The 57,671-nt window shown below is 60.3% G+C and carries 45 protein-coding genes, 2 tRNA genes and 1 pseudogene (2 of these 48 only partly in view); 32 read left to right on the top strand and 16 right to left on the bottom strand.

Annotation, left to right across the window (positions count from 1 at the left end):
• Positions 1-414, bottom strand: the 5' end (the start) of a protein-coding gene (locus E4O97_RS08600) for a HAMP domain-containing protein (protein ID WP_032878227.1). The gene continues 1,122 nt to the left of window position 1, outside the view; only the first 414 of its 1,536 coding nucleotides appear in the window; its start codon is at positions 412-414; its stop codon lies beyond the left edge, outside the window.
• 133 nt (positions 415-547) lie between these two features.
• Between E4O97_RS08600 and serB the strand changes: the two genes are divergently transcribed.
• Positions 548-1,762 carry a phosphoserine phosphatase SerB gene (gene serB / locus E4O97_RS08595; RefSeq protein WP_057702577.1) on the top strand — a complete coding sequence of 405 codons (1,215 nt, stop codon included), beginning with the start codon at positions 548-550 and terminating at the stop codon, positions 1,760-1,762.
• A gap of 140 nt (positions 1,763-1,902) precedes the next feature.
• Here the strand turns inward: serB and asd are convergent, their stop codons facing one another.
• Genes asd through E4O97_RS08580 form a run of 3 tightly spaced genes read right to left on the bottom strand, consistent with a single transcriptional unit; the run spans position 1,903 to position 5,187 of the window.
• Positions 1,903-2,763, bottom strand: a complete 861-nt coding sequence (asd, locus tag E4O97_RS08590; RefSeq protein ID WP_032878223.1) for an archaetidylserine decarboxylase — start codon at positions 2,761-2,763, stop codon at positions 1,903-1,905.
• A 15-nt stretch (positions 2,764-2,778) separates the two neighbouring features.
• Positions 2,779-3,594 carry a rhodanese-like domain-containing protein gene (rhdA, locus tag E4O97_RS08585; protein ID WP_248161132.1) on the bottom strand — a complete coding sequence of 272 codons (816 nt, stop codon included), beginning with the start codon at positions 3,592-3,594 and terminating at the stop codon, positions 2,779-2,781.
• Positions 3,595-3,651: 57 nt separating this feature from the next.
• On the bottom strand, positions 3,652-5,187 hold the full coding sequence (locus E4O97_RS08580) for an HDOD domain-containing protein (protein ID WP_032878218.1): 1,536 nt from the start codon (positions 5,185-5,187) through the stop codon (positions 3,652-3,654).
• Positions 5,188-5,353: 166 nt separating this feature from the next.
• On the opposite strand from E4O97_RS08580, the gene motA reads away from it, so the two are divergent.
• Both motA and motB read left to right on the top strand, forming a co-directional pair.
• The gene (gene motA / locus E4O97_RS08575; RefSeq protein ID WP_005784209.1) at positions 5,354-6,205 is read left to right on the top strand and encodes a flagellar motor stator protein MotA; all 852 of its coding nucleotides are present in this window, start codon (positions 5,354-5,356) and stop codon (positions 6,203-6,205) included.
• A gap of 3 nt (positions 6,206-6,208) precedes the next feature.
• Positions 6,209-7,228: a flagellar motor protein MotB gene (motB, locus tag E4O97_RS08570; protein ID WP_032878216.1), complete on the top strand. Its 1,020-nt coding sequence runs from the start codon at positions 6,209-6,211 to the stop codon at positions 7,226-7,228.
• A 61-nt stretch (positions 7,229-7,289) separates the two neighbouring features.
• Here motB and E4O97_RS08565 read toward each other — a convergent pair whose 3' ends face one another.
• Entirely contained in the window at positions 7,290-7,499 is a 210-nt protein-coding gene (locus tag E4O97_RS08565) for a hypothetical protein (RefSeq protein WP_078820139.1), read from the bottom strand.
• A 240-nt stretch (positions 7,500-7,739) separates the two neighbouring features.
• Complete coding sequence (rsgA, locus tag E4O97_RS08560; protein ID WP_005784215.1) at positions 7,740-8,771, bottom strand: small ribosomal subunit biogenesis GTPase RsgA; 1,032 nt, start codon at positions 8,769-8,771, stop codon at positions 7,740-7,742.
• Between the two features lie 108 nt (positions 8,772-8,879).
• On the opposite strand from rsgA, the gene orn reads away from it, so the two are divergent.
• Entirely contained in the window at positions 8,880-9,422 is a 543-nt protein-coding gene (orn, locus tag E4O97_RS08555; protein ID WP_005784217.1) for an oligoribonuclease, read from the top strand.
• Between the two features lie 207 nt (positions 9,423-9,629).
• Entirely contained in the window at positions 9,630-10,247 is a 618-nt protein-coding gene (locus tag E4O97_RS08550; RefSeq protein ID WP_172833454.1) for a trimeric intracellular cation channel family protein, read from the top strand.
• Here the strand turns inward: E4O97_RS08550 and queG are convergent.
• On the bottom strand, positions 10,244-11,308 hold the full coding sequence (queG, locus tag E4O97_RS08545; RefSeq protein WP_032878214.1) for a tRNA epoxyqueuosine(34) reductase QueG: 1,065 nt from the start codon (positions 11,306-11,308) through the stop codon (positions 10,244-10,246). The two genes, E4O97_RS08550 and queG, sit on opposite strands and share 4 nt — an antisense overlap.
• A 63-nt stretch (positions 11,309-11,371) precedes the next feature.
• Here queG and E4O97_RS08540 point away from each other — a divergent pair, with 63 nt between their 5' ends.
• The 12 genes from E4O97_RS08540 to E4O97_RS08485 all read left to right on the top strand — a co-directional run bounded on the left by E4O97_RS08540 (position 11,372) and on the right by E4O97_RS08485 (position 25,722).
• Positions 11,372-12,232 carry an NAD(P)H-hydrate dehydratase gene (locus tag E4O97_RS08540; protein ID WP_078820142.1) on the top strand — a complete coding sequence of 287 codons (861 nt, stop codon included), beginning with the start codon at positions 11,372-11,374 and terminating at the stop codon, positions 12,230-12,232.
• Positions 12,220-12,690, top strand: a complete 471-nt coding sequence (gene tsaE, locus E4O97_RS08535) for a tRNA (adenosine(37)-N6)-threonylcarbamoyltransferase complex ATPase subunit type 1 TsaE (RefSeq protein ID WP_032878210.1) — start codon at positions 12,220-12,222, stop codon at positions 12,688-12,690. The genes E4O97_RS08540 and tsaE overlap by 13 nt, the downstream gene beginning before the upstream one ends.
• Positions 12,691-12,707: 17 nt before the next feature.
• Positions 12,708-14,129 carry an N-acetylmuramoyl-L-alanine amidase gene (locus tag E4O97_RS08530; protein WP_032878208.1) on the top strand — a complete coding sequence of 474 codons (1,422 nt, stop codon included), beginning with the start codon at positions 12,708-12,710 and terminating at the stop codon, positions 14,127-14,129.
• A 14-nt stretch (positions 14,130-14,143) separates the two neighbouring features.
• Positions 14,144-16,045 carry a DNA mismatch repair endonuclease MutL gene (mutL, locus tag E4O97_RS08525; protein ID WP_164699556.1) on the top strand — a complete coding sequence of 634 codons (1,902 nt, stop codon included), beginning with the start codon at positions 14,144-14,146 and terminating at the stop codon, positions 16,043-16,045.
• Positions 16,045-17,016, top strand: coding sequence for a tRNA (adenosine(37)-N6)-dimethylallyltransferase MiaA (gene miaA / locus E4O97_RS08520; RefSeq protein ID WP_078820143.1), 972 nt, complete (start codon positions 16,045-16,047; stop codon positions 17,014-17,016). The genes mutL and miaA overlap by 1 nt, the downstream gene beginning before the upstream one ends.
• A gap of 94 nt (positions 17,017-17,110) precedes the next feature.
• Positions 17,111-17,371 carry an RNA chaperone Hfq gene (hfq, locus tag E4O97_RS08515; RefSeq protein WP_003188059.1) on the top strand — a complete coding sequence of 87 codons (261 nt, stop codon included), beginning with the start codon at positions 17,111-17,113 and terminating at the stop codon, positions 17,369-17,371.
• Positions 17,372-17,383: 12 nt separating this feature from the next.
• The gene (hflX, locus tag E4O97_RS08510; protein WP_032878202.1) at positions 17,384-18,685 is read left to right on the top strand and encodes a ribosome rescue GTPase HflX; all 1,302 of its coding nucleotides are present in this window, start codon (positions 17,384-17,386) and stop codon (positions 18,683-18,685) included.
• A 96-nt stretch (positions 18,686-18,781) separates the two neighbouring features.
• Complete coding sequence (hflK, locus tag E4O97_RS08505; protein ID WP_005784234.1) at positions 18,782-19,957, top strand: FtsH protease activity modulator HflK; 1,176 nt, start codon at positions 18,782-18,784, stop codon at positions 19,955-19,957.
• A complete protein-coding gene (hflC, locus tag E4O97_RS08500) occupies positions 19,957-20,823 on the top strand; it encodes a protease modulator HflC (protein ID WP_003188064.1) in 867 nt (288 codons plus the stop codon). The genes hflK and hflC overlap by 1 nt, the downstream gene beginning before the upstream one ends.
• A gap of 293 nt (positions 20,824-21,116) precedes the next feature.
• Complete coding sequence (locus tag E4O97_RS08495) at positions 21,117-22,304, top strand: ATP phosphoribosyltransferase regulatory subunit (protein WP_032878199.1); 1,188 nt, start codon at positions 21,117-21,119, stop codon at positions 22,302-22,304.
• Positions 22,305-22,358: 54 nt separating this feature from the next.
• Complete coding sequence (locus tag E4O97_RS08490; protein WP_005784238.1) at positions 22,359-23,648, top strand: adenylosuccinate synthase; 1,290 nt, start codon at positions 22,359-22,361, stop codon at positions 23,646-23,648.
• A 139-nt stretch (positions 23,649-23,787) separates the two neighbouring features.
• On the top strand, positions 23,788-25,722 hold the full coding sequence (locus E4O97_RS08485; RefSeq protein WP_216090658.1) for a methyl-accepting chemotaxis protein: 1,935 nt from the start codon (positions 23,788-23,790) through the stop codon (positions 25,720-25,722).
• Positions 25,723-25,834: 112 nt separating this feature from the next.
• Here E4O97_RS08485 and E4O97_RS08480 read toward each other — a convergent pair whose 3' ends face one another.
• The 4 genes from E4O97_RS08480 to E4O97_RS08465 form a co-directional block, all read right to left on the bottom strand.
• The gene (locus tag E4O97_RS08480; RefSeq protein WP_032878196.1) at positions 25,835-27,388 is read right to left on the bottom strand and encodes an iron ABC transporter permease; all 1,554 of its coding nucleotides are present in this window, start codon (positions 27,386-27,388) and stop codon (positions 25,835-25,837) included.
• A complete protein-coding gene (locus tag E4O97_RS08475) occupies positions 27,388-28,413 on the bottom strand; it encodes an iron ABC transporter substrate-binding protein (RefSeq protein WP_032878194.1) in 1,026 nt (341 codons plus the stop codon). The genes E4O97_RS08480 and E4O97_RS08475 overlap by 1 nt, the downstream gene beginning before the upstream one ends.
• Positions 28,414-28,558: 145 nt before the next feature.
• Positions 28,559-28,645 (bottom strand) — tRNA-Leu (locus tag E4O97_RS08470).
• A gap of 154 nt (positions 28,646-28,799) precedes the next feature.
• Positions 28,800-28,886: transfer RNA gene (locus tag E4O97_RS08465), tRNA-Leu, on the bottom strand.
• A gap of 226 nt (positions 28,887-29,112) precedes the next feature.
• Between E4O97_RS08465 and rnr the strand changes: the two genes are divergently transcribed.
• The 7 genes from rnr (at position 29,113) to dnaB (ending at position 36,387) form a co-directional block, all read left to right on the top strand.
• Positions 29,113-31,743 (top strand): ribonuclease R, encoded by a 2,631-nt coding sequence (gene rnr / locus E4O97_RS08460; RefSeq protein WP_248161131.1) that lies wholly within the window; start codon positions 29,113-29,115, stop codon positions 31,741-31,743.
• Entirely contained in the window at positions 31,740-32,495 is a 756-nt protein-coding gene (gene rlmB, locus E4O97_RS08455; protein ID WP_021493242.1) for a 23S rRNA (guanosine(2251)-2'-O)-methyltransferase RlmB, read from the top strand. The genes rnr and rlmB overlap by 4 nt, the downstream gene beginning before the upstream one ends.
• 311 nt (positions 32,496-32,806) lie before the next feature.
• Complete coding sequence (gene rpsF, locus E4O97_RS08450; protein WP_005784250.1) at positions 32,807-33,223, top strand: 30S ribosomal protein S6; 417 nt, start codon at positions 32,807-32,809, stop codon at positions 33,221-33,223.
• Positions 33,224-33,252: 29 nt separating this feature from the next.
• A complete protein-coding gene (gene rpsR / locus E4O97_RS08445) occupies positions 33,253-33,483 on the top strand; it encodes a 30S ribosomal protein S18 (protein ID WP_002551829.1) in 231 nt (76 codons plus the stop codon).
• 36 nt (positions 33,484-33,519) lie between these two features.
• Positions 33,520-34,413, top strand: a complete 894-nt coding sequence (locus E4O97_RS08440; RefSeq protein WP_005784252.1) for a hypothetical protein — start codon at positions 33,520-33,522, stop codon at positions 34,411-34,413.
• Positions 34,414-34,431: 18 nt separating this feature from the next.
• Positions 34,432-34,878, top strand: coding sequence for a 50S ribosomal protein L9 (gene rplI / locus E4O97_RS08435; RefSeq protein WP_003171376.1), 447 nt, complete (start codon positions 34,432-34,434; stop codon positions 34,876-34,878).
• A 111-nt stretch (positions 34,879-34,989) separates the two neighbouring features.
• The gene (gene dnaB / locus E4O97_RS08430; RefSeq protein ID WP_003188079.1) at positions 34,990-36,387 is read left to right on the top strand and encodes a replicative DNA helicase; all 1,398 of its coding nucleotides are present in this window, start codon (positions 34,990-34,992) and stop codon (positions 36,385-36,387) included.
• Between the two features lie 12 nt (positions 36,388-36,399).
• On the opposite strand, the gene E4O97_RS08425 is transcribed toward dnaB, so the two are convergent.
• Positions 36,400-42,702, bottom strand: coding sequence for an NEL-type E3 ubiquitin ligase domain-containing protein (locus E4O97_RS08425; RefSeq protein WP_248161130.1), 6,303 nt, complete (start codon positions 42,700-42,702; stop codon positions 36,400-36,402).
• A gap of 314 nt (positions 42,703-43,016) precedes the next feature.
• Between E4O97_RS08425 and E4O97_RS08420 the strand changes: the two genes are divergently transcribed.
• From E4O97_RS08420 to E4O97_RS08390, 7 genes and pseudogenes are all read left to right on the top strand, one after another.
• A complete protein-coding gene (locus E4O97_RS08420) occupies positions 43,017-45,320 on the top strand; it encodes a YgiQ family radical SAM protein (RefSeq protein WP_248130141.1) in 2,304 nt (767 codons plus the stop codon).
• Positions 45,321-45,531: 211 nt separating this feature from the next.
• Entirely contained in the window at positions 45,532-46,452 is a 921-nt protein-coding gene (locus tag E4O97_RS08415) for an NAD synthetase (RefSeq protein ID WP_216090661.1), read from the top strand.
• Entirely contained in the window at positions 46,449-46,907 is a 459-nt protein-coding gene (locus tag E4O97_RS08410) for a hypothetical protein (RefSeq protein ID WP_032878185.1), read from the top strand. The genes E4O97_RS08415 and E4O97_RS08410 overlap by 4 nt, the downstream gene beginning before the upstream one ends.
• Before the next feature lie 50 nt (positions 46,908-46,957).
• Positions 46,958-47,162 (top strand): annotated as a pseudogene (locus E4O97_RS08405) (hypothetical protein).
• Positions 47,163-47,349: 187 nt separating this feature from the next.
• A complete protein-coding gene (locus E4O97_RS08400; protein WP_248161129.1) occupies positions 47,350-50,640 on the top strand; it encodes a transglutaminase family protein in 3,291 nt (1,096 codons plus the stop codon).
• Between the two features lie 158 nt (positions 50,641-50,798).
• Positions 50,799-53,285: a circularly permuted type 2 ATP-grasp protein gene (locus E4O97_RS08395; protein WP_032878180.1), complete on the top strand. Its 2,487-nt coding sequence runs from the start codon at positions 50,799-50,801 to the stop codon at positions 53,283-53,285.
• Complete coding sequence (locus E4O97_RS08390; protein ID WP_103733900.1) at positions 53,285-54,175, top strand: transglutaminase family protein; 891 nt, start codon at positions 53,285-53,287, stop codon at positions 54,173-54,175. The genes E4O97_RS08395 and E4O97_RS08390 overlap by 1 nt, the downstream gene beginning before the upstream one ends.
• Positions 54,176-54,221: 46 nt before the next feature.
• On the opposite strand, the gene E4O97_RS08385 is transcribed toward E4O97_RS08390, so the two are convergent.
• Positions 54,222-54,404, bottom strand: a complete 183-nt coding sequence (locus E4O97_RS08385) for a hypothetical protein (protein ID WP_005784271.1) — start codon at positions 54,402-54,404, stop codon at positions 54,222-54,224.
• Positions 54,405-54,736: 332 nt separating this feature from the next.
• Here E4O97_RS08385 and azu point away from each other — a divergent pair, with 332 nt between their 5' ends.
• The gene (gene azu / locus E4O97_RS08380; RefSeq protein WP_078820149.1) at positions 54,737-55,183 is read left to right on the top strand and encodes an azurin; all 447 of its coding nucleotides are present in this window, start codon (positions 54,737-54,739) and stop codon (positions 55,181-55,183) included.
• A gap of 126 nt (positions 55,184-55,309) precedes the next feature.
• Here azu and nadE read toward each other — a convergent pair whose 3' ends face one another.
• From nadE to E4O97_RS08365, 3 genes are all read right to left on the bottom strand, one after another.
• Complete coding sequence (gene nadE, locus E4O97_RS08375) at positions 55,310-56,137, bottom strand: ammonia-dependent NAD(+) synthetase (RefSeq protein WP_078820150.1); 828 nt, start codon at positions 56,135-56,137, stop codon at positions 55,310-55,312.
• Between the two features lie 3 nt (positions 56,138-56,140).
• Positions 56,141-57,355, bottom strand: coding sequence for a nicotinate phosphoribosyltransferase (pncB, locus tag E4O97_RS08370; RefSeq protein ID WP_005784275.1), 1,215 nt, complete (start codon positions 57,353-57,355; stop codon positions 56,141-56,143).
• A 206-nt stretch (positions 57,356-57,561) separates the two neighbouring features.
• Positions 57,562-57,671 carry the final stretch of a LysR family transcriptional regulator gene (locus E4O97_RS08365; RefSeq protein ID WP_248161128.1) on the bottom strand. Its footprint extends 781 nt past the window's final position, so only the last 110 of its 891 coding nucleotides appear in the window; the start codon falls outside the window, past its right edge; the stop codon is at positions 57,562-57,564.

The following is a 57,671-nucleotide window of genomic DNA, read 5'->3' as shown; positions in this document are numbered from 1 at the left end:
GATATTGCTCTGGTAGAGGCCCTCGGCTTCACCCAGCAAGCCGTTCTTCGGGCGCTGCCCGGCTTCGGCCATGATCCGGTTGTCCACGCTATAAATGGCGGCGTGAGCTACCAGCGGGTTCTTGGTCAGGTTGTTGAGCAGCACGTTGAGGCTGAGGATGTCGTTGGACACCAGCAACTCAGTCGCCGAGGTGGCCGTCTGGGTCGTCAGGCTCGCACCCAGGGCGTCGGCTTGCTCATGCATGGCCTGCTTGAACTGCAAACCCATCACGCAGGCGTAGATTACCAGGGCCAAGGCGACCAGGATCACGTTATGGCTGGCGATGCGTAATGCGATCGGTACACGGCGGTGGCGCAGTGCCCGGAAGATCAGCAGGAAGAAGTTATCGGTTTTTACTGGCGTGGGCCGGTTCACTTGCGCTCGGCTCTTGGTCCGTGAAGTTGACGCGCAGTATAGCGACAGGCCCATGACCGGCAAAGCACTGGCTGTGCCCGATGGTCACTGAAAGTGGGTAGAATGCGGTTTTTTTCCAGCCTGGGGGTGCGCTTTGCGCGAAATTGTCCTGATCAACATCACGGGTGAAGACCGACCGGGTCTCACCGCGGCCATTACCGGCGTCCTGGCCCAGGGTGGTGTGAACATCCTCGACATCGGTCAGGCGGTGATCCACGACACCCTGTCGTTCGGCATTCTGGTGGAGATCCCCAGCACCGAACAGGCTTCGTCGGTACTCAAGGACATCCTGTTTACGGCCTATAAGCTGGATCAACAGGTGCGTTTCACCCCCGTGTCCGAAGCTGATTACCAGCACTGGGTGGAAGGCCAGGGCAAAAAACGCCATATCGTGACGTTGCTTACTCGCAAGGTAACGGCTGAACAATTGCAGCGTGTCAGCTCGATCACGGCCCACTACGGGTTGAATATCGACCACATTGACCGTCTGTCGGGTCGTATGCCCTTGGACACCCCGGCCGACAAAGGCAAGGGCTGCATCGAGTTTTCTGTACGCGGTGAACCGGCTGACGCGCAAGCGCTGCGGGCCGAATTCCTGAGCGTGGCCCAGGAGTTGAATGTCGATATCGCCTTCCAGGAAGATTCGCTGTTCCGTCGCAACCGTCGTTTGGCGGTGTTCGACATGGACTCCACCCTGATCGAAGCCGAAGTCATCGACGAACTGGCCAAGGCAGCGGGAGTCGGCGAGCAAGTCAGCGAGATTACCGAGCGGGCGATGGCCGGTGAGCTGGATTTCCGTGCCAGCTTCAAGGAGCGCCTGGCGTTGCTCAAGGGCCTGGACGTGAGCGTGCTGGACTCCATCGGCGCATCCCTGCGCCTGACGGAAGGCGCCGAAACCCTGTTCGCCGAACTCAAGCGCCTGGGCTACAAGACCGCCATCCTGTCGGGCGGCTTCACCTACTTCGCCAAGCAGTTGCAGGCGAAGTTGGGCATTGACTATGTATTTGCCAACGAGCTGGAAGTAGTGGATGGCAAGGTGACCGGCGTGGCCGTCGAGCCGATTGTGGATGCGCAGCGCAAGGCCGACCTGCTCAAGGAATTGGCGCACAAGGAAGGCTTGCGCCTGGAGCAGACCATTGCGGTCGGCGACGGCGCCAATGACTTGCCGATGCTGGCGATTGCAGGATTGGGTGTGGCGTTTCGCGCCAAGCCGTTGGTCAAGCAGTCGGCCAAACAGGCGATTTCAACGCTGGGGCTCGATGGCGTGTTGTATCTGCTGGGCTTGCGCGACCGCGACGGTCAGTTATAAGCCGATCTCACTGTAGAAATACAGTCAAAAATGTGGGAGCCGGGCTTGCCCGCGATAGCGGCAGTTCAGTCAATGATGTGTTGACTGACACTCCGCTATCGCGGGCAAGCCCGGCTCCCACATAGGATGTCACCAGCATATCAGGCTTTCGGCAATGCGATACCCTGGCCCATCTGCACTGGCGTACCCGCTGCCAGTTCTTCAGCCCACTTCACCTGATCCGGCCCGAACAGCACGATGGCGGTCGAGCCCAGCTTGAAACGGCCCAGCTCCGCACCTTTTTCCAAATGAATCGGCGCACGTGCGGCTTCGTCGTAGCGGAAGGTTTTCAGCTCGCGCTTGGGTGGCGTTACCAACCCGGCCCACACCGTCTCAATCGACGCGACGATCATCGCACCCACCAACACCACGGCCATCGGGCCGCGCTCGGTGTCAAACAGGCATACAACCCGCTCGTTGCGCGCAAACAGCTCCGGTACGTTTTCGGCGGTGGTCTGGTTGACCGAGAAAATCCGACCTGGCACATAGACCATCTCACGCAAGGTGCCGGCCAGTGGCATGTGCACCCGGTGGTAGTCTTTGGGTGACAGGTAAATAGTCGCAAAATCGCCTCCCATGAACGGTGCAGCCAGCGCCGCGTCGCCACCGAGCAATTCCAGCACGCTGAAGCTGTGGCCCTTGGCCTGGAACACACGGCCATGTTCGATAGGGCCTAGCTGGCTGACGGCGCCATCGGCCGGGCTCAGCACGGCACCGGGAGTCTGGTCGAGCGGGCGGGCGCCGTCTTTCAAGGCGCGGGTGAAGAACGCGTTGAAATGCTCATAGGCGCTCAGGTCTTCAACCAGGGCCTGGGACATGTCCACTTGATAGCGCTTGGCGAACCAGGCGGTGAAGGCGTTCTTGAACCAGCGCACGCGGCACTCGGCAATGCAGCCGGCCAGGCGCGAGAGCAAGTGGTGTGGCAGCAAGTACTGGCTGAGGATAAACAACTGCTTTTTCATAACTGTCCTTAAACCTTAAATCTCAACGGGGGTGTCGGGGTGGTTGCCCCATTCGCCCCAGGAACCGGCATAGCCTTTGACTCGTGGATAACCGAGCGCCTTGGCCACCAGGTAGGTGAAGCCAGAGCGGTGGTGAGTCTGGCAGTGGGTAATGATTTCTTTATCGCGGGTCAGCCCGAGCTCTTCGAGGACCAGTGGCATGTCGCGACGGATGCGCAGGTTGCGCGCCTTGTCCATGCCGGCGGTCCATTCGAAATTCACCGCGCCGGGAATATGGCCCCCCTTGGCGGCGAGCACTTTTTCGCCGGAATATTCCAGCGGGCCGCGGGCATCCCAGACGCCCAGGTCGGCCGCGCCGAGACGGCTTTGCAGGTACTCACGGGTAGCCGTGGGGCCATCGTGCAACGTGAGGCTGACGGGGCCGCCTGCCGGCGCGGGCACTTCGATGGAGAGTGGGTACTTTTCCTCCAGCCATGCCAGCAGGCCGCCGTCGAGGTAGTGATATTTCTGGTGACCGATCACGTCGAGCATCCAGATAAAGCGTCCGGCCCAGCCGCCGCCTTCGTCGTCATAGACCACGTAGGTCGCGTCCGGGGTGTGGCCCAGTTCGCCGAACAGTTTTTCCAGGTCGGCCTTGCTCGGCAGCAAGCCGGGTGCCGGTGGCTGGCCCAGTTGGGTGCGCTTGGGGTCAACAAAATGCGCGCCGGGGATATGCCCTTCGGCGTAGCGGGCGGCACTGGTGAGGTCCACCAGAATCAAGTGCTCGGCATCCAGTTGAGCGAGCAGGTCACTGGATTCGATCACCAGCGGCAAGCCAGAGAAGTCAGGCATGTGAGGTCTCCTGGGCACAAATGTTGGTGATAAAGGCCGCTGATTGTAGCGCAAGCATCAGGCGCTGCGGTTGGTAAAGCTGTGCAGGGCTTTTTCGATGCATTGGGCGGTTTTGCCGAACGCCTGCACGGTGGTTTCCGAGAATGGTCCGCCGCCTTGGTCCGCCACTACCAGCATCACCACGCGGCCATTGCAGCTCAGCGAACGCAGCAGCAAGTGCTCGCCCGTAAACAGGCGACGCAGGATAGGCGGCAGCAGGGCGGAAAACTGCGCATGGTTGTCGGGGGTCAGACGCACCTGAGCGGACTTTTCCAGAAGGCGTTGCAGCAATGTGCTGTTGACCACATCCAGGCTCAGGTGCGCGGCGTCCCTGGGCAAACCGTCGGCCTGATGCACGCGCAGGGTGCTCAGGGCGCGATCGGCCATGAACAACAACACCCGCTGCATGCCACTGGCAACCAAGGCGTGCTTGGCGCAGGTGGTCAGGTGCATGGCGTTGGCAAAGCGGCTCGGCTCAACCAGCAACTCGGTGCAATGAGTGCGCCATACGGCCAGGGCTTCAGCCGTGGGCGGCGGCGCGGGCAACAAGCCGCGATGGACTTTTTGCACATGCCACGGCCAGATCAGCGACAGCGCCGGGTGCCAGAGGTCGGGCATCAAGGTGGTGCGGGCGCTCGTGACTGCCTGCTGGTGCGCCTGTTGTTGCACATCACTCAAGGGCACTTGCAGGTATAGCGCGGTGAGGTATTGCCAGCGTTCGGTGTGCGGGCAGGTCCAGGATTCCTGGGCGGACATCGCCAGGCCGTTGGCCAGCAACACGGTATTGGCTGGCTGGTTCAGCCAGCGGCGCAGGTTGGGGTCGGCGTCGAGCAATTGCTGGTGGCGCAAGGCGTCGTCTTCGCGGGCAATGTGCAGCGCCTTGACCAGCAGGCGTTGCTCGGCCAGCAGCAGCTTGTAGCCCTGCGAAACCCAGATCGGCAGGTGCCAGGCTTCGGTCAGGCCCAGGCACAGGTCCAGCAAGCGCACACCGAACAGTTCCTGCTCGACCTGGCGCGCCGACTGGCCCTTGTGAATCACCCGCAGCTCCCATTCCTCCAAAAGCTTGGGGTAGGCGACGGCCATCGGCCACAGTGGCGACAGAAACAGCAGGCTGCCCCAGTGGATGTCCTGCCATAGCCGCGCCAGGCGACTGCCGAACAAGCCGTTGGCTTGCTGGGACGCGTGCTGGCTGACCAGCAGCAGTTGGCGCAATGCGGCTGGGATTTCTCCAGCCGGCACCGAAGGTAGGCGTGCCAGCAACTCCTCGGCACGTTTGAGGCCGAGACGGTTAAGCGCTACTTCGAGGTTTTCGGCGGGCTCGGCCAGGCTCCCATGGGCTTGGCTGTTGGCCTCGCGCATCACGCTCAGCACCAGCGCCGGGCTGTTTTGCATCAGCTCGGCAATATCTCGCAATGAACTGCGACTGTCGCGGATGGCTTTGCACACGCGCTCATGGTTGGCCTGGGGAACGGGCAGCAGCACGTCGTCCAGGCGCTTGATCCAAGCGGCGAGGGTGGTGGGGCGGTTCGTTGGGACTGTCGTTTCGATTGCCATGATTGGGGCGCGATCATCACTTGTGTTCAACACACCCGGAACGGGCCGAATTGGCTTTTCGCCTTAACGGGCTATAGTCTGGCGCAGTTTTGCCGATAAGTAGAACAAGAGTTTTCTGCTGCACCCACTATGTCCATGAACCCGACGGCGCAAGTACCCATCTCCTATGGCTAAAATTATCGGCATCATTGTCGTCATCGCAAGTGTGCTCGGAGGGTACGTCCTCTCCCACGGTAAAATCGCCGCATTGATCCAACCTTTCGAAGTGCTGATCATCGGCGGCGCCGCGTTTGGCGCATTCTTGCAGGCCAACCCCGGCTACATGACCATGCACGTGATCAAGAAATCGCTGGGCATGTTCAGTTCGCGTTTTTCCCACACCTTCTATCTGGAAGTGCTGGGGCTGATCTACGAGATCCTCAACAAGAGCCGCCGCGAAGGCATGATGGCGATCGAAGGCGACATCGAAGACGCCGCCGCCAGCCCGATTTTCGCCAAGTACCCGGCCGTGCTCAAAGATGAGCGCATGACCGCGTATATCTGTGACTACCTGCGCATCATGTCCTCCGGTAACATGGCTCCCCACGAGCTGGAAGGCCTGTTCGACATGGAGTTGTTCAGCCTCAAGGAAGAGCTGGAGCATCCTTCCCATGCCGTGACCGGCATCGCCGATGGCATGCCCGGTTTCGGTATTGTCGCGGCGGTGCTGGGTATCGTGGTGACCATGGCGTCCTTGGGCGAGGGCGATCAAGCGGCCATCGGCATGCACGTGGGTGCGGCGCTGGTGGGTACCTTCTTCGGTATTCTCGCGGCCTATGGCTTCTTCGGCCCGCTCGCTACTTCCCTGGCCCACGATGCCAAGGAAGAGGTCAACCTCTACGAAGCGATCAAGGCGTGCCTGGTGGCTTCGGCATCGGGGATGCCGCCATCGCTGGCCGTGGAGTTCGGGCGCAAGGTGCTGTACCCCAAGCATCGCCCAAGTTTCTCCGAGCTGGAACAAGCGGTTCGCGGTCGCTAAGCCATGGAAAACAACCAGCCGATCATCATCAAGCGCGTCAAGCGCTTCGCTGCGGGGCACCATGGTGGTGCCTGGAAAATCGCGTTTGCCGACTTTGCCACGGCGATGATGGCGTTCTTCCTGGTGCTGTGGCTGATGTCCACCGCCACACCGGAACAGAAGATCGCCATCGCCGGTTACTTCAAAGACCCGATTGGCTTTTCGGAAAGCGGTACGCCATTTGTCATCGATCTGGGCGGTTCACCGCAACTGGCGCCAGAGCGCACCATCAACCCGGAAGTGCAAACTGAGTCGCCCCAGGAAAAAATCCCGATTGAGCGCGATACCGTCGAAACCATGGCCGAGCAGGTCGAGCAGGAACGCCTGGAACTGTTGCTGCAGGAGTTGCAGACCAAGGTTGAGGAAAACCCGCAACTGCTGAAGTTCAAGGACCAGATTTCGTTCGAGATCACGCCCGAAGGGCTGCGCATCCAGATCACGGACGCCGCCAACCGGCCGATGTTCGATTCCGGCAGTGCGCGCTTGAAGCCGTACTTTGAAGACATCCTGCTGGCCATGGCCGACACCATCAAGGCGGTACCGAACAAGATCAGCATCAGCGGCCATACCGACGCCAAGCCCTACGCGGGCCAGGGCGACTTCGGCAACTGGGAACTCTCGGCCAACCGCGCCAACGCCGCCCGCCGTGCGCTGGTGGCCGGCAGCTATCCGGACCCACAAGTGGCACGGGTGGTGGGCTTTGCCTCATCGCAGTTATTTGATCCCAAAGACCCGTTCAACCCGGTCAACCGCCGTATCGATATCGTGGTGCTGACCAAAAAAGCCCAGCGTGCGATTGAAGGCGACCAGCCACCGCCACCGGTACCGACTCAGGGCGATGGTGCCCCTGGCGAAGTGCCGGCCGACCCCAACGCACTGCCGCCTGAGCAGGAACCACTGCCGGCCCATGAGTTGCGGCAGAAGCTGAACCTGTTTGATGACGGTGGGATGAAGGATCCTACGGTGCCTGCGCCGGCCTCGTAACTTATCTCTCTACAGCAGAAACCAAAACGCCCCGAATCATTCGGGGCGTTTTCATTGGCGGTCAGAGTGGCAGGTAGGCTTTGACACCATTAACTACGCCTCGCATGTCGTCGGCGCACAGGCGTGGGACAACCTTGCGGATTTTCAGCATTTCCGGTGCAACAAAACCTCGTGTGAAGTCACACAGCAGCACGTCGCCTTGTTTGGGGTGATAGTAGAGAGCCAATGTTAATTCCCCACAAAAAGCAAAGCCGCCCGAAGGCGGCTTCATTCGACACGCAGCGGAGCTTGCTTCGCCCCTTCTGCGCCGCTGGATCAACCCCGAAAAGGATCCAGACTCCTGCCAGCTTTCGCTGGTGACGGAGCAATTATGGGCATCAGGAAATCTGAATACAAGCTGGCTTGTGTTTATGAGCCACCCAGTTGATCCGGATTCTTGATTCCCGCTCCTGTTAAATCAATGGGCTAGGGCGTTCAGCGCCGTGGTTTATGTGTATCAAGAAATTGACCGTCAATAACTGCTCTCAGGCAAGCTCGCAATAATCGACCGATAGCTGTTCATCCGCTGCTGTTGCACGCGGCCATCTTCCAGGGCCTTGAGCAATGCACAGCCCGGCTCGCGGTCGTGTTTGCAGTCGCGGAAGCGGCAGGTGCCGATCAGGTCGTTGAACTCGATAAAGCCCGCCTCCACATCGCTGCGGCTGACGTGGCCCAAGCCGAATTCACGGATGCCCGGGGAGTCGATCAGCTCGCCGCCGCCGGGGAAGTGGAACAACCGCGCGGTAGTGGTGGTGTGAGTGCCCTGGCCGGACAGTTCCGACAGTGGCCCCACGCGGGTATCGACTTCCGGCAACAGGCTGTTGACCAGCGATGACTTGCCCACGCCAGACTGGCCGACAAACACGCTGATCCGCCCGTCCAGCTGCTGTTGCAGCTGTTCCATGCCGTTGCCGTGATGGGCCGACACTTCCAGCACCGGGTAGCCCAGGGTGCGATAGACCGCCAGCAACGCATTGAGCGCCGGGGCGTTTTGCTCGTCGATCAGGTCGAATTTGTTCAACAGCAACAGCGGGCGGATGCCGGCATGTTCGGCCGCGACCAGGTAGCGGTCGATCAGGTTGGCATGGGGCTCGGGCAACGGTGCGAACACGATCACAATCATGTCGACGTTGGCTGCCACCGGCTTGAGCTGGCCACGGCTGTCGGGGCGACGCAGTTCGGTGCTACGCGGCAACTGGGCGACGATCACGCCGATGCCCTGGTTGCCGGCGCGCCACACGACTTTGTCGCCGGTCACCAGCGCAGGCAGGTTGGCGCGCAGGTGGCAACGGGACACCGAGCCTGCGAGTTCGCCTTCCAGCGCCTCGACTTCGACTTGCACACCAAAGTGCGCGATCACCAGGCCCGTTTGTTCGGGGCCCAGATCGCCGCCCTCGAGCGCTTCCACGGCGGAGGATTCACGTTTGGCGGCACGCGCTGCGCGTTCACCTTGAATCTTTTCGATGCGCCAGTTTTGGCGACGGTTGAGCTGGCGTTTGGCCATTGGTGTTCCGTGTCGATAATGCAAAAGTTGGGTAAAACGGTCGCGAGTCTAGCACGGCCCCGCCTGCTAAACTGCGCAGCTACGCCAAGGTGCCAAGAGAATCAAGCCATGCAAAACCCACAGAACCTGATTTGGATCGATCTGGAAATGACCGGTCTGAACCCCGACAGCGACGTCATCATCGAGATGGCGACGATTGTTACCGACAGCAACCTCAACACCTTGGCCGAAGGTCCGGTGATCGCCATCCACCACAGCGACGCCGTGCTCGCCACCATGGATGAGTGGAACACCCGCACCCACGGTAACTCCGGGCTGACCCAGCGTGTGCGCGACAGCCGCATCAGCATGGCCGAAGCCGAAGCCGAAACCATCGCATTCCTGGAAAAATGGGTGCCCAAGGGCAAGTCGCCGATCTGCGGCAACAGCATCTGCCAGGACCGTCGCTTCCTTTATACGCATATGAAGGCGCTGGAGAGCTACTTCCACTATCGCAACCTGGACGTATCGACGCTTAAAGAGCTGGCTGCGCGTTGGGCGCCGGAAGTCAAAGACAGCTTCCATAAAGGCAGCACGCACCTGGCGTTGGATGATATTCGTGAGTCGATCGCCGAGTTGCAGCATTACCGCAAGCATTTCATCAAGGCTTGAAAACGGGCGACTGCTGAACATGTGGGAGGGGGCTTGCTCCCGATGGCGTTGTGTCAGCCCCAGATGCATTGACTGACACTCCCTCATCGGGAGCAAGCCCCCTCCAACACTTGAATGGGTTTGCAAATCCAAGTGTTGGAGAGCGTTTGCCCCCTTTTGGTGCCATCAGCAAATGATTAGACTGCCGGCCTCCCTGCAAGGATCGCCATCATGCTGTTGATGCTCTACCTCATCGCCATCACCGCCGAAGCCATGACCGGCGCCTTGTCCGCCGGTCGGCGCGGCATGGACTGGTTTGGCGTGGTGCTCATCGCCTGCGTGACGGCCCTGGGCGGTGGTTCGGTGCGCGATGTGCTGCTCGGCCACTACCCGCTGACCTGGGTCAAGCACCCGGAGTACCTGGTGCTGACCTCCGTCGCGGCGCTGGTGACGATCTTTATCGCGCCGCTGATGCGCCGCCTGCGCTCACTGTTTTTGGCGCTGGACGCCTTGGGGTTGGTGGCATTCACCCTGATCGGCTGCATGACCGCCCTGGAAATGGGTCACGGCATGTTGGTGGCGTCCGTCAGCGGGGTCATCACCGGCGTATTCGGGGGCATCCTGCGGGATATCTTCTGTAACGACATTCCGCTGATCTTCCGCCGCGAGTTGTACGCCAGCGTGTCGTTCCTGGCCGCCTGGTTCTACTTGCTGTGCCTGTATCTGGAACTGCCGAGCGAACAGGCGATTCTGTTGACGCTGTTCAGCGGCTTTCTATTGCGCCTGCTGGCGATCCGTTTTCACTGGGAAATGCCCAAGTTCGTCTACAACGACGACGTACACTAGCGGGCCGCGTGCTGGTTCAGCGCCCATTCCACATGCTCGCGAACCAGCTCTGAGGGGTAGTCCCGCCGCGCCTTCAAGGCTTCCAATACCGGAATGCTTGACGGCGCATTGCCCAGGCCCACCGCCAGATTGCGTAACCAGCGCTCGTAACCGGCGCGGCGCAGGGGGGAGCCCTCGGTGCTGCTGAGGAATTTATCCTCGTCCCACATAAATAGTTCGGCTAACTCGGCGTTATCCAGGTTGTGCCTGGGCTTGAAATCGCTTTCGGCAGTGGGTCGAGCGAAACGATTCCATGGACAAACGATCTGACAGTCATCGCAGCCAAAGACGCGGTTGCCGATCAGTGGGCGCAGGTCCTCGGGAATGGCGCTCTTTAGCTCGATGGTCAGGTAGGAAATGCAGCGCCGGGCATCCAGCACGTAAGGGCCGACGAAGGCGTTGGTGGGGCAGATGTCCAGGCACGCCGTGCAACGGCCGCAGTGCTCGGTAGTGTGGGGTGGGTCCACCGGCAACGGTAAATCGACAAACAGTTCGCTCAAGAAGAAATAACTGCCGGCCTTGCGGTTGAGCACAAGGGTGTTTTTACCGATCCAGCCCAGTCCGGCTTGTTCGGCGATGGCTTTTTCCAGGACCGGCGCGCTGTCGACAAAGGCGCGAAAGCCGAACGGCCCGATCTGCGCCTGGATGCGGTCGGCCAGCTGCTGCACGCGCTTGCGGATCAGCTTGTGGTAGTCGCGGCCCAGGGCGTAGCGCGAGATATAGGCTTTTTCCGGCTGGCCCAGCAGTTGCGCCATCTGGGTGTCGCCGGGCAGGTAGTCCATGCGCAGTGACACCACGCGCAAGGTGCCGGGTACCAGTTCCTCGGGATGGGAGCGTTTGCTGCCGTGGGCGCCCATGTAGTCCATCTCGCCGTGGTAGCCCGCGTCGAGCCAGCGTTGCAGGTGCTGTTCATGCTCAGCCAGGTCCAGGCCACTGATGCCGACTTGTTGAAAGCCCAGCTCGCGGCCCCAGTCTTTGATCGATTGGGCGAGGGCGGGCAGATCGGAGGTAATAGCAGGCATGAGACACGGGAAACCACAGGTTAGATGCGTATAATTCTGCCAGACATCGGAGCTTGAAGACGCATGCCTCAGACAAAACACCCAATTACCGACGTTCAGCTGTTGTTGCCCGGCCATTTGCCGCAACTGGCTGCGCGTTCTCCGGACGCCCATAAGGGCCAGTTCGGCCACCTGCTGGTTATCGGTGGTGACCGTGGCTTTGGCGGTGCGGCGCTGCTGAGCACCGAAAGTGCCCTGCGCGGTGGCGCCGGCATGGTCTCGCTGGCAACTCGACCGGAACATGTGCCAGCCGCTCTGGCCCGGCTGCCGGAAGTCATGGCTGTCGGCGTGAGCTCGGCCAACCAGTTGATGGGCCTGCTGGAAAAAATCTCGGTGATCGTCATTGGCCCAGGCCTGGGCGATGCCGCTTGGGGCAAAAGCCTGTTGTCGGTCGCGGCCAATGCCCGCCAGCCGCAGGTGTGGGACGCCGACGCGCTCAATCAACTGGCCACTGGCAGCGTCGAGCTGCCGGCCAACTGTGTGATTACGCCTCATCCGGGCGAAGCTGCGCGTTTGTTGGGGCTATCGACAGCCGAGGTTCAGGCCGATCGCCTTAATGTGGCGCGCGCGTTGAGTCACAAATTCAATGCAGTGGCTATCCTCAAGGGTGCTGGCAGTTTGATTGCCAGCCCGGATGGACGGCTTGCCCGTTGTGATCAAGGCCACCCGGCGATGGCGACGGCGGGGCTTGGGGATGTCTTGGCTGGTCTGGTCGGCGCGCTATTGGCTCAGGGTATGCCCGCGTACGAGGCAAGCTGCCTGGCCGTGTGGTTGCACGCTACCGCTGGCGACCGCCAGGGCAGTTTTGGTCGGGGGCTGGCTGCCAGCGACCTGATCCCTGCCATTCGTCAATTGCTGGAGGAGCAGTCGCCGTGCCTGAAGTAATTCTTTTCCTGGCAGATGAAGAGGCCATGGTCGCGTTGGGGCAGCGTCTTTCGCAGGTCACGCAAGGGGCAGGGTTGATCTTTCTCGAAGGCGATCTCGGCGCAGGCAAAACCACATTGTCCCGGGGGATTATTCGCGGCCTGGGCCATACCGGCGCGGTAAAAAGCCCGACCTTTACGTTGGTCGAGCCCTACGAGATCGGCGACGTGCGTGCTTTCCACTTCGATCTTTATCGCCTGGTAGATCCAGAGGAACTGGAGTACATGGGCATCCGTGATTACTTCGATGAAGATGCGCTGTGCCTGATCGAATGGCCAGATAAAGGCACAGGCTTTTTGCCAAAGCCAGACATGACCATTACCATTACGCCGCATGAGCACGGACGTCAGCTGAAGTTGTTGCCCCAGAGCGTGCGCGCTGAAGCGTGGTGCACCGCTCTGGCATTGGAATTCAAATAAAATTGGTGGGGTTAGGTATGCGCTTTCGCGCGTTGGTTGCTGTCGTGGGGGTGTTGCTTGCGGCAATGACTGTCAATGCTCTGGCTGCTTCACAGGTAAAGAGCGTTCGCCTGTGGCGAGCGCCGGATAACACGCGACTGGTGTTCGACCTGTCTGGCCCGGTCCAGCACAGCGTCTTTACCCTGACGGCGCCTGATCGCCTGGTGATCGACATCAACGGTGCGAGCCTGGCCGCGCCGCTGAAGGTGTCTACCGCCAATACCCCGATTACCGCCATGCGCTCGGCCCAGCGTACGCCGACCGACCTGCGCGTGGTCATCGACCTGAAAAAGGCCGTGACGCCTAAGAGCTTCTCCCTGGCGCCCAACGCCCAATACGGTAACCGACTGGTGGTCGACCTGTTCGACAACCCCGCCGACGCGGCACCACCGCCTGCGCCGACGCCAAGCGTGGCTACCGTGCCTGCGGTGCCGGTCAACCCGTCGCAACCCCAGGTCAAATTGCCACCGCCGCCGCCTGCACCGGCAGGCAAGCGCGACATTATCGTGGTGATCGACGCCGGCCACGGTGGTGAAGATCCGGGGGCTTCCGGCTCACGCGGCCAGCATGAGAAAGACGTGGTACTGGCCATCGCTCGCGAGCTGCAACGCCAGGTCAACGGCATGAAAGGCTACCGCGCCGAGCTGACCCGCACCGGTGACTACTTCATTCCGTTGCGTGGCCGTACCGAAATTGCGCGCAAGAAGGGCGCTGACCTGTTCGTGTCCATTCACGCCGACGCCGCGCCTTCAACTGCTGCATTTGGTGCCTCGGTATTTGCCCTGTCGGATCGCGGTGCCACGTCCGAGACCGCCCGCTGGCTGGCCGACAGTGAAAACCGCTCCGACTTGATCGGCGGGGCCGGCAACGTGTCCCTCGATGACAAGGACAAGATGCTCGCCGGTGTGCTGCTCGACCTGTCGATGACCGCCTCGCTGACCTCCAGCCTTAACGTTGGCCAGAAAGTCCTGAGCAATATCGGTCGTGTGACGTCGCTGCATAAACAGCGGGTGGAACAAGCCGGGTTCATGGTGTTGAAGTCGCCGGACATCCCGTCGATCCTGGTGGAAACCGGGTTTATCTCCAACGCCAACGAGGCCTCCAAGCTGGCCAGCGCCAGCCACCAGCAAGCGCTGGCGCGCTCCATCAGTGCGGGCGTGCGCCAGTTCTTCCAGCAGAACCCACCACCGGGCACTTATATCGCCTGGCTACGCGATTCCGGCAAAATCGCCCAGGGCCCGCGTGACCATCGTGTGCAGCCCGGCGACACCGTTGCCATGCTGGCGGTACGTTTCCAGGTCACGCCTGCGGCCTTGCGCAGCGCCAATAACCTGAAAACCGATGAGTTGAAGATCGGCCAGGTGTTGACCATTCCCGGCACTGAATTGGCGGCACAGTAATGAGCGAATCCTTGTTGAACAGCGGCTCGCGCATCGAATTGCTCAGCCCGCGCCTGGCTAACCAGATTGCTGCGGGTGAGGTCGTCGAGCGCCCTGCGTCGGTGATCAAGGAGCTGCTGGAAAACAGCATCGACTCTGGTGCCAGGCGCATCGATGTCGACGTGGAGCAGGGCGGCGTCAAGTTGCTGCGGGTACGTGATGACGGCAGCGGCATCTCCTCCGATGATCTGCCGCTGGCTCTGGCCCGTCACGCCACCAGCAAGATCCGTGATCTGGAAGACCTTGAGCGGGTCATGAGCCTGGGTTTTCGCGGTGAAGCCCTGGCCTCCATCAGTTCCGTGGCGCGCCTGACCCTGACCTCCCGCACCCGCGACGCCGAGCAAGCCTGGCAAGTGGAAACCGAAGGCCGCGACATGGCGCCTCGGGTCCAGCCGGCTGCACACCCGGTGGGCACTTCGGTGGAGGTGCGCGACCTGTTCTTCAACACCCCGGCGCGGCGCAAATTCCTCAAGGCCGAGAAAACCGAATTCGATCACCTGCAAGAAGTCATCAAGCGCCTGGCCCTGGCCCGTTTCGATGTGGCGTTTCACCTGCGCCACAACGGCAAGACCATCCTCAGTCTGCACGAAGCCAACGACGACGCCGCCCGCGCACGACGTGTGGCAGCCGTGTGCGGCAGCGGTTTCCTGGAGCAGGCGCTGCCGATTGAAATCGAGCGCAATGGCCTGAGGTTGTGGGGTTGGGTGGGGTTGCCGACGTTCTCCCGTAGCCAGGCCGACTTGCAGTACTTCTTTGTGAATGGCCGTGCGGTTCGCGACAAGCTGGTAGCCCACGCGGTGCGCCAGGCTTATCGCGACGTGCTGTTCAACGGCCGGCACCCCACGTTTGTGCTGTTCTTCGAGGTCGACCCGTCGGTGGTCGACGTCAACGTGCACCCGACCAAGCACGAAGTACGCTTCCGGGACGGGCGCATGGTGCATGACTTCCTGTATGGCACGCTGCACCGCGCCTTGGGCGATGTGCGCCCGGATGATCAACTGTCAGCGCCGATTGTCACGGCGGTGGTGCGCCCGAGCGGTCCTGAGGCCGGTGAGTTCGGTCCGCAAGGTGAAATGAGCCTGGCGGCCAACCTGCTGCAATCGACGCCGTCGCAGCCAGCCTACACGGCGCCAAACTCGGGTGCCGGTGCGGGTTACCAGTACCAATACACACCGCGTCCGCAGTCGACGGTGCCGGTGGCTGAGGCCCAGGCGGCTTACCGGGAGTTTTTCGCGCCGCTGCCGGGTGCCGAGCCGGGTGCTGCTCCCTCGTTGCCGGAAGGCGGCGGTGATATCCCGCCGCTGGGCTATGCCCTGGCGCAGCTCAAGGGCATCTACATCCTTGCGGAAAACGCCCATGGCCTGGTGCTGGTGGACATGCATGCCGCCCATGAGCGGATCATGTACGAACGCCTGAAGATCGCCATGGCCAGCGAAGGCCTCAGCGGTCAGCCGCTGCTGGTGCCGGAGTCCCTGGCCGTGAGCCAGCGCGAGGCCGATTGCGCCGAAGAACACCACAGCGTGTTCCAGAAGCTGGGTTTTGAGCTACAACGCCTGGGCCCGGAAACCCTGGCGATCCGTCAGATTCCCGCGCTGCTCAAGCAGGCCGAAGCCAACCGCCTGGTGGCCGACGTGCTGGCAGACCTGATGGAATACGGCACCAGCGACCGTATCCAGGCGCATATCAACGAATTGCTCGGCACCATGGCCTGCCACGGCGCCATCCGCGCCAATCGCCGCCTGGCCCTGCCGGAAATGAACGGCCTGCTGCGTGACATGGAAAACACCGAGCGCAGCGGCCAATGCAACCATGGCCGACCGACCTGGACCCAAATGGGCCTGGACGATCTGGACAAACTGTTCTTGCGCGGCCGTTGATGAGCGCCTTGCCCCCCGCGATCTTCCTGATGGGCCCCACGGCCGCCGGCAAGACGGACCTGGCCATCGAGCTGACCAAGGTGTTGCCCTGCGAGTTGATCAGTGTCGACTCTGCCCTGGTTTACCGGGACATGGATATCGGCACGGCCAAGCCGTCCAAAGCGCTATTGGCCCAATATCCGCATAAATTGATCGACATCATCGACCCGGCGCAGAGCTATTCGGCTGCGGATTTTCGCACCGATGCCCTGGCGGCCATGGCCGAGATCACCGCGCGCGGCAATATCCCGCTGCTGGTGGGTGGCACCATGCTCTACTACAAGGCATTGCAGGAGGGGCTGGCCGATATGCCGCCTGCCGATGCCCAGGTGCGCGCCGAACTCGAAGAAGAGGCTGTACGCCTTGGCTGGCAAGCCCTGCACGACCAGTTGGCAGCGGTGGACCCCGTGTCCGCAGCGCGCATCCACCCCAATGATCCCCAGCGCCTTACCCGTGCCCTGGAAGTTTGGCGTGTCAGCGGCCAGACCATGACTGAACATCGGCGCAAACAAAGTGCGCAAAGTGCTGATGCAGGCGCATCTGGACAGTCACAATTGCCCTATACTGTGGCGAATCTGGCCATCGCTCCGGCAAATCGCCAGGTGCTGCATGAACGAATTGCACAAAGATTCACAATTATGTTGGAACAGGGGTTTGTGGACGAGGTCGTAGCACTGCGTTCAAGAGGTGACCTGCATGCCGGGCTGCCTTCGATACGTGCTGTAGGCTACCGCCAAGTCTGGGATCATCTGGATGGCAAGCTGACGTCAGCCGAAATGCAGGAGCGCGGCATCATCGCCACGCGCCAATTGGCGAAGCGCCAGTTCACCTGGCTGCGCAGCTGGAGCGATTTGCACTGGTTGGACAGCCTGGACAGCGACAATCTGTCACGCGCCTTGAAATACTTGGGAACGGTCTCCATATTGAGCTGAGTCCTTGCAATTGCCGTCTATCCTTGGGGGTGTGACGGCCATAAGCTATCTATTTTCCGATTTTTTATTATTGATCCTTAAAGGAGTGCGGCACATGTCAAAAGGGCATTCGCTACAAGACCCTTACTTGAATACTTTACGTAAAGAGAAAGTTGGGGTTTCCATCTATCTGGTCAACGGTATCAAGTTGCAAGGCACGATCGAGTCGTTCGACCAGTTCGTGATCCTGCTGAAAAACACCGTCAGCCAGATGGTCTACAAACACGCTATCTCGACAGTCGTTCCAGTTCGTCCAATCCGTCTGCCTAGCGCAGCAGGTGATGAACAGGGTGACGCTGAGCCAGGTAACGCCTGATAGGAGTCTCCTTTGTTCTTTGAGCGCCACGGTGGTGGTGAGCGAGTAATCCTCGTTCACTTGGATGGACAGGACCCTGAGGCGCGCGAAGATCCGCAGGAGTTTCAGGAGTTGGCAAATTCGGCCGGCGCCGAGACCGTTGCGTTTTTTAACGTGCCGCGTCATCGGCCAACCGCCAAATACCTGATCGGCAGCGGCAAGGTCGAGGAACTGCGCGACCTGGTTCACGCTGAAGAAGCCGATCTGGTGATCTTCAATCACACCCTCACGCCCAGTCAGGAACGTAACCTCGAACGTGTTTTCGAGTGTCGCGTGATCGACCGTACCGGCCTGATTCTCGATATTTTCGCCCAGCGCGCCCGTACCCATGAAGGCAAGCTCCAGGTCGAACTGGCTCAGCTTGATCACATGAGCACCCGCCTGGTTCGCGGCTGGACTCACCTTGAGCGTCAAGGTGGCGGCATCGGTATGCGCGGTCCGGGTGAAACCCAGCTGGAAACCGACCGGCGTCTGCTGCGGGTTCGCCTGCGCCAGATCAAGGGCCGCCTGGAAAAAGTCCGCAGCCAGCGCGAACAATCGCGCCGTGGCCGTTCCCGTGCGGATATCCCTACCGTGTCCCTGGTGGGCTATACCAACGCCGGCAAGTCCACGCTGTTCAACAACGTGACGAAATCGGACGTGTACGCGGCCGACCAACTGTTCGCCACCCTCGACCCGACCTTGCGCCGTCTGGACATAGACGACCTGGGGCCGATTGTCCTGGCCGATACCGTGGGTTTCATTCGTCACTTGCCGCACAAGCTGGTCGAGGCATTTCGGTCTACGCTCGAAGAGTCGAGCAATTCCGACCTGCTGCTGCACGTGATCGATGCGGCCGAACCGGATCGCATGTTGCAGATTGAACAGGTCATGGTGGTGCTGGGCGAGATTGGTGCCCAGGACTTGCCGATCCTCGAGGTCTATAACAAACTCGATTTGCTTGAAGGTGTTGAGCCACAAATCCAGCGTGACGAAAACGGCAAGCCCCAGCGGGTCTGGCTGTCGGCGCGTGATGGCAGTGGTTTGGACCTGCTTGAGCAAGCAATTGCCGAACTGCTGGGCAGCGATTTGTTTGTCGGCACCTTGCGCTTGCCGCAGCGTTTTGCTCGACTGCGGGCACAGTTTTTCGAACTGGGTGCGGTACAGAAAGAAGAACACGACGAAGAAGGTGTCAGCTTGCTGGCCGTTCGATTGCCACGCTCGGAGCTCAATCGACTGGTCAGTCGCGAGGGTGTTGTGCCGGCGGAGTTCATTGAACAACACACTTTGCAATAAAAGCCTGAGAAAGCGGTTGTGCCGCAGTAGCAGGCATTCTGTAGCATTGGTCGGCGCGCCGTGGGTGCGTCTTTGCTTTATCAGATGGAGAGCGCTATGGCTTGGAATGAGCCGGGTGGCAACTCGAATAATCAGGATCCTTGGGGTGGTAAGCGCCGCAATAATGGCGACCGCAAGGGGCCACCGGATCTCGACGAGGCCTTCCGAAAGCTGCAGGAAAGCCTGAATGGGTTGTTCGGTGGTGGAAAAAAACGTGGCGGTGACGACGGCGGTCGCACCAGCAAGGGCGGCGGCTACGGCCTGCTGGGCCTGGGTCTTGTCGTGCTCGCGGCCGTATGGCTGTACAGCGCGGTCTACGTGGTGGACGAGCAGGAGCAAGCCGTGGTGCTGCGCTTCGGCAAGTACTACGAGACTGTCGGGCCGGGCCTGAACATCTATTTCCCGCCGATCGACAAGAAGTACATGGAAAACGTCACGCGTGAGCGTGCGTACACCAAGCAGGGCCAGATGCTGACCGAAGACGAGAACATCGTCGAAGTGCCGCTGACCGTGCAGTACAAGATCAGCAACCTGCAGGATTTCGTGCTGAACGTTGATCAGCCGGAGATCAGCCTGCAACACGCAACCGAAAGTGCCCTGCGCCATGTGGTGGGTTCCACCGCCATGGACCAGGTGCTGACCGAAGGTCGTGAATTGATGGCCAGTGAAATCAAGGAGCGCCTGCAACGGTTCCTCGATACCTACCGCACCGGTATCACTGTCACTCAGGTGAACGTACAGAGCGCCGCGGCACCGCGTGAAGTGCAGGAAGCGTTTGACGATGTGATCCGCGCCCGTGAAGACGAGCAGCGTTCGCGCAACCAGGCTGAAACCTATGCCAACGGCGTTGTGCCGGAAGCCCGTGGTCAGGCCCAGCGCATCCTTGAAGATGCCAACGGTTATCGCGACGAAGTGGTCTCGCGCGCCAAGGGTGAGGCAGATCGCTTTACCAAGCTGGTTGCCGAGTACCGCAAGGCGCCGGAAGTCACGCGTGAGCGTCTGTACCTGGACACCATGCAGGAAGTTTTCAGCAACACCAGCAAGGTTCTCGTGACCGGCAACAAGGGTGGGCAGAACAACCTGCTGTACCTGCCGCTGGACAAGATGATCGAAAGTGGTCGTAGCGGCACCAGCGCACCGTCCACCGGTTCGAATGCCGCTGCCAACGAAGCGAGCGCCCGTGCGGCCGCTGACTTGCTGCAACAGCAAACACGTACCAGGGAGAGTCGTTGATGAGCAATAAATCGCTGACCGCCCTGATTGTGGGCGTCGTCGTGGTCATCGCTGCCTGGAACTGCTTCTACATCGTGGCTCAGACCGAGCGTGCGGTGCTGCTGCAATTCGGTCGCGTGGTCCAGGCGGATGTCCAGCCAGGCCTGCATGTGAAAGTCCCCTACGTCAACCAGGTGCGCAAGTTCGACGCCCGCCTGATGACCCTGGATGCACCGACACAGCGCTTCCTGACCCTGGAAAAGAAAGCCGTGATGGTTGACGCCTACGCCAAGTGGCGCGTCAAGGATGCCGAGCGCTTCTACACCGCGACCTCCGGCCTCAAGCAGATTGCCGACGAGCGTTTGTCCCGTCGTCTGGAATCGGGCCTGCGTGACCAGTTTGGTAAGCGCACCCTGCATGAGGTGGTTTCTGGTGAACGTGATGCGCTGATGGCGGATATCACCCGTTCGCTGAACACCATGGCGGAAAAAGAGCTGGGTATCGAAGTCGTCGATGTCCGGGTCAAGGCCATTGACCTGCCCAAGGAAGTGAACCGCAGCGTGTTCGAACGTATGAGCACCGAGCGTGAGCGTGAAGCTCGTGAGCACCGTGCCAAGGGTAACGAGCTGGCTGAAGGTATCCGCGCCGATGCTGACCGTCAGCGCCGAGTCCTGCTGGCAGAGGCCTATCGTGAGTCTGAAGAGGCCCGCGGTGATGGTGATGCTCAAGCGGCGGCGATCTACGCCAAGGCTTACGGCCAGGACCAGGAGTTCTACGCGTTCTACCGTAGCCTGCGTGCCTACCGTGAAAGCTTCGCGAACAAAACCGACGTACTGGTGCTGGACCCAAGCAGCGACTTCTTCCGCTACCTGGAAAAGTCCAAGTAACAGGCCTGTGATTCTGTAGGGGGCACTCCGTCGGGCGGCTAAAATGCCTGGCGGGGTGATCCTTTCAGAAAACGGGTGTATGATGCGGCAGCCGGGAAATTCCCGGCTTTTTTGCGTCTGCATGTTTGATTCGGCAGGCGTGACAGGTTTTTCGAGGAAAGTGCCCGACGAGGCCGTTTGCAGGCCGTTCGTCACGTCGCTCTTGCGCGTGGTTTATGCAGGAGGCGGGTATTTTCTGCTTCACTCAAGGCTCGGCCGAGGGCTGGCCGCCCGGATCAAAGGGGAATGGCGTAATGGCAACGGTAGACCGCTGGCTGCTGCCAGATGGCATCGAAGAAGTACTGCCACCAGAAGCTGCGCGCATTGAAGTAGCGCGTCGCCAGGTGTTGGATCTGTTCCAGAGCTGGGGTTACGAGTTTGTCGTGACTCCCCATATCGAGTACCTGGAATCCCTGCTGACCGGCGCGGGCCAGGACCTGGATCTGCGCACCTTCAAGGTGATCGACCCGCAATCGGGCCGGCAAATGGGGTTCCGTGCCGACATCACGCCGCAAGTGGCGCGCATCGACGCGCACACCCTGCGCCGCGAAGGTCCGAGCCGCCTGTGCTACGCCGGCAGCGTGTTGCATGCCCAACCGCGAGCCTTGTCGTCTTCGCGCAGCCCGATCCAGTTGGGTGCCGAGTTGTACGGCGATGCCAGCCCGAGCAGCGACGTTGAAGTGATCAGCCTGATGCTGGCCATGCTGCAACTGGCTGACGTGCCGGATGTCCACATGGACCTGGGCCACGTCGGTATCTATCGTGGCCTGGCCCGTGCGGCCGGCTTGTCCGGTGAGGTGGAGCAACAGTTGTTCGATGCCCTGCAGCGCAAGGCGATCGACGAAGTGATCGCCCTGACCGAGGGTGTGCCGGCTGAACTGGCCGGTATGCTGCGTGCGCTGGTGGACCTGTGCGGTGGTCGTGAAGTGCTGGTGGCTGCGCGTGAGCGCCTGGCCAATGCGCCGGCGCCGGTATTGGCGGCACTGGATGACGTGCTGGCGATTGCCGAACGCTTGTCGGCGCGGTTCCCGCAGCTGCCGCTGTATTTTGATCTGGGCGAGTTGCGCGGCTACCACTACCACACCGGTGTGGTGTTCGCGGTATTTGTCCCGGGTGTTGGCCAGGCCATCGCCCAAGGTGGTCGTTACGACGATATCGGCGCCGACTTCGGTCGCGCGCGTCCGGCCACTGGTTTTTCCACCGATTTGAAAACCCTGGTGACCCTGGGGCGTGCTGAGGTCGAGCTGCCGTCTGGTGGCATCTGGATGCCCGACAGTACGGACGCGGCGCTCTGGCAGCAGGTTTGCCAGTTACGCAGTGAGGGTCAGCGTGTGGTCCAGGCCTTGCCTGGGCAGCCATTGGCCGCCGCCCGTGAAGCGGACTGCGACCGGCAATTGATTCAGCAGAACGGGCTTTGGCAAGTATCGCCACTGGCTTCTTGAGTTTTCCTGCCGGCCATCGCCGGCACCAAGTTTGCGCGAATGAGGACAAGTGTTATGGGTAAGAATGTCGTAGTCCTGGGCACCCAATGGGGTGATGAGGGCAAAGGCAAGATCGTTGATCTGCTGACCGAACATGCTGCCGCCGTAGTGCGCTACCAGGGTGGCCACAACGCTGGCCACACCCTGGTCATCGATGGCGAAAAAACCGTCTTGCACCTGATTCCGTCGGGCGTACTGCGCGAAGGCGTGCAGTGCCTGATCGGCAACGGCGTGGTAGTTGCACCTGACGCCTTGCTGCGCGAGATCACCAAGCTGGAAGAGAAAGGCGTACCGGTGCGCGAGCGCCTGCGCATCAGCCCGTCCTGCCCGCTGATCCTGTCCTTCCACGTTGCACTGGACCAGGCCCGTGAAAAGGCCCGTGGCGAGCTGAAGATCGGCACTACCGGTCGCGGCATCGGTCCGGCCTATGAAGACAAGGTTGCGCGTCGTGGCCTGCGTGTGGGCGACCTGCTCAACATGCCGCGCTTTGAAGACAAGCTGCGTGAACTGGTGGATTACCACAACTTCATGCTGGTGGGTTACTACAAAGAGCCTGCCATCGAGTTCGACAAGACCCTGGCCGAGTGCAAGGAATACGCAGAGCTGCTCAAGCCGCTGATGCTGGACGTGACCGCCGAGCTGCACGACCTGCGTCGCGCCGGCAAAGACATCATGTTCGAAGGCGCCCAGGGCTCGTTGCTGGACATCGACCACGGCACCTACCCGTACGTGACCAGCTCCAACACCACTGCTGGCGGCGTTGCCACAGGTTCAGGCGTTGGTCCGATGTTCCTGGACTACATCCTGGGCATCACCAAGGCTTACACCACCCGTGTAGGCTCGGGTCCGTTCCCGACTGAGCTGTTCGACGACGTTGGCGCGCACCTGGCCAAGCAGGGTCACGAATTCGGCGCCACCACTGGCCGTGCTCGTCGTTGCGGTTGGTTCGACGCCGTTATCCTGCGTCGCGCTATCGATGTGAACAGCATTTCGGGCATTTGCCTGACCAAGCTGGACGTACTCGACGGCCTGGAAGCCATCAACATCTGCGTCGGCTACAAAGACGCGCAAGGCAACGACGTTGCCCCGACTGACGCTGACAGCTACGTGGGCCTGCAGCCTGTGTACGAAGAAGTGCCAGGTTGGACCGAATCGACCGTGGGCGCCAAGACCCTGGAAGAACTGCCAGCCAACGCCCGCGCTTACATCAAGCGTGTGGAAGAGCTGATCGGTGCACCGATCGACATTATTTCGACCGGCCCGGACCGCAACGAGACCATCGTTCTGCGTCACCCGTTCGCTTAATAAAGTGTTGATGTAAAAAGCAAAGGGCTCCTTCGGGAGCCCTTTGTCGTTTCTGCCTGGCAAACGGCACGACCCTTGCTGTGTTTCCCCCTTTCGAGGTGCTATCAAATTAGTGGCACCCGTGGTGGAGGGGTTTCCAGTGTCTGCCGTTCTCTCGTTGTTACAAAGCCGTCTGTTGCGGCCGGTGTTCGTTACCCTTGGTATCGCCCTTTTGGTGCAAGTGCTGGTTGCCGTCGCGCTGACGCGGAGCACCGTGACCGCGCTGGAAGCTGATTTGGGTAATCGTCTGGGCATCGATAGTCAGAAACTGTCTGGCGAATTGGCCCAGGCCGGCAAGGAGGTCATGTCCAGCCTCGACAGCTTGTCCTCCAGCACGCGCCAGCGCCTGACAGCCGGGCTTTCCACGCGTCTGCAGGAAGAGCAGAAGCAACTGCGTGCGACCCTGGAAAAAGACCTGAAGGACTCCGCCAATGACATGGCGCAGTTGCTGGCCTCGGTCGCGCCCCGCGCCATGTGGGACAGCGATGTGCCAACACTCTCGGAATTTGCCCGGCGTGCCCAACGCAATCCCAACGTGTTGTTCGTCGTGTATGACGACGCCGCGGGTGAGCACCTGACGCGTTATCTGAACCGTGATAACCCGATCAACCAGGCGTTGCTGGCAAAGGGCGCGGGTGAGCGTGCCCTCGATAAAGTGCTGAACGCGGCCAAGACAGACCCGTCGGTGTACTACGTCGAAGCCTCCATCAGCCCAAATGGTGTGGAAATCGGCAAGGTGCGCATGGGCGTGTCGACCGTCGCGGTTGAGGCCGACCTGCAAGCATTGGATAAGCGCTTTGCCGCGCTGATCGCCAGCGGTGATCAACTGGTGGGCGATAGCCTCCAGGGGGCGGCGGCTGATAGTGCCAGCGCCATGGGCGCCAGGCTGCAGTCGGCACAGGCAACTGCCACCCAAATGACTGCAAACACCTCCAGCGCCGTGCAAGAAGCGGCGGGCGCCCTGCGTTGGCGTATCGGCATGGGCCTGGCATTGGTGGGGCTTGGCGTATTGCTGTTGCTCGCTGTTGTGTTGGGCCGGCGCGTGGTCAATCGTCTCAAGCTGCTTATTGCCGCCATGGACGACCTGGCGGCAGGCGAGGGCGACCTCACCAAGCGTGTGCAGATCAACAGCAAGGACGAAATCGGTGATATGGCTTCGGCGGTCAATCGCTTTGTGGATAAGTTGCAGCCCATCGTGCGTGAGGCGGGCGATGTGGCCCAGCGTACCGGTGTGGAAATCGGCGCCATGACATTGCGTAATGCGGGCGCCGACGCGGCAGCGGGTTTGCAGCGCGACGAGGTTGCAGAGAGCTTGCGCGCACTTTCGCAAATGGCTGACGAGGCCCAGGCCGAAAGTCACGCCATGCAAGCGGCCTTGCAGCAGGTGGTGGATATTCGCCAGGCCACGGATGAGAACTCGCGCACCTCGGCTGAGGTCGGCAGCTTGATCGAGGCGTTGGCGGGGCAGGTGCAGGCTGGCTCCCAGGTAATTGAGCGGCTGGCGCAGCAAAGCGAGCAGATCGAAGTCGTGCTCACCGTGATCCACGGTATCGCCGAGCAAACCAATTTGCTTGCCCTGAATGCGGCTATCGAAGCGGCGCGGGCGGGCGAGACTGGACGTGGCTTTGCGGTGGTGGCGGACGAAGTGCGTGCGCTGGCCAGCAAGACCCAAAGCTCCACAGGCGACATCCAGGCGCATATCGTGGCGTTGCAACAGGGCGCGCGTGAGGCGGTGGAAACAATCGGCAAGGCTGGCCGCCAGGCCAATGAGGGCTTGCTGGTGTTGCGCGACAGTGTGCGTTTGCAGCAGACAGTACAAGCGTCGGTGGAGCAGGTGCACGCCGCGATTGGTCTGGCGACGCGTGCGGCTGAGCACCAGGCTCAGGGCGCCCATGCGGTGCGTGGGCGGGTGGAAGTGATCCATGCCCAGGCCGAGCGTGCGGCGCAGGCTGTGGTGGAGACGACGGCCAGTGGCAAGGTGCTGGATGGGTTGGCGGCGCAGTTGAAGGCGAGCCTGGGGCAGTTCCGGGCTTAGTGGTGTCCATACCGGCCTCATCGGGAGCAAGCCCCCTCCCACACTTGATTTGCGAACACATTCAAATGTGGGAGGGGCGGTGCGACGATTCGACTTGCCCCCGATAGCGGTCTCAGCGACTCAGATACATCCGAGTCGTAAGTAGATACACCGGCAACCCCGACACCAATATCAACAACGCTGCATACGGTGCCGCCGCCGCAAACTCCACATTCGAAGTATGCGCCCACACGGCCGTCGCCAAGGTATTCAACCCGGTCGGGCTCAGAAGCAAAGTCGCCGTCAATTCCTTCATCGCATCCAGAAACACCAGCGCAAATGCCGCCCCTAACGCCGGGAAGATAATCGGCAACGTCACTCGGCAAAACGCACTGAACGACGAAGCGCCCAACGTGCGCGCCGCCTCCTCCAGTTGTGGTGCCGCTTTGTTCAAGGCCGTACGAATCGGCGCCTGGGCCAATGGCAAAAACAGCAACGCATAAGCGATCAGCAACAACGCCGAGGTCTGGTACAGCGCGGGCACGTAATGCAGCGCGAAATACACCAGTGTCAGTGCAATCACCAGGCCGGGCAGGGCGTGTAGCAGGTAAGGCAGGCGTTCGGCCCACAGTGCCAACTGGCCTTTGTAGCGCACCACCAGCAAACCTACGGGCACCGCCAGTACCAGGCACAACGCCGCGCCTCCCAGCGACAAGGCAAGTGAGGAGAGCAACGCCTCGCCAATTTCAGCCAGTGGAAACGCGGCGGAAGATCCGACGGCCAACCAATAACCGAGCATCCCCAGTGGAATGCCGCTGCCAATGATCGCCAGCGCCAGGCAATACACCTGCCCCAATGGTGCCCACTTGCCCAGCCGGACCTGCTCGGCATGTCGCGCCGCGCCCTGGCCAATGCGCACGTGTCGGCCTTTGCCACGCACGCGCAACTCCAGCCACAGCAAGGTCAGGCACATCACCAGCAACACCGCCGAGAGCATCGCGGCATTGGCGTTGCTGAATTCCAGTTCGAATTGCTGGTAGATCGCGGTGGTAAAGGTCTGCAGGCCGATGATCGACAAGGCCCCGAACTCCACCAGCATGTGCAGGGCTATCAGGAGTGCCCCGGCCAATAGCGACGGCCATAGCAGCGGTAAGGTGACGCGAAAGAACACGCCCCAGCGATTCAGTCCCAGGGTGCGCGCGGACTCTTCCAGGGACGGGTCAAGGTTGCGCAAGGTTGCTGCCACCGGTAGAAATACCAGCGGGTACTTGGACAGACTCATCACCAGAATCGCGCCACCGAGCCCTTCGAAGCTCGCGCTCAGGGACACCCAGGTAAAGCTGCTGACAAACGCAGGTACCGCAAACGGCAGGCACAGGATTACGCCCCAGATCCTTCGTCCCGGCAGGTTGCTGCGTTCCAGTAGCCAAGCCAGGGACAGGCCGATCACACCACAGGTCACGGTCACGCCGACCATCAGCGCGAGGGTGTTGCGCAGCAGGCCAAACACATAAGGCCGCCACAGCAGATGCACCGCCTCTGCCCAGCCCGCTTGCCAGGCCTTGAGCCCGACATACGCCAGCGGCAGCAGGCTCAGGCCCACTAGCAGCAGTACCGGCAGCAACAGCCAGATCGACGGCCGTTTGCGCCGTGGGCTGAATGCCCCGGCCGTTAGCGAGGCGGTCATCAGTTCAAGCCAACATCACGTTCCAGCTCCAGCGCTTCCTCGGCGTTGCCAAGGTCGGCTGGGGTGACTTTCGGCGGCTGCAGCTCGCTGAAGGGCTTGAGGCCACGGTTGGATTGCATGCCCTTGCGCAGCGGGTACTCGGCCGAGGTGTTGGTGATCACGCGCTGGCCTTCTTCACTGGCCATGAATGCCAGCAGTTGCTGAGCTTCTTTGGGGTGTTTGCTGGATTTCAGTGCGGCAGCGGAGGATACGGTGATCAGGCCGCCAGCATCGCCATCGGTGAAGTAGTGCAGTTGGGAGTCCAGGTTGGTTTTTTCCTTTTTCAGGGCAAACCAGTAATAGTTGTTCACCAGCACGGTGGCCACTTCGCCATTTTCAACGGCCTTGAGGGCGACCATATTGTTGCTGTACACCTTGCCGAAGGCGCGCAGGCCGGTCAGCCACTCTTCGGCGGCTTCGCGACCGTGCAGTTTGATGATCGCCACGGCTTGTTCCTGGAAGGCACCGCTGGTGGGCACGAAGCCAACCTTGCCTTGCCACTCGGGGCCGGCGAAATCCAGGACGGATTTGGGCAGGTCCTTTTCAGCAATCAGTTTTGGATTGAACGCCACCACGCGGGTGCGTGCAGTCACGCCCATCCAATCACCATTACGACCGACGTAATCCTTGGGCAGCACGTCGAGGGTGCTGGCATCGATCTTCGCCAGCAAGCCTTGCTCGCCGAGTTTGTTCAGCGGCGGCGATTCTTCGGTATAGATCACGTCGGCGGGGGAGCGGTCACCTTCTTCGACGACCTGGCTGGCCAACTGATTGCTGCTGCCTTTGCGCACGTTGACGTGAATGCCGGTCTTGGCTTCAAAGGCTTTGGCGAGTTCATCGCCGACTTCCTTGTGTTGGCCGTTGTACAAGGTCAGGGCGATCTTGTCGGCAGAATAGGCGGCGGGCGAGAGCAGGGTCAGGCTGAGCAGGGTGAGGCTCAGGCCGCGCAGAAGGGATGTTTTGAGACGGTTATCGCGGATCATCATCCGAAGTGTTCCTCGCTATATGCAACAAATCATTGCAAGGATAAACGATAAAACTTCTCAAGTGCGGACGAGGGGGGGAAATCGCTGGGGAGTTTTTCGAGCGTCAGAAACGAAAAAACCCGCTTTCGCGGGTTTGATCTGAATTTGGTGCCCAGGAGAAGACTCGAACTTCCACGACCTTGCGATCACCAGCACCTGAAGCTGGCGTGTCTACCAATTTCACCACCTGGGCATTATCTAACAACGTTGCCGCTGTTGATGGGGCGAACTATACGGCGGGCTTTTTGATCTGTAAACCCCTGATTCGAAAAATATAAATCAATTTTTCCGTTAAAAATCAAAGGTCTGAAACGAAAAAACCCGCTTTCGCGGGTTTGATCTGAATTTGGTGCCCAGGAGAAGACTCGAACTTCCACGACCTTGCGATCACCAGCACCTGAAGCTGGCGTGTCTACCAATTTCACCACCTGGGCATTATCTGACAACGTTGCCGTCGTCGATGGCGCGCACTATACGGAGCGATATTTGAGCTGTAAACCCCTGCCATGAAAAAACCCTGGAAAATTTCGCCAGTGGTCGTGCAAGGTGCGCGGTGGGGGGGCGTAAAGGTCTTTTAAACGCTTGTTGATACCTGAAATTTCCCGTTTCAATACGCGTATGCCAAACTAACCCACATATAGACAAGGTGAAAACTCTCTAATGGCCGATTGGCAGTCCCTCGATCCCGAGGCCGCTCGTGAAGCGGAAAAATATGAAAACCCTATTCCTAGCCGCGAACTGATCCTGGCGCACCTCGCCGATCGTGGTTCGCCTGCTAGCCGCGAGCAGTTGGTCGAAGAATTCGGTCTGACCACCGAAGACCAGCTCGAAGCCCTGCGCCGCCGTCTGCGTGCGATGGAGCGCGATGCTCAATTGATCTACACCCGTCGTGGCACTTACGCGCCGGTAGACAAGCTCGACCTGATCCTGGGCCGCATTGCCGGCCATCGTGACGGTTTCGGCTTCCTGATCCCGGATGACGGCAGTGACGATCTGTTCATGAGCCCGGCGCAAATGCGCCTGGTGTTCGATGGCGACCGCGCCCTGGCGCGGGTTTCCGGCCTGGACCGTCGCGGTCGTCGCGAAGGCGTGATCGTCGAAGTGGTGTCCCGTGCCCACGAGTCCATCGTCGGCCGTTACTTCGAAGAAGGCGGCATCGGCTTTGTGGTTCCGGATAACCCGAAGGTGCAGCAGGAAGTGCTGATCACCCCCGGCCGCAACGGTGCCGCCAAGGTCGGCCAGTTCGTCGAGGTGAAAATCACCCATTGGCCAACGGCGCGCTTCCAGCCCCAGGGCGATATCGTTGAAGTGGTCGGCAACTACATGGCGCCCGGCATGGAAATCGACGTTGCGCTGCGCACCTACGATATTCCTCACGTCTGGCCTGATGCCGTGCTCAAAGAAGCCGCCAAGCTCAAGCCGGAAGTCGAAGAGAAAGACAAAGAAAAACGCATCGACCTGCGTCATCTGCCGTTCGTCACCATTGACGGCGAAGATGCCCGCGACTTCGACGATGCGGTCTACTGCGAAGCCAAGCCTGGCAAGCTGCGCCTGTTCTCCGGCGGCTGGAAGCTGTACGTCGCGATTGCCGACGTGTCCAGCTACGTGAAGATCGGTTCGGCCCTGGATAACGAAGCCCAGGTGCGCGGCAACTCCGTGTACTTCCCTGAGCGCGTGATCCCGATGCTGCCTGAGCAGCTGTCCAACGGCCTGTGCTCCCTGAACCCGAAAGTCGACCGTTTGGCCATGGTGTGCGAGATGACCATCTCCAAAACCGGCGAAATGACCGACTACCAGTTCTACGAAGCGGTGATTCACTCCCAGGCACGCCTGACCTACAACAAGGTCAGCACCATTCTGGAAACACCGAAGACCAGCGAAGCCAAGGCCCTGCGTACCGAGTACGCTGGCGTGGTCCCACACCTCAAGCAATTGTACTCGCTGTACAAGGTGCTGCTGGGCGCCCGTCATACCCGTGGCGCGATCGATTTTGAAACCCAGGAAACCCGGATTGTTTTCGGTTCCGAGCGCAAGATCGCCGCTATCACCCCGACCACCCGTAACGACGCGCACAAGTTGATTGAGGAATGCATGCTGGCGGCCAACGTGGCCACTGCCGAGTTCCTGAAGAAGCACGAAATTCCTGCGCTGTACCGCGTCCACGACGGCCCGCCGCCGGAACGTCTGGAAAAACTGCGCGCCTTCCTTGGTGAGCTTGGCCTGTCCCTGCATAAAGGCAAGGACGGCCCGACGCCCAAGGATTACCAGGCTCTGCTGGCCAGCATCAAGGATCGTCCGGATTACCACGTGATTCAGACCGTGATGCTGCGCTCCCTGAGCCAGGCGGTGTACAGCGCCGATAACCAGGGCCACTTTGGCCTCAACTACGAGGCGTACACCCACTTCACGTCGCCGATCCGTCGTTACCCGGATTTGCTCACGCACCGGGCGATCCGCAGCGTGATCCACTCCAGGCAGAACACCCCGCACGTCAAGCGCGCCGGTGCCATGACCATTCCGAAGGCGCGGATCTATCCGTACGACGAGGCGGCCCTGGAACAGTTGGGCGAGCAGTGCTCCATGAGTGAGCGCCGCGCCGACGAAGCCACCCGCGACGTAGTGAACTGGCTCAAGTGCGAGTTCATGAAGGATCGCGTGGGCGAATCGTTCCCGGGCGTGATCACTGCTGTGACTGGCTTTGGTCTGTTCGTGGAACTGACCGACATCTACGTCGAGGGCCTGGTGCATGTCACCGCCTTGCCGGGTGACTACTACCACTTCGATCCTGTGCACCACCGTCTGGCGGGCGAGCGCACCGGTCGCAGCTTCCGCTTGGGCGATACCGTCGAAGTGCAGGTCATGCGCGTCGATCTGGACGAACGCAAGATCGACTTCGGTATGCCTGACAAGCCCGCTGAGCCGGCTGGCCGCAAAAAGCGTGGCAGCGAAACCGCAGCGCCGGCTTCCAAAGGCAAGGCCACTGGCGCGAAGACGGCTGCCGAGCCTGCACCTGCCAAGTCGGGGCGTCGCTCTTCCTCCAAGGACAAGGCTCCTGAAGCCTACCGCCCAAGCGATGCTGCGGCGAAAAACGCCGAGCTGCGCAAGAGCCGCGAGTTGAAGCAGCAGCTGCTCAACGAAGCCAAAAGTGGTGGTAAAGCGGCGTCTGGGGGAAAGTCCCAAGGGGCGGAAAAACCGTCGAGCAAGCCAAGTAAACATCGTAAAGGCCCGCCCAAAGCGGGCTCTGCCCCCGCGAAAAGCGGCGGGTCGCGCAAACCTAAGGCCAAGTCATGAGTCTGGAAAAAATCTACGGCGTGCACGCCGTAGAAGCACTGCTGCGTCATCACCCCAAGCGGGTCAAGCAGGTTTGGTTGGCCGAAGGCCGCAGTGAGCCGCGTGTGCAGGCGCTGGTCGAACTGGCCACCCAAAACAAGGTTGCCATCGGCCAGGCCGAGCGTCGTGAAATGGACGTGTGGGTTGAAGGTGTACACCAGGGCGTGGTCGCGGACGTCAGCCCGAGCCAGGTATGGGGCGAGGCGATGCTCGACGAGCTGCTCGACCGTACCGAAGGCGCGCCTCTGTTGCTGGTACTGGACGGCGTGACCGACCCGCACAACCTCGGCGCCTGCCTGCGTTCGGCAGATGCTGCCGGCGCGCTTGCAGTGATCGTGCCTAAAGACAAGTCTGCAACCTTGACGCCGGTGGTGCGCAAAGTGGCTTGCGGCGCGGCAGAAGTGATTCCGCTGGTGGCCGTGACCAACCTGGCGCGCACCCTGGAGAAACTCCAGCAGCGCGGCCTGTGGGTCGTGGGTACGGCAGGCGAGGCCGAGGTCAGCATTTATGACCAGGACTTGACCGGCCCGACCATCCTGATCATGGGCGCCGAAGGCAAAGGCATGCGTCGTTTGACCCGTGAGCATTGCGATTATCTGGTGCACTTGCCGATGGCCGGTAGCGTCAGCAGCCTGAACGTATCGGTGGCGACGGGCGTGTGCCTGTTTGAAGCCCAGCGTCAGCGTGGTGCCAAGGTCAAAGCCAAGAAGTAATCCCGAGCCTGGCACAGAACCAAAATGTGGGAGGGGGCTTGCTCCCGATAGCGGTGGGTCAGTTACAGATGATGTGACTGAACTCCCGCAATCGGGAGCAAGCCCCCTCCCACATTTAATTTTGTGGTGTTTGGAAAGTTGTTCAAATAATCACCAATCACCTTGCGCCGCTTCTCCCCCTTCTCTACAATTGCGCCCCTTGCCTTCCTGGCAGGCACCGATGTGCCTCCCCTACGGCAAGATCCATAAGTGTCATTCACTCCTTGTCTGACCGTTTTTGAGCGGCAGGCTACAACCCGTAAGGAGCATTCATGCGTCATTACGAAATCATCTTTTTGGTCCACCCGGATCAAAGCGAGCAAGTCGGCGGCATGGTTGAGCGTTACACCAAGCTGATCGAAGAAGACGGCGGCAAAATCCACCGTCTGGAAGATTGGGGCCGTCGTCAACTGGCCTACGCAATCAACAATGTTCACAAGGCTCACTACGTGATGCTGAACGTTGAGTGCACTGGCAAGGCCCTGGCCGAGCTGGAAGACAACTTCCGCTACAACGATGCAGTGATCCGTAACCTGGTCATCCGTCGCGAAGAAGCCGTTACCGGCCAATCCGAGATGCTCAAGGCTGAAGAAAACCGCAGTGAGCGCCGTGAGCGTCGCGACCGTCCTGAAGAAGGCGCTGATGATAGCGCTGATGACAGTGACAACAGCGATAACGCTGACGAGTAATCCACGGACCTTATTAAGGAGCCTATCAAATGGCACGTTTCTTCCGTCGTCGTAAATTCTGCCGCTTCACCGCTGAAGACGTGAAAGAGATCGATTACAAAGATCTCAACACTCTGAAAGCTTACGTATCCGAGACCGGCAAAATCGTTCCAAGCCGTATCACCGGTACCAAAGCACGTTATCAGCGTCAGCTGGCCACCGCTATCAAGCGCGCCCGCTTCCTGGCCCTGCTGGCCTACACCGACAGCCACGGCCGCTGAGACCGGGCAGTCGACAAGTAGTAAGGGATTGAATGCATGCGCGCCTTAGCTGAGTTCATCATGCGCGGTCGCGTGCAGGCCACTCTGGTAGTGGCTGGCTGTGCGGCATTGCCGTTGCTTTATTGGTTGGGTGCTGCCGCAGGTTGCCTTGTGCTGCTGCGGCGCGGTTTGAAGGACGCCCTTGGCGTTCTTGCCCTGGGTTTGTTGCCGGCCTTGATCTGGTGGCTGCAAATGGGTGATCCACGGGTACTTCTGGTACTGCTGGGGTCATCGAGCCTTGCGTTGGTTCTGCGCGCAAGTGAGTCCTGGGTCCGTACGCTGCTGGTCAGCGTGGCATTGGGGTTGGTGTACTCAGTGATGCTTGGCGCGGCTTTCCGCCCGCAAATCGAGGCGCTGTCGCAGGAGATCGTCAAGATCCTGCCACTGGCTCTCGGGGATCTCTACCAGCAGTTGTCGGTAGATGAGCGAGCGCGGTTTGCGTCACTGATTGCCCCGGTCCTGACCGGCCTGATTGCGGCATTGTTGCAGGTCGTCAGCGTGCTGAGCCTGATTCTTGGGCGTTATTGGCAGGCGTTGTTGTACAACCCGGGTGGTTTTGGTCGCGAGTTTCGCAGTATCAGAATCCCTGCGGGGCCGGCGATGTTGCTGCTGGCGTGCATGGTTGTCGGACCGAACTTCGGTCCACAGATGGCCTTGCTGGCGCCGATTTGCAGCGTACCGCTGGTGTTTGCCGGGCTGGCCCTGATTCACGGGCTGGTTGCGCGAAAGCGCCTGGCCAGGTTCTGGCTGGTGGGGTTGTACGTCACGCTGTTGCTGTTCATGCAGCTGATCTATCCGTTACTCGTGGTTCTGGCCATTGTCGACGGCCTGATTGATTTTCGCGGACGTCTGGCGTCGAAAGATGCCGATAGCGCGAACGGTGAAGGTTAAAAGTTAGAGGATTTTCACATGCAACTGATCCTTCTGGAAAAAGTCGCCAACCTGGGCAACCTGGGCGACAAAGTGAACGTTAAGGCCGGCTACGGTCGTAACTACCTGCTGCCATACGGCAAAGCCACCGCTGCAACCGCTGCCAACCTGGCTGCGTTTGAAGAGCGTCGTGCTGAGCTGGAAAAAGCCGCAGCAGACAAAAAAGCTTCGGCCGAAACTCGCGCTGCCCAACTGGCTGAGCTGGAAGTGACTATCACTGCCACCGCCGGTGACGAAGGCAAGCTGTTCGGTTCGATCGGCACCCACGACATCGCTGATGCACTGACCGCCTCCGGCGTTGAAGTGCAGAAGAGCGAAGTTCGTCTGCCGAACGGCACCATCCGCAACGTAGGCGAATTCGACGTAGCCGTGCACCTGCACGCCGAAGTTGAAGCCACCGTACGCGTTGTCGTGGTAGCAGCTTAAGTCGCACCTAACTGACTGGCACCTCGCGTGTCAGCCGGTTAACATCGGGCACGATCCTGTTTACAGGTCGTGCCTTTTGTTTTTCTACACACCCTTAAATTCCAAGTGGCCATGAACGAAATCTCCGCTCCTGAGCAATACGATCTGCAAACCGCTGCCCTGAAGGTGCCGCCGCATTCCATCGAGGCCGAACAGGCCGTGCTCGGTGGCTTGATGCTGGACAACAACGCCTGGGAACGCGTGCTGGATCAAGTCTCGGACGGTGACTTCTATCGCCATGACCACCGCCTGATCTTCCGCGCCATCGCCAAGCTGGCCGACCAGAACTCACCGATCGACGTGGTGACCCTGGCCGAGCAGCTGGACAAGGAAGGCCAGACCTCCCAGGTTGGCGGGCTGGGCTACCTCGGTGAACTGGCGAAAAACACGCCGTCCGTCGCCAACATCAAGGCCTATGCGCAGATCGTCCGCGAGCGCGCCACCCTGCGCCAGTTGATCGGCATCAGCACCGAAATCGCCGACAGCGCCTTCAACCCGGAAGGCCGTACCGCCGCCGAGATCCTTGATGAAGCCGAACGCCAGATCTTCCAGATCGCCGAAGCACGGCCCAAAACCGGCGGCCCGGTCAGCGTCAACGACCTGCTGACCAAGGCTATCGACCGTATCGATACCTTGTTCAACACCGACGCGGCCATTACCGGTATTTCCACCGGCTACACCGACCTCGACGAAAAGACCAGCGGCCTGCAGCCGTCCGACCTGATCATCGTCGCCGGCCGTCCGTCCATGGGTAAGACCACCTTTGCGATGAACCTGGTGGAAAACGCCGTACTGCGCAGCGACAAGGCGGTATTGGTGTACTCCCTCGAAATGCCAGGCGAATCGCTGATCATGCGTATGCTTTCGTCCCTGGGTCGTATCGATCAGACCAAAGTGCGTTCCGGCCAGTTGGAAGACGACGATTGGCCGCGCTTGACCTCGGCGGTCAACCTGCTCAATGACCGCAAGCTGTTCATCGACGACACGGCCGGTATCAGCCCGTCCGAGATGCGTGCGCGTACCCGCCGCCTGGTACGTGAACACGGCGATATCGCCCTGATCATGATCGACTACCTGCAGTTGATGCAGATTCCCGGTTCCAGCGGCGATAACCGTACCAACGAGATTTCCGAAATCTCCCGGTCCCTCAAAGCCCTGGCCAAGGAATTCAACTGCCCGGTGGTGGCGCTGTCCCAGCTCAACCGCTCCCTGGAACAACGCCCCAACAAGCGTCCGGTGAACTCCGACTTGCGTGAATCCGGAGCGATCGAGCAGGACGCCGACGTGATCATGTTCGTGTACCGCGACGAGGTGTACCACCCCGAAACGGAACACAAAGGCATTGCCGAGATCATTATCGGCAAGCAGCGTAACGGCCCGATCGGCTTTATTCGCCTGGCGTTCATCGGTAAGTACACGCGCTTCGAGAACCTGGCGCCGGGCAGTTACAACTTCGACGACGACGAGTAACCGTTGGCCGAGTCACTCGGCCAGGATTTGTCGAGTCAGTGTCTGGATCAGCTCGGCTTCTTCAATCGCAAGCAGGGCCTGCTGGCTATCGGTTTGCTCCTTGTAGGCCGCTTTCGACAGTAAACCGGCGGTAAGACTATCGCGTAGTGCCTCAAGTCGTTCCTGAAAGGGCTGACGCTGCGCTTCGAATTGCGCCTGATATTTGTTGGTTATATAGACTTGCCAGAACTCTCTGGAAAGCAGCGCCTGGAATTCCTCGGGTGAATTATCCAGTGCCACTATTTTTTCATAGGCGCTGTCTAGCATGCCCTGTGTGACTCCACCCATATGGGTGTATGCCGTCCGCTGAGGCTGCCCAGGCAGTTGGAGGCGGTCTTTAAGGCCGTAGCGATAAGCCAGTCTGATCTCGACCTCCTCGCCCAGGCGCAGGCGATGCGGGCGCTTCGCTTCTTCCGATACCGTCGGATCGTTGACAATCGTTTCGCTGCGCAGGATGTCGGCTGAGGCGATTTTGTCCACTTCATGCAATCGGAACAGGCTTCTGGACAATGCCGATAACGGCTTGCCTTGTGACTGATCCATCGCCTGACTTTGGGCCCTGTATACCAGGACTGCGGTTTCCAGGTTGCCGAACGAGAAGGCCGCTCGGTCGCAGCACGCAGGTTCGCCGGCTCGATCGAAGATTTCTTTGCGCAACTGTTCGGACTCCGAACTGTTTTCGGTAATAGCGTCGATCAACTCCCAGACTCTTCGCCGATGATCCTCCTGGCCCGTACCCAGTTGCTCTAGACGCTTGAGCAGGTCGAAGAAGGGATCCGCCCCCTGCTGTTCGCGTAGCGTAGTCCATTGCGATCGCCTGGCCGAAACCTGAGCTGAGTCCAATCCCTTGGTCAAGCGTCGAAACGACTCGTCGCCCCGATTTCTAAAGGGTGCTGGCGGTCTGTTTAGCGTGGATGTGACCACTAAACGGTTTGGCTGCCCCACTTCGGCGAGTCCGGCTGTGATCAACCGGGCTGCGTAACGCCTGACCCGTGCCAACGTTTGATCGGACAACGGATTACTGGTAACAGAGGTCAAGTTATTGAGCCGTGCCGAACGGGGCAGGAGCGCGTCTGTAGGCGCGATGACGGAGTCAGGAATCTCTGTTATCTGATTGGCACTCAGGTCGATCGTGTCCAGTAGCGGTTGCTCTGCCAGGCCGGTCGGCCATGTCTCAATGCCTGTACCCGACAGATCAATCGAGCGGATGTCGGGCATCTGGCTGAAGTCGGGTGTCACGCCTAGTTGTTGGTTTCCCTGTAATACGAGGCCTCTGAGCGTGATGCGTTCCGCCAGGATGCGGGCGGTGTCCGGGGTCAGGCGAATCCGGTTGTTCTGCAGATATAAACGGGTGAGCCCATGCATTTCGCCCAAGGCTGGAGGAAGGTCCCTGAGCTGATTATCTGCCAGGTCGAGCCAGCGTACGTGTCGGTATCGTGTCAGGAAGCTTTCTGGAGAAACGCTTAGGTACATGTTGTTCAGTTTGAGTGAGCCTACGTGGCTGAAGTCCACGTCCAGGTCCGGCAGACTCGGCAGCCTCAGGCCACTGAGATCGAGTTCCAGGCCAATCGGCGTGCCATCCTTGGCCAGCATCTGCGGTGTTTCCTGTCTCCAGCAACTCAAAATGCGTTCCAGGGCGATGTTACGATCGTCCCAAGTCACTGCATTGGTTGCCAGTTGACCAGAGCGAACATAACCCTGGCGGCGAACACCGCCTGAAAACGCCCAGGCGTCCAGTTGGGTTTGGAGCTTATGGAACTCAAGTTCGAGTCTGTCCAACTCTGCCGCCACTGTTCCTTTGGGCAGGCTCCAAAGAAACTCCCTAGCCTGCTTGAGGGTCTTGCCCGGATATAGCCGCTGATACCTTTCTATCCTGGGGTTACCCGAGTCAAACGCGCTGTCAATTGCGTCTTTGATCAGGTCCGGATGGTTTTCATGCAGATTGCGCCAGTAGCTTTCGAATTTTCTCCAGTATTGAGAGGGAAAGTCATTGCCTCGTAGCTGGGTGACGTTATTGATCCGGACGATGGTTTCCAGCTGGTCGGCCGGCGGTTTCAGGTAGGTTTCGGGAACTGCACGCAGTTTGTTATTGAGCAAGTTGAGGCTTTTCAGGTTGGTCTGACTCAGTAGGCCGGCGGGCCACTGATCAATCTTTGTACTGCTGAGGTCCAGTGTTTGCAGTTTCGACATACCGCTGAAGTCGGGCGTTATCCCCAGCGGGTTTTCCGATAGATCGATATGTTCAAGCTGGGTAAGGCCGGCCAATTTTTCAGCACTGGGTACATCCAGCCTGATCTGGTTCGAACTCAAGTTCAGCGTGGTCAATTGACTCATGTTGCCGATCGCGGTGGGGAGTTTGTCGAGCTTGGAGTGTGTGATGCTCAGTCGCTCCAGGTTGGAGAAATTGCCCATGAACGTATCCGTCGCATCCGACCAGTTAATCGACACAAGATCCAACTCCCGCACGTGGCTGAAGTCGGCTTTCAACCCGGGAAGCGCGGAGGTGCCTGACGGCATTGTGAATGATGTCCCGGTCTCACGACGCCAGCAGCGCTTGATCTCATCGGTAGCAAGCTTGGCCCAGCTTGTAGATTCGGAAGCGTTTGCATGTCGCCATGCCTTCAACTCCCTGCTGAGGTTTCTGTACTCGGCTTCTCGTCTATCCAGCCCGCCAGCAATGTCATTGCCAAGAGACTGGATAAACGCGTTGATCTGTCCTTCGTCAAATGACGGGAACAAGCTGTGTACCCGACGCTGCGGGCTGCGCAGTTGATTTAAGGCTGCGCTGGCACTGTCGGCCAATTGCCGGAAGAACGACCAGTCATGTCTCTCGCCTCGTACGCCCCCCGGTGCGCCGACGATGGCGCTGACCCAGACATTGGCGGCGTTGCGCCTGATGGCGTGGCTTGCACCGAGGCGACTGCTGTTGTAGACGTTAGCCGCGTCCATCGCCACGGGATCGCCAGGTTTGACGATGCGCCAGACTTTGCCTGCCGCCGAGGAAGCATCGCGGTCGAGCATGACTTGATAGGTGCCGCCGTCGATCGTCACGTATTGACGCCCGCTCAGGGCATGAACGCCGTCTGCATCGGCATTGTCCGGCACCTGCTTGTGGAGTATCCGCAAACCACTGATGCTCTGGTTCGATAGCGGCGACTCCCGCGATTGTGTGAGGAATTCTGGCAGGTGCGCCTGCTGTACGCGCGCTTGCTCAAGCACGTCCTGAGCCAGCACGGCGGTGTCGTGGCGACCAAGGCCCAGCTCATTGCGTTGGGTTTCGGTGAGAGTGCGCAAGGTGGCACCGAGTAAGCTGTTTTCCCCGACGGCCGCCGTTTTCAGATCGCCACTGTCCGGTCGGTAGCCAGCATATTCAGTGCCGGACTTGACCAACATGACGAAGCTGTCTGCGTCTTCGCTCCCATAGGTGTCCAGCAGGGATCCTCGACGGATGGTCCGCCCGGTCTGATCGGTAGAGCCTTGATACACCTGCACGCCGACATCGCTTGGCCAACCTGGCAAGAGCGTCAGCAGGTTGCAGAACAGGGCTTCACTGTGCGCGTTGAGGCCGAGGCCGCTTGGGTCCGAAAGTGCGTTGAGCGCCTCAGTGATGATGCTTTGTTGAAGACTTTTGTGAATGGCCTCGCGTACCGGAGCTTCCAGGAAGGAGTACAGGCCGACGTCGCGTAATGAGGGATGACGACGCAGCAAGTCTGCAGCCATTGCCCGTGAAAGGTCCGGAAAGCGACGCCGCAACAGGCCGATTGCCAGGTCATCACTGGTGGGCTGGCCGGACAGCGCCGTGGGTGCAAACCGAGCTGCTGAATTTTTTGCATTCAGGTGGTCGCGCGGTTGGCCGTCTCGTAACGCCTCATACACAGCGGCTTGATGTGCTTGAAGGTGTGTCGCTATTTTTTTTCTCAGCTCGAGCAATCGGCTCGCCAGGTGTTGGTCTTCACTGCTGTGGCCTGTCTTACCCAACCTGCTATTGGGGACGAGCCGTTCATGTTCCTGCAATACCTGTTGCATGAGCGAGCCCACCGGCGAGCCAAATGCCAGTGCCAGGTAACGATCGCGGCCGTCCTGGCGTAGTTCGATTGTGGCCAAGGGCTGTGTGTTGCCCGCGAGCACCGGTGCGTGGCTGGACAGCAAGGTTTTGCCGTCAGGGGCATACAGTTTGATCGTGCAGGTGCCCAGGTCGGCCAGTAGCGCAGGCATGACCTGATCGGCAATGGGCGGCAGCGGGCCATCGCTCTGCCTGAGCGCCGCTTGTAACTGGGTGAGCCCTTCGCGCAGTTGCTGATTCTCTATGGCCTGCGTCAGTGCGACGGGCGCGCGCCGGCGATCGAACCAGATATCCAGCAGATCCTGGCGATCCACCCGCGCGACATCCAGCGAGCGCTTACAAGCTGTCGGGCTCAGCGGCAGCTCGCTGGGCGAGATCATGTGCTGCAACAGTTGGGCTTCGTTCAGCGCACGGGTATCGATCGGGTCGAGTGTCCAGCGGTCATGCTTGGCTGAATAGGTAACGTAGGGCTGAATGCTTGAAGAACCGTGCATGTCCAGTTGATAGCGCCCGGAGATTTTTTCGAGGGTGACCTGGGCGAATCTGGTTTGGTTGTCGACCTGTAGGTTGATGTAGCTTCGGTTGTCCTTTTCAAACAGGCCTTGAGGGTTTTGTTCAACTCCCGACAGGTAGTTGGGGTCGATTTGTGTGTAGTCGTTGATGAACCACAACCCAGGCTTGCCGTTCGTGCCAAGAGCATAGTTGGGGTTACCCAGCGCGTTCATCAACTGACGGGTGCGGCGTGCAGACAACTTGGCTGCCGCCCCCTGCAAGCGCAGCCCCACCAGCAGGTCAAGGATGTCGCCGACAGCTTGCACCAGCTCGGCCTGCTGGCCTCGGCGCAGCGCCGCAATGGCAGACCAGGTCTGATAGACGAGGGCGCCCAGCATTGCGACCAACATGATTTTGCCCAAGCCCGTCACACCGCCGGGGAGGGGGATCAGCAGCATCGACAAGGTTTCGCTGACCAGATAGGTGGCCAACGCAACGGCGGCCTCCTGGTCGGCGAGTTTATTGGTGCGGGCCAGTCGGATAAGGTCCGATTGTATCGGCCACGCCTGGTGGATCGGCAAGGTGTGGGCGAGGCAACGGATGTCCGTGCCGATTTTTTCCACCGCCAGTTTTTGTCTGTTTGGGGTCTTGCTGGCGAACAGGTCATACAGGATTTTGGCATGCCAGGCGAGCTCGTCCCGGTTGACCTTCAGCGGTTTGATAAAGGCTCGCAGCTTTTCCTGATTGTTCAGGGAGATGGCCTTCATGAACCAACTGAAGTGTGCCAGCCCCACGTCGTTGCGGATCTGGTCCTGCAGCGAGTCCACGGCTTCTTGCCTGGAGGCATGTCGGCGTAACGCGCCATTGGGGCGGTCCGGGAAGTAGCTGTAGACGCAAGAGCCGTCGGGCGTGTCAAAGCGACGAGTAAAGAACGGCAGGGCAATCTTTTCGCCGCCGGCGTCCAGTTGGTAGAGGTCCCAATACACGCTGGTGTCGAACAGCCAGTCTTTAAGTTCATTGAATTCCCATTCGCTGATACTCCAGGACTCATTGGTGCGGTACGCGTCCCTCAATGCGACCAGCAGCTTGGTACTTTGCAGGCCGAATAGCGGATTGGACAGACGCTTCTTGAACTTTTTTTCGATGTAGTCGCTGATGCGCGTGCCGATGTCCACGCTCCTTGCGACGGCCACGAACGCTTTGACGCTGATGACGTTGCCGCTGATAGAGCTGGCGCGTTGTTCTTCGGTGGAGAAATACGCAGTAAACCCGAAGTTGCGATACGCCGCCTCCAGCAAGGTGATCGAGCGTTCGTACTCACGTATGCCCAGGTCCTCTTTGTAGATGCGCACGTTGTTGCCCAGGCGGTCGTTGGCGGGGAGGTCATCCTGGGAGGCCGGTAGCTGCCGGATCCGCGTCTTCAGGTAAGTGGTACGCGAGTTGATGACCGTGCCGGTTTTGCTCTTCAGCGCGCTGTCCAGAGCGTCGACCATTTGCTGGCTCAAGTCGTTGTAAAGATCTGTGAGGGCGTTGCCGAGGGTTTGCTCGCGCTCCACCAGATCCTTGCTCAGACGCAGGTATTCTTTTTGCTCGTCCACGCCCATTTTGCCCATGAAGGCATTTACGTTTTCCTGTATCAGTTGAAAGATCTGTTGTTCGGCCCAGCTTTCGTTGGTGAGTAATGCAGGTTGCTCTGCATCAAAGGTGACTGAGTTGGTCATGGTGTGTGCTCGGGAAGAGAGCGCTTGGCACAGCAGCGTGGCAGGCGCTCTGTTGGAAAGATTGAGCGACATTAGGGCCGGCAGTACCAGAAGAAGAGGTGCATAAAGCTGTGCGCTGAAAACGCCTGGTAGTTGCACCCTCAATGACGACGCGTGATCAGCGCGCCTATGTGGGCCTCGCCCCCCCAGCAAAACCGGGCTATAAGCACCGTCGGGCGCGGTGTGGCTAAAAGCCGACCATTGCCGTCGGAATTGGTCAAAATTTGTGCTATATTCCGCGCCCGCGATTTTTCATCTCAACACCGGTCACCGTCATGAAAACAGCCAAGCCGTTATTTGACTATCCCAAGTACTGGGCCGAATGTTTCGGTCCTGCGCCATTCCTGCCGATGAGCAGGGAGGAGATGGATCAGCTTGGCTGGGATTCCTGCGACATCATCATCGTCACCGGTGATGCGTATGTGGATCACCCATCGTTCGGCATGGCGATCATCGGCCGGCTGCTGGAGTCCCAGGGCTTTCGCGTCGGGATCATCGCCCAGCCGAACTGGCAGTCCAAAGACGACTTCATGAAGCTCGGCGAGCCGAACCTGTTCTTCGGCGTCGCGGCCGGCAACATGGACTCGATGATCAACCGCTACACCGCCGACAAGAAAATCCGCTCCGACGACGCCTACACCCCAGGCGGCATGGCCGGCAAACGCCCGGACCGCGCCAGCCTGGTGTACAGCCAGCGCTGCAAGGAAGCCTACAAGAACGTGCCGATCGTGCTTGGCGGCATCGAAGCTTCCCTGCGCCGCATCGCCCACTACGACTACTGGCAGGACCGGGTGCGCAACTCGATCCTGATCGACGCCACCGCCGATATCCTGCTGTACGGCAACGCCGAGCGCGCCATTGTCGAAGTCGCCCAGCGCCTGTCGTGGGGCCACAAGATCGAAGACATCACCGACGTGCGCGGCACCGCGTTCATTCGCCGTGATACACCCGCGGGCTGGTACGAAGTGGACTCCACGCGTATCGACCGCCCGGGCAAGGTCGACAAGATCATCAACCCGTATGTGAACACCCAGGACACCCAGGCCTGCGCCATCGAGCAAGAGAAAGGTCCGGTGGATGACCCGGAAGAAGCCAAGGTCGTGCAGATCCTGGCCAGCCCGCGCATGACCCGCGACAAGACTGTGATCCGCCTGCCGTCGGTGGAAAAAGTCCGCGGTGACGCGGTGCTCTACGCCCACGCCAACCGCGTGCTGCACCTGGAAACCAACCCAGGCAACGCCCGCGCCCTGGTGCAGAAGCATGGTGACGTGGACGTTTGGTTCAACCCGCCGCCCATCCCGATGACCACCGAAGAAATGGACTACGTGTTCGGTATGCCTTATGCCCGCGTGCCGCACCCTGCGTATGGCAACGAGAAGATTCCGGCCTACGACATGATTCGCTTCTCGGTAAACATCATGCGTGGCTGCTTCGGCGGCTGCACCTTCTGCTCGATCACCGAGCACGAAGGCCGCATCATCCAGAACCGTTCCGAAGAGTCGATCATTCGCGAAATCGAAGAAATCCGTGACAAGGTGCCGGGCTTCACCGGGGTGATCTCCGATCTCGGCGGGCCTACCGCGAACATGTACCGCATTGCCTGCAAGAGCCCGGAAATCGAATCCGCGTGCCGCAAGCCGTCGTGCGTGTTCCCCGGCATTTGCCCGAACCTGAATACCGACCACTCCTCCTTGATCCAGCTGTACCGCAGCGCCCGTGCATTGCCGGGTGTGAAGAAGATTCTGATTGCTTCCGGCCTGCGCTACGACCTGGCCGTCGAGTCGCCTGAGTACGTGAAAGAGCTGGTGACCCATCACGTGGGTGGCTACCTGAAGATCGCCCCGGAACACACCGAGGAAGGCCCGCTCAACCAGATGATGAAACCGGGCATCGGCAGCTATGACAAGTTCAAGCGCATGTTCGAGAAGTACACCAAGGAAGCGGGCAAGGAGCAGTACCTGATCCCGTACTTCATCGCCGCCCACCCGGGCACCACCGATGAAGACATGATGAACCTGGCCCTGTGGCTCAAGGGCAACGGCTTCCGTGCCGATCAGGTGCAGGCGTTCTACCCGTCGCCGATGGCCACCGCCACCGCGATGTACCACTCGGGCAAGAACCCGCTGCGCAAGGTCACCTACAAGAGCGACGCGGTGACCATCGTCAAGAGCGAAGAGCAGCGCCGTCTGCACAAGGCGTTCCTGCGTTATCACGACCCGAAAGGCTGGCCAATGCTGCGTGAAGCACTGACGCGCATGGGCCGCGCCGATCTGATCGGGCCGGGTAAAGACCAGTTGATCCCGCTGCACCAGCCGGCCACCGACAGCTACCAGAGCGCCCGTCGCAAGAACTCGACGCCGGCCGGCAGCCACAAGGTCGCCAAGGAAACCACCACCAGGATCCTTACCCAGCACACCGGCCTGCCGCCCCGTGGCAGCGACGGCAGCAACCCGTGGGACAAGCGTGAGCAAGCCAAGGCGGCTGCTCAGGCGCGTAACAAGCAGGCCGCCAAAGAGCGTGCCGATGCGGCCAAGGGCAAGGGCGGCAAGCCTGCGCGCAAGCCGGTAGTGCCGCGTTGATCATCGCTTGAATATGCAGAACGCCAGCCTCGTGCTGGCGTTTTGCTTTCTAGGCGGTTCGGAGCCTGTTTGTTAAGGTGGTGGCCATTAAAGCGCTATCGGGAGCAAGCCCCCTCCCACACTTTAATGTGTGAATACATTCAAAATGTGGGAGGGGGCTTGCTCCCGATAGCGTCAGTCCAGTCTCCACCCTTTCAAGGAAGAACACCCCATGGGCAACCCCCTGCTCGGCATCGGCATGGACTCCAACCGCTCCCAGTTCATGGCGCGCCAGCGCATCGAAAGCCAGATCAACCTGCCGCGCCTGTTTGCGGCCATCGACGCCGATCCAGGTATCGTTGGCGCAGGCGTCGTATACATCGACGCCGACTTCAACGTCATTACCCTGCGCGAATTCAGGCCCATCTGCAGCATCAAGCCCAAGCGCATCATTTTGCGTGAAGCGCAGAAGTACATTGCGCCAACGCAGTTTGCTCAACATGTCGTGAGCAATCCTCGAGAATCGCGACTGATTGGCGAAGCCGTGAATACCGGAGTCTCCTGCTTTGGGGCTGTCATCAGTTGGGCTGCGATCGCCAGTGGAACAATTCTGGTGCCTTTCAGTGCCGGCGCCAGTTCCGTCATCGTTGTGGTGGGGTATGCGGCTGCCGGCGCAAGTTCGCTTCAGTGTTTCAACGGCATTGCCCGGACAGCGCTGGAAGTCGCTAAACCTGAGGTTAAAGACCGGCTCGACAGTGAAGGCTGGTACCAGAATGCTTCCATTGTGCTGGACGCAGTATCCCTGGCAGGCGTGGGCGCCTCGGCCCTGACGACGGTCAAGCTGGTTAGGGCCGCCACTGCATCGACGGGCAAGAGTCTGCGTGAAGTGCTTCGCGGTTTGAATCGCCAGGAAAGAGCCAAGCTGACGAAAGAGCTGCTGAGCATCAACCATCCCAGCTTGACCGCGAAAATGCTCAAATTGAGACAGGCATCGGGCGAACTCACCAAGCGTTTCACCCCTACGCAGCTCAAGCACAGCACAACTACCCAGATCAAAGACGTCCTGGGCGCAAGTGTTGGGTTCGGCGGGAGTGCGTACTCCGGGAACGTCAATACCATCGCGATAGGGTTGTATGAGGAAATAAACGAATGAGCGAGTTAATGACGCTGCGAGACTTTTTCAGGCATTACTTTCTGACGTTTATTGGCGGCGTATTCGCTGCGTACTTTTCGTTGGCGTTGGCTGTGGCGCTGGCGTTCGTCACCTATTTTCGTGATGCGCCGATGGCTCAAGTGGGGCTCAAGATCATGTCTGTCGGGGCGCTGCTCATTCTGTTGACGGTCCATAGTAACTTTATGATTTTGCGGGGCAGACCCTCCTGGGTGTGGGTAATGGTCGGTATCTACGTCGCCTGTCTACTGTTTGTCGTTCCGATGGCTCAATTCCGGCCTCACAAAGTTCTTTATGGGTTGGCGCTGTTATTCCCATTGCTCGGATTATTGACACTTAATAGCAAGGTTCAACGAGAGATGCGCACGAAACTCGTGGAAATCCGTCGCATTCGGCAGTCTGTCAAATCAACCGTCAGATCGAGTAGTCGCATGTGAAGGCGCCGCCTTCGATAAACAGATTCCTGGCGCGCTATTTCCCCGTATTCATGGGGACGATTTTCATGGCGATCTTCTCCGGCTCAGCTGCGGTTTCCATGGCTGGCGTGACCTGTTTGCGCGGTGTTGATTGTACTCTTTCCACTGTTGGGGTTACTGCTGCTCAACAGCAAACGCCACCGCGAAATGCGCAAAAAACTGTCCGGGATACGCCATCTGCGCCAAGCCGCAATCGCAAAGCGCAAAGCCCGTTGATTGGGTAGATTCACCACCCATCCTCACACTGGCGCCACAAATGTGTGCAGCCCTTGCGCCGTGGCACGTACGTTGGCGCCGTTTTGGTGCTGTACTGCACCGGGCTCCACGATAAAGCGCAATGACGGCCGCTCTGGCATAAGTCTTGCGCGCGTTGTGTTCATGCCCTGGCTCGCAGGAGGCCGCCGTGTCGATTCATGTCGCGTTGCACCACGTTACGCATTACCGCTACGACCGTGCTGTCGAACTCGGCCCACAAATTGTGCGCTTGCGCCCGGCAGCCCATAGCCGCACGCGGATCCTGTCCTACGCGCTGAAAGTGCTGCCCGAGCAGCACTTCATCAATTGGCAGCAAGACCCTCAGGGCAATTACCTGGCGCGCCTGGTGTTCCCGGAAAAAACCGACCAACTGCGCATCGAAGTCGATCTGGTCGCCGAGATGGCGGTGTTCAATCCGTTCGACTTTTTCCTGGAACCCTACGCCGAAAAAATCCCCTTCAGCTATGCCGCCGATGAGCAGCGCGAGCTGGCGCCGTACCTGGAAACCTTGCCGCTGACGCCAAGGTTTGCCGCCTACCTGGCCGGTATTGACCGCACACCCTTGCCTGCGGTGGATTTCCTGGTTGGGCTGAACCAGCGCCTGGCCGCCGATATCGGCTACCTGATCCGCATGGAACCGGGCGTGCAAACCCCGGAATTCACCCTGGAAAACGCTTCCGGCTCCTGCCGCGACTCGGCCTGGCTGTTGGTGCAATTGCTGCGCAATCTTGGCTTGGCGGCGCGATTTGTCTCTGGTTATCTGATTCAGCTCACCGCTGACGTCAAAGCCCTCGACGGCCCCTCCGGCACCGAAGTGGACTTCACCGACCTGCACGCCTGGTGCGAAGTGTATTTGCCCGGCGCTGGCTGGATCGGCCTGGATGCCACCTCCGGTTTATTTGCCGGTGAAGGGCATATCCCATTGGCCTGCAGCCCCGATCCATCGTCTGCCGCACCCATCAGTGGGTTGGTGGAACCGTGCGAATGCGAATTTACTCATGAAATGTCGGTGGAGCGTATATGGGAAGCCCCTCGGGTAACCAAGCCCTACACCGAAGAACAATGGCTGGCGATCCAGGCCCTGGGCCGACAGATTGACGGCGACCTGCTCAAGCATGACGTGCGCCTGACCATGGGCGGCGAGCCAACTTTCGTGTCCATCGACGATCCCGACGGCGCCGAATGGAACACCGCCGCCCTGGGGCCGGACAAGCGTCGCCTGTCCGCCGAGCTGTTCCAGCGCCTGCGCCGGCACTATGCACCCCAGGGCCTGGTGCATTTCGGCCAGGGCAAGTGGTACCCCGGCGAGCAACTGCCGCGTTGGTCGCTCAATTGCTACTGGCGCCGCGATGGGGTGCCGATCTGGCACAACAGTGCGCTGATCGCCGATGAGCAAGAGGACTATGGGGCTGACGGCGCGATGGCCGGACGTTTCCTGGCCAGCGTCGCCGAGCGTCTGAGGTTGCCGGCGCGCTTTGTGTTCCCAGCCTTTGAGGACAACTTCTACTACCTGTGGCGCGAAGGCACACTGCCGCAAAACGTTAGCGCCCAGGACCCGCGCTTGAGCGACGAACTGGAGCGCGAACGCCTGCGCAAAGTCTTCGTCCAGGGCCTGGACAAGGTCATCGGCCAAGTGCTGCCGTTGGCGCGCACCGCCGCCAATGATCGCTGGCAGAGTGGGCGCTGGTACTTGCGCGATGACCACTGCCGCCTGGTGCCGGGCGATTCGCCGTTGGGTTATCGGCTGCCGTTGGCTTCGCAGCCGTGGGTGACAGCGGCGGAGTATCCGTTCATACACCCGACTGACCCGAACCAGGATCAGCCGCAGCTGCCCACGACCGCGCAGTTGCACGGCCACGACGAGCCGGCCCCAAGTGATGAGCGTGTGCCAAAGGTCGACGAATCCGCCGATTGGCTGACCCGCACTGCGCTGTGCGCCGAAGCGCGGGAAGGACGCCTGTACCTGTTCATGCCGCCGCTGGAACGCGTGGAGGATTATCTGGAGCTGGTGACGGCCATCGAGGCCACCGCCCAGGAACTGCATTGCCCCGTGTTGCTGGAAGGCTACGAGCCACCCGCCGACACACGCCTGAGCAATTTTCGCGTGACGCCGGACCCGGGTGTGATCGAGGTCAACGTGCAGCCATCCGCCACCTGGGATGAGTTGGTGGAACGCACCGAATTTCTTTACGAAGAAGCCCGGCAAACCCGCCTGACTACCGAGAAATTCATGATCGACGGGCGCCACACCGGCACAGGCGGTGGTAACCACTTCGTACTCGGCGGTGCGACGCCCAAGGACTCACCGTTCCTGCGTCGCCCCGATTTGCTGCGCAGTCTGATCAGCTACTGGCATAACCATCCGTCGCTGTCCTACCTGTTCTCCGGCCTGTTTATCGGCCCGACCTCCCAGGCGCCACGGGTGGATGAGGCGCGCAACGATGCGCTGTATGAACTGGAAATCGCCTTCGCGCAGATGCCGGCACCGGGCGAGGAATGCCCGCCGTGGTTGGTGGACCGCCTGTTGCGCAACCTGCTGATCGACGTGACCGGCAACACCCATCGCGCCGAATTTTGTATCGACAAACTCTACTCGCCGGAGGGTGCCACCGGCCGCCTGGGGCTGCTGGAGTTGCGCGCTTTCGAAATGCCACCCCATGCGCGCATGAGCCTGACTCAGCAATTGCTGCTGCGCGCGCTGGTCGCACGGTTCTGGCGCGAACCTTATGCGCCGCCGAAGCTGGCGCGTTGGGGCACCGAACTGCATGACCGCTTTTTGTTGCCGCATTTTATCGAACAGGACTTTGCCGACGTCATTGTCGAGCTCAACGCTGCCGGTTATCCGCTGCAGGCCGAGTGGTTTGCCGCGCATCTGGAGTTCCGCTTTCCCAAAGTGGGTGATTACGCCGTCAGCGGTATCGAACTGGAACTGCGCCAGGCCCTGGAGCCTTGGCATGTGCTGGGTGAGGAGGGCGCGGTAGGCGGCACGGTACGTTATGTGGATTCGTCCCTGGAGCGCCTGCAAGTCAAGTTGACTGGCCTGCCGGCGCAGCGCTATCTGCTGACCTGCAACGGCATACCCGTGCCGCTGCAACCGACCGGTCGGGTGGGAGAGTTTGTTGCCGGTGTGCGTTACCGCGCCTGGCAACCGGCCAACTGCCTGCAACCGACCATTGCAGTCCATGCGCCGTTGGTGTTCGACCTGCTCGACACCTGGATGCAGCGCTCGCTGGGTGGCTGCCAATACCATGTGGCGCATCCGGGCGGGCGCAATTACGACAGCTTGCCGGTCAATGCCAATGAGGCAGAGAGCCGGCGGATGGCGCGGTTTTTCCGGTTGGGGCATAGCCCGGGCAAGCTTGTGGTGCCGACTGTAGTGGTGAACGGTGAATTGCCAATGACCCTGGATTTGCGGCGTTTTACAAAAAATAAGGAATGAACATGATCCAAGTGTGGGAGCTGGCTTGCCTGCGATAGCGGTGGTTCAGTCGATAGTTCTGGTGACTGACACACCGCTATCGCAGGCAAGCCAGCTCCCACATTGGATCGTAGTGAATTTGAGTTAACCTGACTTCCCTTGCCTCTGCCGAGCGTTCCATGTCCGACTTGCTCGACCGTTACCCGCTGACCGCGGGCACCTATCACGAACTGCTGGACGCCGGCGGCGCGGTGCGTGCCCATTGGCAGCGCCTGCTCGACCATCTGCAACGCAGTACGCCCGCACAATTGGCCCAGCGCCAGGCGCTGCTGACGCGGCAGATCCAGGAAAACGGCGTGACCTATAACGTCTACGCCGACCCCAAGGGCGCTGATCGCCCGTGGGAGCTGGACCTGCTGCCCCATGTGCTGGCCGCTGATGAGTGGCGGCAGTTGTCGGCCGGTATCGCCCAGCGCGCGCGTCTGCTCAATGCGGTACTCGCCGACCTCTATGGTCCGCAACGCCTGATCAAAGAGGGGCTGTTGCCTGCCGAGCTGGTATTTGGGCATAACAACTTTTTATGGCCGTGCCAGGGTATCCAGCCGCCGGACGGTGCTTTTCTGCACCTGTACGCCGTGGATCTGGCGCGCACTCCCGATGGCCGTTGGTGGGTCACCGCCGACCGTACCCAGGCGCCGTCGGGCGCCGGCTACGCCTTGGAAAACCGCACCATTGTGTCTCGCGCCTTCCCGGATCTGTACCGTGATTTGCAGGTGCAGCATCTCACCGGTTTTTTTCGCACCTTGCAGGAAACCCTGGCCCGCCAGGCGCCCGGCGATGACCAGCCGCCACTGATCGTGCTGCTCACGCCGGGGCGTTTCAACGAAAGCTATTTCGAACATCTGTATCTCGCCCGCCAGCTCGGCTACCCACTGGTAGAAGGCGGCGACCTTACCGTGCGCGACAGCACGGTGTTCCTGAAAACCCTCAGCGGTCTGCGCCGGGTCCACGCGATCATGCGCCGCCTGGATGACGATTTCTGCGACCCTCTGGAGCTGCGTACCGACTCGGCCCTGGGAGTGCCCGGCCTGCTTGACGCCGTGCGCCAAGGCAATGTGCTGGTGGCCAATGCCTTGGGCAGCGGCGTGCTGGAGTCGCCGGGCTTGTTGGGGTTCCTGCCGAAGATCAACGAGTTCCTGTTCGGTGAAGCGCTGATCCTGCCGTCGATTGCCACCTGGTGGTGCGGCGAGGCACCGGTGCTGGCCGAGGCACTGGAGAAGCTCCCGGAACTGTTGATCAAGCCGGCGTTTCCTTCGCAAAGTTTCGCCCCGGTGTTCGGTCGTGATTTGAATGAACAACAACGCCAGGCCCTGGCCGAGCGGATGCGCGCGCGGCCTTACGCCTATGTCGCCCAGGAGCTGGCGCAGTTGTCCCAGGCGCCGGTGTGGCATACCGAAGAAGATCATCTGCAACACCGCGCCATCGGGATGCGTGTGTACGCGGTAGCCAGCGATGAGGGGTATCGCGTGCTGCCCGGTGGCCTGACCCGTGTGGCCGCCGACGCCGATGCCGAAGTGGTGTCGATGCAACGCGGCGGTGCGAGCAAGGACACATGGGTGCTCGGCGAGCGCGCCAGCGCTGGTGAACAGTGGCGTGCCCAGCGCGCCATTGGCGTGCATGATCTGGTGCGCCGCGACCCGTATCTGCCGTCGCGGGTGGTGGAAAACCTGTTCTGGTTTGGCCGTTATTGCGAACGCTGCGATGACAGTGCGCGCTGGCTGCGCATTGTGCTGGCGCGTTATGTCGACGGCGACGATCCGTTGGCATTGCAGGCGGCGGTCGAACTTGGAGAAAGCCTGCGCCTGTTGCCGGAGGAGGGCGAGCTACCGGAGCGTCTGCTCGCGGCCTTGCTCGGTGATGACTGGCCCTCAAGCCTGCGCGCCAATTTGCAGCGCTTGCAGTGGGCAGCGTCCCAGGTGCGCGGCAAGCTGTCGCGGGAAAACTGGCAGGCCCTGGTGGAGCTGCAACGCGAAGCCATGGAGCTGGAAAGCCAGGCCCCGGACTTCGGCGAGCTGCTGGATTTTCTCAACCGTTTGGTGATGTCTTTGGCGGCGCTGTCCGGGTTTGCCCTGGATGATATGACCCGCGATGAAGGCTGGCGCTTTTTGATGATGGGCCGGCGCATTGAGCGTCTGCAATTTCTGAGTACCAGCCTGGCAGCGTTCCTGCGCGGTGTGGCGGTGTTCGATCAGGCGGGGCTGGAGTGGTTGCTGGAGCTGGGCAACAGCAGCATCACCTATCGCTCGCGCTACCTGGCGGTGCCGCAGCTGATCCCGGTGCTCGACCTGTTGTTGCTCGATGAGCAGAATCCCCATGCGGTGCTGTTCCAGCTCAAACTGGTGAGCCGTACCGTGCGTCGCCTCAATGATGATTTTGGGGTGCCCAGGGAAACCGGCCTCGCGCCGTTGGTGGAGCGCCTGGGGCGCTTTGACCTGGGGTGCCTGGAGAACCCGTTGTTTGGCGAGCCCAGCGTGCGTGCCGCGCTGGATGGCCTGGCCGACCTGCTGCAAGCGGTCGCCGATGAGAGCGGGCAAGTGTCGGATCGCCTGGCGCTGCGCCATTTTGCCCATGTGGATGATGTCAGCCAGCAAACGGTGTCGGTGTGATGAGTGCGCGCTATCAGATTTTTCACGATACCCATTACCACTACGACAGCCCGGTGTCCCTGGCCCAGCAGCTGGCGCATTTGTGGCCACGGCCGTGTGCGTGGCAGCGTTGCACCTGGCAAACCCTGGACATCAGCCCGCCGCCCTCTTCACGCCGTGATGAGCTGGACGTGTTTGGCAACCCGATCACGCGCCTGGCGTTCGAGCGTCCTCATGATGAGCTGCTGGTCAATGCCGGGTTGACCGTGGAAGTGCTGGCGCGACCCGCGCTGGATCTGGGGCAATCGCCGGCGTGGGACCGCACCCGTGACAGTTTTACCTACAGCAGCCAGGCGCTGTCGATGGAGGTGATTGAAGCCTGCCGCTATCGCTTCGAATCGCCTTACGTGCATCTGAAAAAAACCTTCGTCGAGTTCTCTGAAAGCTGCTTCCCACCTGGCGAGCCGTTGTTGGTCGGCGTGCAGGCGTTGATGCATAAGATTTTCAGCGAATTCACCTTTGATGCCGAAGCCACTCAGGTCGCCACGCCGCTGGTGGAGGTGCTGGAGCGTCGTCGCGGTGTGTGCCAGGACTTCGCCCACCTGATGCTCGCCTGCCTGCGCTCACGGGGCCTGGCGGCGCGCTATATCAGCGGCTACCTGCTGACCCAGCCACCGCCCGGCCAGCCACGGCTGATCGGCGCCGATGCGTCCCATGCGTGGGTCTCGGTGTTCTGCCCGCGGTCGGGTTGGGTGGATTTCGATCCGACCAACAATGTGCAGCCGGCACTGGAGCACATCACTCTGGCCTGGGGCCGGGATTTCTCCGATGTGTCGCCGTTGCGTGGGGTGATTCTGGGAGGAGGGAGCCATGACCCGGAGGTGCGGGTGACGGTGATGCCGCTGGAGTAGCGGTGGGTTGGGGTGAACAGGGAGGGCCTGCTCACCCCAACAAAATTTATTCAGCCGGGTCTTTCGGGGTTTCGGTCTCGTCAGTTGCTGCTTCACCTTCCGCATCCGGGTTCAGCGCGCCGGCTTCTTCGTCTGCAGCGGCTTTCTTGCGTTGCAGCTTTTCCTCTTTCTTCTGTTCCTTTGCCAAGTCTCTCTGACGTTTGGCGAAGGAGTAATTAGGTTTGGCCATGGGCGATCCTCTAGGGTCGAAGGTGAGGGTAGGCGGCGCGCAGCTGCCTTGGGTCGTCATGGTAGCAGCTTCAGGGTGCCCTTTGCTTTCACTTACCGCAGGCGTAGGCGGCCAGCAGGCCGTTGAACAGGTGATTGAGGTGCATGGCATGAACTCCCGTGAGTGATGGGGCGATCATAGGCAGGGTGCGGCAGTTTGGCTGGTTGATTGTGTTGATCAACCTGATAGCCTAAAGTTGTATACAATCTGTTGATGCAGATCATAAGAAACTAAGCCTGCTTGAGGCACCCTTGTCGCAATACGCGTTTTCTAACCCTGCCCTGGAGATTCACATGTTCGCCAAACTCGTTGCTGTTTCCCTGCTGACTCTGGCTAGCGGCCAGTTGCTTGCTGCAGAGTGCAAGGTCACTGTCGACTCCACCGACCAGATGTCTTTCAATACCAAAGAAATCACCATCGACAAGAGCTGCAAGCAGTTCACCGTTGAGCTGACTCACTCGGGCAACCTGCCCAAGAACGTGATGGGGCATAACTGGGTGCTGACCACTGAAGCCCACATGCAGCCTGTAGCTACTGACGGTATGGCTGCAGGTATCGATAAGGATTATCTGAAAGCCGGTGATGACCGCATCATCGCCCACACCAAGATCATTGGTGCTGGCGAGAAAGACTCGGTGACCTTCGACGTCTCCAAGCTCAAAGCCGATGAGAAGTACAGCTTCTTCTGCTCGTTCCCTGGCCACATCTCGATGATGAAAGGTGCCGTGGTCCTGAAGTAACACCGCGTTATCGTTCATCGGGGGCAAGCCCCCTCCCACATTTGAATGTATTCACAAATCAAAGTGTGGGAGGGGGCTTGCCCCCGATGGCATTCTGGCAGTCACTGCAAAATCAGCTGACTCACCTTAAGGCGCAAACGGCATCACCCGCTTGTGCTCAGTCTTGCGATACGTCTCGCAGATAATCCTGAACGCTTCCTCACGCACCGGCTCACCGTGCAGGAACGCATCAATCTCTGCATAGGTCACGCCATGTGACGCTTCGTCCGGCTTGCCCGGCGACAAGTCTTCCAGGTCCGCCGTCGGGATCTTCTCTACCAGTGACTCGGGCGCACCAAAATGCCGGGCAATCGCTCGCACCTGGTTTTTCACCAGCCCGCTCAATGGCGCCAGATCACAGGCACCATCCCCGAACTTGGTGAAAAAGCCCATCACCGCTTCCGCCGCATGGTCGGTACCAATGACCAGGCCACTGGCCGCGCCGGCGATGGTGTACTGCGCCACCATGCGCATACGCGCCTTGGTGTTGCCCAGTACGAAGTCGCGGGACACCGCCGCCTTGCCTTCAAACGCTGCTACTTCATTGGCCAGGGCTTTGACCGCCGGGCCGATGTTGACGGTGTGGCGCTCGTCTGGCTCGATGAAGTCCACCGAAGCTTGGGCTTCGTGTTCGTCGAACTGGGTTTCATAGGGCAGGCGCACGGCGATAAAACGATAAGCCTCATCGCCAGTGCTGGCGCGCAGTTCCTGCACGGCACGTTGGGCCAACAGGCCTGCGGTCAGGGAGTCGACGCCGCCGCTGATGCCCAGCACCAGGGCCTTGAGCCCGGAATTGCGCAGGCAGTCCTGGATAAAGGCTACGCGCCTGGCGACTTCTGCCTCCAGTGCGGCCTGGTCTTTGAACGGCGCTTGCACCTTGAGCTGCTGCGCAATCTCACGCTGTACGGCTTGCATGCTTCACTCCTTGCTGGATAGGGCAGGTACTTTGAAAACGTGACGCAAATAGGCGACAAAATTCGGGTCGGTGCAATGGGTCTTGCCCGCTTCATCGGAAATCTTGGCGACGGGCTGGCCATTGCAGGCGGTCATTTTAAGCACGATGCTCATCGGTTCCACCCCCGGAATGTCGCAGGTGAGGTTGGTGCCGATACCAAAGCTCACATTGATCCGACCCCGCAACGCGCGGAATATTTCCAACGCCTTGGGCAGCGTCAGACTGTCGGAGAACACCAGGGTCTTGCTCATCGGCTCGATGCCCAGCTTGTGGTAGTGAGCGATGGCTTTTTCCGCCCACTGAATCGGATCACCGGAGTCGTGGCGCAGGCCGTCGAACAGCTTGGCAAAGTACAAGTCGAAGTCACCGAGGAAGGCGTCCGTGGTGATGCAGTCGGTCAAGGCGATGCCCAGCAGGCCACGGTACTCACGCACCCAGCAATCCAGGGCGGCGATCTGGCTGTCGATCAGGCGTGGGCCGAGTTGCTGGTGGGCCATGATCCATTCGTGGGCCATGGTACCCAGCGGCTTCATATCGAATTCGCGAGCCAGGTGCACGTTGCTGGTGCCGACAAAGCGCCCTGGGAAGTCGTGTTTGAGCACGCTTACCACTTCTTCCTGCACGCGGTACGAGAAGCGGCGGCGCGTGCCGAAGTCGGCCACTTGCAGTTCCGAGAGTTCATCGCTGGCGGCATTGGCCGTCAGCCAATCGAACTTGCGGTACAGCTGTTCGCGGGCCTGTTCGAGGATCACGGTCTGGTAGCGATAGCGGTTACGCACTTCGCTGACGATGGCCAGCATCGGCACTTCAAACAGGATCACATGCAGCCACGGTCCGCGCAGGCGGATAAACAACTCGCCGTTCTCGATACCGGTCTGCACATACCGCAGATTGAAACGGAACAGCCCGAGGAAGCGCAAAAAATCCGGCTTCATAAAGCTGATGCGTTCCAGAAAACCCAATTGATCGGGGCTCAGGCTCAACTCGGCGAGGCGTTCAATCTGGTAACGGATCTCCGCCAGGTACGGGCGCAGGTCTTCGCTGTTGCGGCAACGGAACTCCCATTCAACTTCCACATTGGGGTAGTTGTGCAGCACCGCCTGCATCATGGTCAGCTTGTAGAAGTCGGTGTCGAGCAGGTTCTGCACGATGCGATCGGCAAACACACTCTCGCTCATAACGGGAATCTCCAGACGGCTCGGCGATGGGCGCCGGCCTTACGCACAATTAAGGAAGGGGGCTAGTGGCGCATACACGTGGGTCGGTTTGCCAGTGATTTTTTTGCCACGGCCACTGGCGCTATCGGGAGCAAGCCCCCTCCCACAGGTTGAAATGCGTTCCAAATGTGGGAGGGGGCTTGCTCCCGATAGCGGTATTCCAGGCACTAAATAACCTGCTCAAGCATCCACTTCACAAATTCCCTGACCTTCGGCACCTCCGCCGAATGCTCCGGATAAGCCAGGTAATACGCATCCTGGCTCGGCATCGCATGTT

This window comes from Pseudomonas sp. W15Feb34 (genome assembly GCF_023127765.1).
GTDB classification, from domain to species: Bacteria; Pseudomonadota; Gammaproteobacteria; order Pseudomonadales; family Pseudomonadaceae; genus Aquipseudomonas; species Aquipseudomonas synxantha_A.
Note: the sequence above shows the minus strand (reverse complement) of the source record. Positions and strands in the feature narration are given on the sequence as shown.

Coding starts and splice junctions, on each gene's coding strand:
- asd (WP_032878223.1), bottom strand. CDS start 2,763: ATGAAAAAGCAGTTGTTTATCCTCAGCCAGTACTTGCTGCCACACCAC.
- rhdA (WP_248161132.1), bottom strand. CDS start 3,594: ATGCCTGACTTCTCTGGCTTGCCGCTGGTGATCGAATCCAGTGACCTG.
- E4O97_RS08580 (WP_032878218.1), bottom strand. CDS start 5,187: ATGGCAATCGAAACGACAGTCCCAACGAACCGCCCCACCACCCTCGCC.
- motA (WP_005784209.1), top strand. CDS start 5,354: ATGGCTAAAATTATCGGCATCATTGTCGTCATCGCAAGTGTGCTCGGA.
- motB (WP_032878216.1), top strand. CDS start 6,209: ATGGAAAACAACCAGCCGATCATCATCAAGCGCGTCAAGCGCTTCGCT.
- E4O97_RS08565 (WP_078820139.1), bottom strand. CDS start 7,499: ATGAAGCCGCCTTCGGGCGGCTTTGCTTTTTGTGGGGAATTAACATTG.
- rsgA (WP_005784215.1), bottom strand. CDS start 8,771: ATGGCCAAACGCCAGCTCAACCGTCGCCAAAACTGGCGCATCGAAAAG.
- orn (WP_005784217.1), top strand. CDS start 8,880: ATGCAAAACCCACAGAACCTGATTTGGATCGATCTGGAAATGACCGGT.
- queG (WP_032878214.1), bottom strand. CDS start 11,308: ATGCCTGCTATTACCTCCGATCTGCCCGCCCTCGCCCAATCGATCAAA.
- E4O97_RS08540 (WP_078820142.1), top strand. CDS start 11,372: ATGCCTCAGACAAAACACCCAATTACCGACGTTCAGCTGTTGTTGCCC.
- E4O97_RS08530 (WP_032878208.1), top strand. CDS start 12,708: ATGCGCTTTCGCGCGTTGGTTGCTGTCGTGGGGGTGTTGCTTGCGGCA.
- miaA (WP_078820143.1), top strand. CDS start 16,045: ATGAGCGCCTTGCCCCCCGCGATCTTCCTGATGGGCCCCACGGCCGCC.
- hfq (WP_003188059.1), top strand. CDS start 17,111: ATGTCAAAAGGGCATTCGCTACAAGACCCTTACTTGAATACTTTACGT.
- hflK (WP_005784234.1), top strand. CDS start 18,782: ATGGCTTGGAATGAGCCGGGTGGCAACTCGAATAATCAGGATCCTTGG.
- hflC (WP_003188064.1), top strand. CDS start 19,957: ATGAGCAATAAATCGCTGACCGCCCTGATTGTGGGCGTCGTCGTGGTC.
- E4O97_RS08495 (WP_032878199.1), top strand. CDS start 21,117: ATGGCAACGGTAGACCGCTGGCTGCTGCCAGATGGCATCGAAGAAGTA.
- E4O97_RS08490 (WP_005784238.1), top strand. CDS start 22,359: ATGGGTAAGAATGTCGTAGTCCTGGGCACCCAATGGGGTGATGAGGGC.
- E4O97_RS08480 (WP_032878196.1), bottom strand. CDS start 27,388: ATGACCGCCTCGCTAACGGCCGGGGCATTCAGCCCACGGCGCAAACGG.
- E4O97_RS08475 (WP_032878194.1), bottom strand. CDS start 28,413: ATGATGATCCGCGATAACCGTCTCAAAACATCCCTTCTGCGCGGCCTG.
- rnr (WP_248161131.1), top strand. CDS start 29,113: ATGGCCGATTGGCAGTCCCTCGATCCCGAGGCCGCTCGTGAAGCGGAA.
- rlmB (WP_021493242.1), top strand. CDS start 31,740: ATGAGTCTGGAAAAAATCTACGGCGTGCACGCCGTAGAAGCACTGCTG.
- rpsF (WP_005784250.1), top strand. CDS start 32,807: ATGCGTCATTACGAAATCATCTTTTTGGTCCACCCGGATCAAAGCGAG.
- rpsR (WP_002551829.1), top strand. CDS start 33,253: ATGGCACGTTTCTTCCGTCGTCGTAAATTCTGCCGCTTCACCGCTGAA.
- E4O97_RS08440 (WP_005784252.1), top strand. CDS start 33,520: ATGCGCGCCTTAGCTGAGTTCATCATGCGCGGTCGCGTGCAGGCCACT.
- rplI (WP_003171376.1), top strand. CDS start 34,432: ATGCAACTGATCCTTCTGGAAAAAGTCGCCAACCTGGGCAACCTGGGC.
- dnaB (WP_003188079.1), top strand. CDS start 34,990: ATGAACGAAATCTCCGCTCCTGAGCAATACGATCTGCAAACCGCTGCC.
- E4O97_RS08425 (WP_248161130.1), bottom strand. CDS start 42,702: ATGACCAACTCAGTCACCTTTGATGCAGAGCAACCTGCATTACTCACC.
- E4O97_RS08420 (WP_248130141.1), top strand. CDS start 43,017: ATGAAAACAGCCAAGCCGTTATTTGACTATCCCAAGTACTGGGCCGAA.
- E4O97_RS08415 (WP_216090661.1), top strand. CDS start 45,532: ATGGGCAACCCCCTGCTCGGCATCGGCATGGACTCCAACCGCTCCCAG.
- E4O97_RS08410 (WP_032878185.1), top strand. CDS start 46,449: ATGAGCGAGTTAATGACGCTGCGAGACTTTTTCAGGCATTACTTTCTG.
- E4O97_RS08395 (WP_032878180.1), top strand. CDS start 50,799: ATGTCCGACTTGCTCGACCGTTACCCGCTGACCGCGGGCACCTATCAC.
- E4O97_RS08390 (WP_103733900.1), top strand. CDS start 53,285: ATGAGTGCGCGCTATCAGATTTTTCACGATACCCATTACCACTACGAC.
- E4O97_RS08385 (WP_005784271.1), bottom strand. CDS start 54,404: ATGGCCAAACCTAATTACTCCTTCGCCAAACGTCAGAGAGACTTGGCA.
- azu (WP_078820149.1), top strand. CDS start 54,737: ATGTTCGCCAAACTCGTTGCTGTTTCCCTGCTGACTCTGGCTAGCGGC.
- nadE (WP_078820150.1), bottom strand. CDS start 56,137: ATGCAAGCCGTACAGCGTGAGATTGCGCAGCAGCTCAAGGTGCAAGCG.
- pncB (WP_005784275.1), bottom strand. CDS start 57,355: ATGAGCGAGAGTGTGTTTGCCGATCGCATCGTGCAGAACCTGCTCGAC.